The organism is Paenibacillus rhizoplanae (assembly GCF_042684125.1).
GTDB lineage: Bacteria > Bacillota > Bacilli > Paenibacillales > Paenibacillaceae > Paenibacillus_AQ > Paenibacillus_AQ rhizoplanae.
This window is the reverse complement of record NZ_JBHUKY010000104.1, coordinates 1-42,554: the sequence shown is the minus strand read 5'-3', so window position 1 is coordinate 42,554 and position 42,554 is coordinate 1. Positions and strand designations below refer to the sequence as shown.

General features: G+C 53.5%; 34 protein-coding genes and 1 riboswitch. Of the genes, 10 read left to right on the top strand and 24 right to left on the bottom strand.

Annotation, left to right across the window (positions count from 1 at the left end; all coding sequences use genetic code 11):
* The coding region (locus ACFSX3_RS32120) for an IS3 family transposase (RefSeq protein WP_379313765.1) at positions 1–684 on the top strand (684 nt) is incomplete at its 5' end.
* A 342-nt stretch (positions 685–1,026) separates the two neighbouring features.
* On the opposite strand, the gene ACFSX3_RS32115 is transcribed toward ACFSX3_RS32120, so the two are convergent.
* The 3 genes from ACFSX3_RS32115 to ACFSX3_RS32105 are packed head-to-tail and all read right to left on the bottom strand — an operon-like array spanning position 1,027 to position 3,082.
* A complete protein-coding gene (locus ACFSX3_RS32115) occupies positions 1,027–1,332 on the bottom strand; it encodes a hypothetical protein (RefSeq protein ID WP_209994567.1) in 306 nt (101 codons plus the stop codon).
* 49 nt (positions 1,333–1,381) lie between these two features.
* Positions 1,382–2,200, bottom strand: coding sequence for a TrmB family transcriptional regulator (locus ACFSX3_RS32110; RefSeq protein WP_209994570.1), 819 nt, complete (start codon positions 2,198–2,200; stop codon positions 1,382–1,384).
* A gap of 36 nt (positions 2,201–2,236) precedes the next feature.
* Positions 2,237–3,082, bottom strand: coding sequence for a zinc ribbon domain-containing protein (locus ACFSX3_RS32105; protein WP_209994571.1), 846 nt, complete (start codon positions 3,080–3,082; stop codon positions 2,237–2,239).
* Positions 3,083–3,361: 279 nt separating this feature from the next.
* Between ACFSX3_RS32105 and ACFSX3_RS32100 the strand changes: the two genes are divergently transcribed.
* Positions 3,362–3,736 (top strand): hypothetical protein, encoded by a 375-nt coding sequence (locus ACFSX3_RS32100; RefSeq protein ID WP_209994573.1) that lies wholly within the window; start codon positions 3,362–3,364, stop codon positions 3,734–3,736.
* Positions 3,737–4,022: 286 nt separating this feature from the next.
* A complete protein-coding gene (locus tag ACFSX3_RS32095; RefSeq protein ID WP_209994605.1) occupies positions 4,023–4,685 on the top strand; it encodes a GTP pyrophosphokinase in 663 nt (220 codons plus the stop codon).
* A gap of 191 nt (positions 4,686–4,876) precedes the next feature.
* Here ACFSX3_RS32095 and ACFSX3_RS32090 read toward each other — a convergent pair whose 3' ends face one another.
* The 3 genes from ACFSX3_RS32090 to ACFSX3_RS32080 form a co-directional block, all read right to left on the bottom strand.
* The gene (locus ACFSX3_RS32090; RefSeq protein ID WP_209994575.1) at positions 4,877–5,692 is read right to left on the bottom strand and encodes a hypothetical protein; all 816 of its coding nucleotides are present in this window, start codon (positions 5,690–5,692) and stop codon (positions 4,877–4,879) included.
* Between the two features lie 39 nt (positions 5,693–5,731).
* Positions 5,732–8,827 carry a DEAD/DEAH box helicase gene (locus ACFSX3_RS32085; RefSeq protein WP_209994577.1) on the bottom strand — a complete coding sequence of 1,032 codons (3,096 nt, stop codon included), beginning with the start codon at positions 8,825–8,827 and terminating at the stop codon, positions 5,732–5,734.
* A gap of 485 nt (positions 8,828–9,312) precedes the next feature.
* Entirely contained in the window at positions 9,313–11,769 is a 2,457-nt protein-coding gene (locus ACFSX3_RS32080; protein ID WP_209994579.1) for a glycoside hydrolase family 31 protein, read from the bottom strand.
* Between the two features lie 197 nt (positions 11,770–11,966).
* On the opposite strand from ACFSX3_RS32080, the gene ACFSX3_RS32075 reads away from it, so the two are divergent.
* Complete coding sequence (locus tag ACFSX3_RS32075) at positions 11,967–12,731, top strand: tryptophan-rich sensory protein (RefSeq protein ID WP_209994581.1); 765 nt, start codon at positions 11,967–11,969, stop codon at positions 12,729–12,731.
* 310 nt (positions 12,732–13,041) lie between these two features.
* On the opposite strand, the gene ACFSX3_RS32070 is transcribed toward ACFSX3_RS32075, so the two are convergent.
* From ACFSX3_RS32070 to ACFSX3_RS32050, 5 genes are all read right to left on the bottom strand, one after another.
* Positions 13,042–13,422, bottom strand: a complete 381-nt coding sequence (locus ACFSX3_RS32070; protein WP_036722134.1) for a RidA family protein — start codon at positions 13,420–13,422, stop codon at positions 13,042–13,044.
* Positions 13,423–13,531: 109 nt separating this feature from the next.
* Entirely contained in the window at positions 13,532–14,194 is a 663-nt protein-coding gene (locus tag ACFSX3_RS32065) for an oxidoreductase (RefSeq protein WP_209994582.1), read from the bottom strand.
* Positions 14,195–14,220: 26 nt separating this feature from the next.
* Positions 14,221–15,495 carry an MFS transporter gene (locus ACFSX3_RS32060; protein ID WP_209994584.1) on the bottom strand — a complete coding sequence of 425 codons (1,275 nt, stop codon included), beginning with the start codon at positions 15,493–15,495 and terminating at the stop codon, positions 14,221–14,223.
* A 101-nt stretch (positions 15,496–15,596) separates the two neighbouring features.
* Positions 15,597–17,012 carry an ATP-binding protein gene (locus tag ACFSX3_RS32055; RefSeq protein ID WP_209994586.1) on the bottom strand — a complete coding sequence of 472 codons (1,416 nt, stop codon included), beginning with the start codon at positions 17,010–17,012 and terminating at the stop codon, positions 15,597–15,599.
* Positions 17,013–17,213: 201 nt separating this feature from the next.
* Positions 17,214–17,417, bottom strand: coding sequence for a CsbD family protein (locus ACFSX3_RS32050; protein ID WP_036695255.1), 204 nt, complete (start codon positions 17,415–17,417; stop codon positions 17,214–17,216).
* 482 nt (positions 17,418–17,899) lie between these two features.
* Here ACFSX3_RS32050 and ACFSX3_RS32045 point away from each other — a divergent pair, with 482 nt between their 5' ends.
* The 4 genes from ACFSX3_RS32045 (at position 17,900) to ACFSX3_RS32030 (ending at position 22,420) form a co-directional block, all read left to right on the top strand.
* Complete coding sequence (locus ACFSX3_RS32045; protein ID WP_209994588.1) at positions 17,900–18,805, top strand: FMN-binding protein; 906 nt, start codon at positions 17,900–17,902, stop codon at positions 18,803–18,805.
* Positions 18,806–18,854: 49 nt separating this feature from the next.
* Entirely contained in the window at positions 18,855–20,732 is a 1,878-nt protein-coding gene (locus ACFSX3_RS32040) for an FAD-dependent oxidoreductase (protein WP_209994590.1), read from the top strand.
* Between the two features lie 239 nt (positions 20,733–20,971).
* Positions 20,972–21,421: a hypothetical protein gene (locus tag ACFSX3_RS32035; protein ID WP_209994592.1), complete on the top strand. Its 450-nt coding sequence runs from the start codon at positions 20,972–20,974 to the stop codon at positions 21,419–21,421.
* An 18-nt stretch (positions 21,422–21,439) separates the two neighbouring features.
* Positions 21,440–22,420 carry a polyprenyl synthetase family protein gene (locus ACFSX3_RS32030; protein WP_209994593.1) on the top strand — a complete coding sequence of 327 codons (981 nt, stop codon included), beginning with the start codon at positions 21,440–21,442 and terminating at the stop codon, positions 22,418–22,420.
* A 721-nt stretch (positions 22,421–23,141) separates the two neighbouring features.
* Here the strand turns inward: ACFSX3_RS32030 and ACFSX3_RS32025 are convergent.
* From ACFSX3_RS32025 to ACFSX3_RS31975, 11 genes are all read right to left on the bottom strand, one after another.
* The gene (locus ACFSX3_RS32025; RefSeq protein ID WP_209994594.1) at positions 23,142–24,026 is read right to left on the bottom strand and encodes a UbiA-like polyprenyltransferase; all 885 of its coding nucleotides are present in this window, start codon (positions 24,024–24,026) and stop codon (positions 23,142–23,144) included.
* A gap of 17 nt (positions 24,027–24,043) precedes the next feature.
* Positions 24,044–25,327 (bottom strand): aspartate aminotransferase family protein, encoded by a 1,284-nt coding sequence (locus tag ACFSX3_RS32020; RefSeq protein ID WP_209994595.1) that lies wholly within the window; start codon positions 25,325–25,327, stop codon positions 24,044–24,046.
* A 168-nt stretch (positions 25,328–25,495) separates the two neighbouring features.
* Complete coding sequence (locus tag ACFSX3_RS32015; RefSeq protein ID WP_209994596.1) at positions 25,496–27,421, bottom strand: peptidase U32 family protein; 1,926 nt, start codon at positions 27,419–27,421, stop codon at positions 25,496–25,498.
* A gap of 21 nt (positions 27,422–27,442) precedes the next feature.
* Entirely contained in the window at positions 27,443–28,240 is a 798-nt protein-coding gene (locus tag ACFSX3_RS32010) for an energy-coupling factor transporter transmembrane component T family protein (protein ID WP_339221917.1), read from the bottom strand.
* Positions 28,227–29,135: an energy-coupling factor transporter ATPase gene (locus tag ACFSX3_RS32005; protein ID WP_209994597.1), complete on the bottom strand. Its 909-nt coding sequence runs from the start codon at positions 29,133–29,135 to the stop codon at positions 28,227–28,229. Before ACFSX3_RS32005 ends, ACFSX3_RS32010 begins: the two co-directional genes overlap by 14 nt.
* On the bottom strand, positions 29,111–29,977 hold the full coding sequence (locus ACFSX3_RS32000; RefSeq protein WP_209994598.1) for an ATP-binding cassette domain-containing protein: 867 nt from the start codon (positions 29,975–29,977) through the stop codon (positions 29,111–29,113). The genes ACFSX3_RS32005 and ACFSX3_RS32000 overlap by 25 nt, the downstream gene beginning before the upstream one ends.
* 19 nt (positions 29,978–29,996) lie before the next feature.
* The gene (locus ACFSX3_RS31995) at positions 29,997–30,560 is read right to left on the bottom strand and encodes a Gx transporter family protein (RefSeq protein ID WP_209994599.1); all 564 of its coding nucleotides are present in this window, start codon (positions 30,558–30,560) and stop codon (positions 29,997–29,999) included.
* Positions 30,544–30,933 (bottom strand): NusG domain II-containing protein, encoded by a 390-nt coding sequence (locus ACFSX3_RS31990; protein ID WP_036700638.1) that lies wholly within the window; start codon positions 30,931–30,933, stop codon positions 30,544–30,546. The genes ACFSX3_RS31995 and ACFSX3_RS31990 overlap by 17 nt, the downstream gene beginning before the upstream one ends.
* A gap of 204 nt (positions 30,934–31,137) precedes the next feature.
* The gene (locus tag ACFSX3_RS31985; RefSeq protein WP_209994600.1) at positions 31,138–32,673 is read right to left on the bottom strand and encodes an HD-GYP domain-containing protein; all 1,536 of its coding nucleotides are present in this window, start codon (positions 32,671–32,673) and stop codon (positions 31,138–31,140) included.
* Between the two features lie 493 nt (positions 32,674–33,166).
* Positions 33,167–34,132: an alpha/beta hydrolase gene (locus tag ACFSX3_RS31980; protein WP_209994607.1), complete on the bottom strand. Its 966-nt coding sequence runs from the start codon at positions 34,130–34,132 to the stop codon at positions 33,167–33,169.
* A 695-nt stretch (positions 34,133–34,827) separates the two neighbouring features.
* Positions 34,828–37,731 carry a choice-of-anchor A family protein gene (locus ACFSX3_RS31975; RefSeq protein ID WP_379258182.1) on the bottom strand — a complete coding sequence of 968 codons (2,904 nt, stop codon included), beginning with the start codon at positions 37,729–37,731 and terminating at the stop codon, positions 34,828–34,830.
* 82 nt (positions 37,732–37,813) lie between these two features.
* A riboswitch (cyclic di-GMP riboswitch) is annotated at positions 37,814–37,906 on the bottom strand.
* 756 nt (positions 37,907–38,662) lie between these two features.
* Between ACFSX3_RS31975 and ACFSX3_RS31970 the strand changes: the two genes are divergently transcribed.
* Positions 38,663–39,028: a hypothetical protein gene (locus ACFSX3_RS31970; protein WP_209994601.1), complete on the top strand. Its 366-nt coding sequence runs from the start codon at positions 38,663–38,665 to the stop codon at positions 39,026–39,028.
* A 363-nt stretch (positions 39,029–39,391) separates the two neighbouring features.
* On the opposite strand, the gene ACFSX3_RS31965 is transcribed toward ACFSX3_RS31970, so the two are convergent.
* Positions 39,392–39,814: an ASCH domain-containing protein gene (locus ACFSX3_RS31965; protein ID WP_209994602.1), complete on the bottom strand. Its 423-nt coding sequence runs from the start codon at positions 39,812–39,814 to the stop codon at positions 39,392–39,394.
* Between the two features lie 97 nt (positions 39,815–39,911).
* Between ACFSX3_RS31965 and ACFSX3_RS31960 the strand changes: the two genes are divergently transcribed.
* Positions 39,912–40,664, top strand: coding sequence for a DUF2278 family protein (locus ACFSX3_RS31960; RefSeq protein WP_209994603.1), 753 nt, complete (start codon positions 39,912–39,914; stop codon positions 40,662–40,664).
* Here ACFSX3_RS31960 and ACFSX3_RS31955 read toward each other — a convergent pair.
* On the bottom strand, positions 40,643–41,791 hold the full coding sequence (locus tag ACFSX3_RS31955; RefSeq protein WP_209994604.1) for a hypothetical protein: 1,149 nt from the start codon (positions 41,789–41,791) through the stop codon (positions 40,643–40,645). The genes ACFSX3_RS31960 and ACFSX3_RS31955 overlap by 22 nt on opposite strands.
* Positions 41,792–42,554 lie beyond the last annotated feature (763 nt).

Below are 42,554 nucleotides of genomic sequence, written 5' to 3'. Positions count from 1 at the left end.
AAAATCACTCGACTGCTGCACCAGGAAGGCTATACCCTCACCGAACGTACGGTGAGTGTGTACATGCGGCAAATGAAGCTCCGCTCGGTGGTCTCTAAGCCGTACCGTGTACAGACCACGGATTCCAAGCACAACAACCCTATTGCCCCGAACACACTGAATCAAGAGTTTACCGTCGACAAGCCCAATACCGCCTGGGTGACAGATATTACGTACATCCCCTGCCGTGGAGGCCGGTTGTACCTGGCCAGCGTCATGGATCTGTGCACGCGCGAAATTGTAGGGTGGCGGTTATCGGACCACATGGAAACCAGCTTGGTCTTAGACGCCTTGCAGGCTGCCTATCAAGCCAAGCGACCCGGCCCGGGGCTGCTCCACCACTCGGATCGGGGATCGCAGTATACCTCCAAGGAATATACCGAGCAGTTGAAGACGTACCAGATGGAATCAAGTATGAGCCGCAAAGGAAACTGTTACGATAACGCTTGTATTGAATCCTGGCACAGTATCTTGAAGAAGGAGCTCATTTACTGTAACCCGCGTTTCAAAACTCCAGGGCAGGCGTACCAGGACATTTACCAATACATTGAGTTTTACTACAACCGGAAGCGAATGCATGGCACGCTGGGGTATCTTTCCCCCGCCCGATTCGCTAAGCAATTTACGACGGCATCCGTTGCGTGAGTATCTACTTTCTTGACAGAGGTCCACTTAAGGTCTCCTCTCGGTCCGTTAAGACACCAAAAGTGTTGTTTTCCAGGGGATAAGGTCTCTCAGGTCCGTTAGGAGCAGATTGGTCTGGCTGCAGATTGTTCTAGCTAATGAAGAAGTTGGAATGATATTTCTCCCAACACAAAGAGCAGGCCCAGGGGAATACCTTGGGCCTGCTCTTTGTTATATATTTCACGTTTCCGCCCGGTCCGTTTCCTGCTTCGTGCAGGAATAGACCTTCTTCACAAAGATATCCTCCGCTAGCAGCAGTAATTTTACTAGCGGACAAAAACCGCTGGAACGCCGCTGCTCCGGTTATATCCCTGTTGGTTTCTGGGGCAGTAAGTTGCCGACTATAGACTTCAGCTCACCCTCCGGCTTGCTGCTTTTCTTCCCGTTGTCAAAGCTGGTAATGCGGATCTCGGAATAACTTTCTCCCGGAGCCACGGGCTTGAAAATCCATTTTTCCCGGTCATCCAGCCGCACGTTGAACTTCATGTCCTTGAACATCTCCACCAGCTCTTGTTCTCCCGGGGTCTTACCCTCTTCCAGGAACAGCAGTCCGCGCAGCGGCTTGACGCCCTCTGCATGCTGCACTTCAAAATGTACAATACACTCCATGCTTGTCACCTCCCTTGCTTAGTGAACTTGGGCACTTGCTATTGTAGCCCTATTCCTCCGGCTCTTCCCCGGATTCCTCCTGATCATGCAGCACATATTTGCTGTAGATCCGGCTGTAGCGCTCCCCGTAGCGTCTCTGCAGATCGGGGCCCATATCCTCCTCCAGCTCGAACAATACCATTTCCTGTGTAAAAGATTTGAGCAGCAGCTCCACAAGCACCGGATGCTCGGTAACCACGGCCTGGGCACTCCCGTCCTCATAGCGCATGCCGAGCATGCACCAGCTCCGGTCCACGACGAAGGAGAACTTCCGGCCTCCGCTGCGTTCCGGCTTGCCCGGCAGGGGCGGCCACACCGGAAAAGGTGCCGGTACAGCGTCACCGCCGTCAAAGGCCCAGAGCAGCTTCACTCCGCGCTTCTCCGCCTGCTCAAGCTCACTGCGCAGCAGCGAGGCTTCCTCCCGCCACACATCCACTACAATCTCCTGAGCGGCAAGATTCAGTTGGCGGACGAGCTCTCCGATTACATTCCGGTCACCCTCTACGTTGTAGAAGGAGGGGCTGACCGGACCTCCGCGCGGCATTTCACTCTCCATATACGCAAGCGAGGCCTGCACCCGGCCGGAAATCATCGTCGCCAGCTCTTCCGGGTCCAGCACACTGTAGCGTGCCGGCTCCCCTTCTCCGCAGCGCACGTAGCCTTGCTGGGTCAGGCGCTGAAGCGCCGCGTATACGTTCGATCTTGATACTCCTAGCTGCTTTGCCACTTCGTAGCCCGAAGCCTGGCCCTTGGTGGCCAGCTCAACCATAATTTTGGATTCCATCTCTGTGAAACCCAAATTGCGCAGATGCAGTAGCAACTGTTCCATCTATGTTGTCCCCCTAAGCTGTCAGTACTACACTGTCTATATTTGCTCCGAGCCGCAGCGCGGGCACCACATAGAGCCCTTCGGCAGATCTGCGCGGCAGATCTGGCAATTCACGATCTCCCGTGTATCCGCGTCTCCGGCTACCCGCTCTTCGTCTGGCTCACTTGCCTTCCAGTCCCTGATCCGGCGGTCCAGCTCGAGTTGCCGCTCCCGTTCCCGTTCCAGCTCATCTGCCTCCCGGCGGCTCCGGTCAGAACCGGCAACCATCCGGTCAACCTCCTCCAGCTCTGCCTCTTCTTCCCGTTCAGGCAGCACCTCAGCGTACTGCACACGCGCTTCGGGTCTTCTGGCCAGCTCCCGTTCCGCTTCGGTCAGCTCTTCCTCGCCGTAGTATTGGTCTTCCTCATCTTCATGCTCCAGCACCGTATGTACGGTAACCGCAGGCGGAGCTGCGGCAGCGGCTGCCGCCGAAGACGGTTCCTTACGCAGTGAGATTTCCTGCTCCTCCGGCCCCCGGCCCTCCGGTTTGCGTGCTTCCAGCTTACGTCCGCAATGTGGACAGAAATTGGCATCCATCGCCACGATCTGACCGCAGGCGCATAGGCGTTCATTCCTCAGCTCGGCAATTCTTGAGCGTACACCCTCGATCTGCTCCTGCAGCTTGTTACAGCCCCGCGCAAGTTCGATCATCTGGCCTTCAGCCACCGACATATCCCTTGAACGATATCCCTCGTAGAAAAGCTTCCCCATTTTCAAAAATTCAACCTGCATCTCATGCTCAATATCCGAAATCTGCCCATTCAGCTTGCTCACTTCCACCGAGCTTTGCGCTTTTTCACTCACCCGGCTGGCACCGTCTTTAATGCGTTGCAGAAAATTCATTGTAGTTCCTCCTTCTCCAGAGTGAGAATAGGCTGATTCGCAGCCGCGTATATCCTTCTATTCCAATTGCCGCTCCATGCAGCAGCGGAAATGTGATTCTATCATACCAAAAGTCCACGGCAGATTCATTATTTGTCGTCATGTGGTAAATACCAAGTAGAGGCGGCTAACGTTCTTATTGGAATGAGTATGCTGCGGAAGAAGCAATCATACGTATTGCCTTCTGCTGTCCTCCGTTCCTGCGTACCCGTACATTATCGAATGATGGAGGGATGAATTGTGCCTGACGATAACCTTAACCGATATTTCGTCTCTGTGAATCACGGTCTGATTCAGGAAGAGAGGGGCGATTCCAGTGACTACGAGATTCTGCTATCGAATGACGGGCTGACCGTGCTTCAGGATCTCCTCACCGATTTGTCCAGTGGAGATGACTACGCCTTCCGGCGTGCATTGGTCCCCTACAAGTCAGCCGATCACGATGATGCCGCAGAACAGTTCGATGACGCCACCATACGCCTGTTCCAGTATCTGCACGACCACGGTACCGACGAGACACGCCTTCAGATCGAAGGGTTGAAGGTCCTGCAGAAGCTGGAGAACACGGGCTATCAGGATGAAGGTTACGGCACAGGCTCTCCCACCAACAAATAAGAATGAACAGAGCTGCGCCTTACGGACGGCTTAATGCCTATACTGTGCTAATACGCGCCGGAGGGAAGAATGTTTCTCTTCGGTCAGGGTTACGGTTTTATTTTGCTTCCTGGGCTGTACATCGGTTAAAATAGAATCAGATCAGCTGCAAGCACAGGGTATGAGATCGCCGTAGTCATCCGTTCATTGTCTACAGTCACAAATAACGAAAACCGGGAGAGTTTCAGTGGAAGAATATGATAGTACACAAGCTACATTGAACAAGTTGCAGGTCCATGTGAAGGATATGCAGAAGTGGCAGATTGACGAGGATTTTGCCAAGCAGGTTGAGAATTTCAAGGCTTTGCCGGCGCTGTACCGTCATGCTCTGAATGAGCTTGAGAATAAAATCGATATCATCCGGACCGAATGGCAGGTGCGTGACGGCTTCAGCCCGATCGAGCATGTGAAGTCACGGATCAAGGAACCGAAGAGCATTGTGCAAAAGATGGAACGTAAGGGCTATGAGCTTAACCTGGATAATATGGAGCAGTACATCCATGATATTGCGGGGATGCGAATTGTCTGCGCCTTCGTGAAGGATATCTACCGGCTGGTGGATCACTTGTGTGCCCGCGAGGATATCCGTGTGCTTGAGATTAAGGATTACATCGCCCATCCGAAGCCGAACGGCTACCAGAGCCTGCATCTAATCGTGGCTATTCCGCTGGTGCTGCTGGATGGCACCCGCTGGGTGAAGGCAGAAATGCAGCTGCGTACGCTAGCCATGGATTTCTGGGCCAGCATGGAGCATATTCTCTACTATAAATTCGACAAACAGCTTCCCTCCCATGTGGCCGAGGAGCTTAAGGAAGCCGCCCGTGCCGCTGATGAGCTGGACCAGAAGATGCTCCGCCTGCGCCGGGAGATCCTGGAGCTGTCGGAAGGTAGCGGTGGTAACAAGTCTTAATTGCGCATCACCGCAGCATAAGTGAATAACATAACTGGGCAGACATTAAGGTAACATGACCACAGCTAGGTAGTTATCCGACTACAAGAGGGGCACTATTGTGCTCCTCTTTTGTTTTGCTGGCAGGGATTTATCCACCTTATTCCCGTGCAGAATACTGCTTCTCAAGCCCAGCTCACGTACCCGCGCCCCTACAGCTTATTCAAGCCTGACGCACGCTTCGCCGCGGCTTCCGAGACCCGGCGCATTAGCAGCGCAAGCCCTTCACGCGCCTTGGGTGTCTGAGGCAGGAGTGCGCTCCAGTCCTCCTCCGGCTCCATCACCTCAGGCATAGCCGGAAAAGGACGGGAGGAGATTTCATGAAACAGCGGCCCCGGCTGATGCAGCGAGCCTTCGGCCGCCGCCTCGGCCAGCCATTCTCCCGATGAGACGGCCGGACCCTTGCGCTCCAGCCGGGCCAGCTCGGAGGCCAGCGACACAGGCGCAGGCGTGCCCTCTTCTTCAATCCGCTCATTCTCCTGCTCCGCCCAGAGAGCAAACACGCCGGAGAGCAGCTCTTCCTTGGACAGTCCGCGCAGGGCAAACGCAAGCAGCGGCTCCTTGGTCAGTTGCTGCCGAACCCGCTGCACCAGTTCCTCAGCGGGCAGCAGGCCCGTGCCCTGTTCATCCGCTACCAGCCTCAGCTCGTCATCTGCTGGCAATATCTCTAGCGCAGCAAGCCCGCCATTCAGGCTGCCCTGCAGCAGATCATACAATTCTCCCGGATGCGCAGCGAGCTGATGCAGCACTTCATTCTTCCGGGCGGGTGTCCACTGCGGAATGCGCAGGGTGACAGCCTCCCGCTGCACCTGCGGCACTGGTTCCGCCCGCTCCCCCTGCTTCTCTATCCCTGCTCCGGCTTTGCTGCTGCGTCTGTCATCTGTTCCTTCAGCAGCAGGCCCAAGACTCCCGGTGGCCTTGATGACTCCGGGCAGCACCTCCAACCGCAATTCCAGCAGCTCATTCATAGATGCTTCCTCCTTCTGCTTTACAGCATCTCACTTGATCTACATCCAATCCTGTCCCTGTAGTTCAATCAGCTCTTTAAGCTCATGGTTGGACATCTCGGTCAACCAGTTCTCGCCGGAGCCTACAACCTGCTCGGACAGGCTTTTTTTTCGTTCAATCAGCTCGTCGATCCTCTCCTCCAGCGTCCCCTGGCAGATCAGCTTATGCACCTGCACATTCTTGTGCTGTCCAATCCGGAAGGCGCGGTCCGTCGCCTGGTTCTCTACGGCCGGGTTCCACCAGCGGTCATAATGCAGCACATGATTGGCCCTTGTCAGATTGAGGCCTACGCCTCCTGCCTTGAGCGACAGAACGAAGAAGGCTGGACCTTCTCCCTCCTGAAAAGCATGCACCATCTCGTCGCGCTCACGCTTCGAAATGCCGCCATGCAGAAACAGCGGTGTCTGCCCGTATCTTCGGGCCAGCCGGCTGACCAGCAGCTCGCCCATCGCCACATACTGGGTGAAGATCAGCGCCGACTCGCCAAGCTCGGAAATGCTGTCGAGCACCTCGAACATGACATCCATTTTGCCCGAGGGCTCACTGCGCAGGCTCCGCCCCTCATCCTTACGGAACAGCTGGGGATGATCGCAGATCTGCTTCAGCTTGGTCAGGGAAGACAGCACCAGCCCGCGCCGGGCCATGCCCGAGCGTTCGCCGATGACGCCGAGCATCTCATCCACAACCCCTTGATACAATGCAGCCTGTGTCTCCGTAAGCGGACAATAAGACTTCAGCTCAAGCTTCTCCGGCAGATCCTTCGAGATATCCGGGTCACTCTTGAGACGCCGCAGCAGGAAGGGCGATACCAAGCGGTGCAGCTCACGCAGACGTTCGCCGCCTTCTCCTGACACATAACGCTGACGGAAGGAATGATACGTCCCCAGATAGCCTGGGTTGAGAAAATGAAAAATCGACCACAGCTCGCCCAGCCGGTTCTCCACCGGAGTCCCGGTCATTGCGATCCGGTGCGGCGCGTTCAGCTTCATGACACTCTGCGCCTGCTTGGTGCGGTGATTCTTGATGTACTGCGCTTCATCCAGCACAACGGTGGACCAGCGTACCCCGGCCAGGTCTTCGCTGTCCCGGCCCGCCAGATGGTAGGTGGTCAGCACAATCTCATGGCTGGCCGCCAGCTCCCTGAACCCTTCGCCGCGCACCCGCCGTCCCCCATGGTGAATATGCAAGCTAAGCGAAGGGGCGAAGCGCTGCAATTCCCGTTGCCAGTTCCCCAGCAGCGAGGTCGGGCAGAGAATCAGCACCGGCTCCTGCTTCTCACCGGGCGGTGCATTCAGCGCCTGTTCCAGCAGGCAGGTGATGACCTGTATGGTTTTGCCTAGACCCATGTCATCCGCAAGACAGACTCCGAAGCCCAGGCTACTAAGTGCCGTAAGCCATTGGTAACCCCGCTCCTGGTAAGGACGCAGCGTTCCGTTCAGATCCTCCGGCACCGGACGCAGCGGTATCCCGCGCAGAACATCGCCGTGCATAAGCGAAGCCAGCAGGCCGGAGGTTTCCATGCCGGTAACCGACATGCCTTTCCACAGCCTGTCTTCGCCATCCTCGGCCTCCAGACGCATCCAGTCGGCTGCCGTCATCTCTCCGCTCTCGTTGCGCTTCATATATCTTAAGACCTGACGAACTTCCTTCGGGTCCACTTCAATCCATTCTCCCCGGAAGCGCACAAAGGGTACGCCCGCTTCCACCAGGGCATTCAACTCATCCTCCGTGATGTCGGAATCCCCCAGAGAGGCTTCAATGCGGAAGGAGATCAGTTCTTCCATACCCAGCGCCGCCTGTACCGGACCATCTGTTCCGCCCGCCGGAGGCTGCGCCTGCATCTTCATTCTCATACCAATCCGCCGCCGTCCCTCACGGCTCCAGCGTGAAGGCATCTGCACGGTAATTCCCCGTTCACGCAGTTGCTGCACACTCTCCTTCAGGAAGAAATACAGCCGCTCCGGGGGCAGCTCAACACCGCGCGGGGCCGGTTCAGCCAGCGAACGCTGAATATCCGGCGAACTCTTCGCCGCCCGTCCCAGCGCAGCAAGCAGCTGCTGCTGAATATTGCGGTAGCGCTTGCCCCATAGAGTGAATTCCCGCTCGCTGCTGCTCCAGACTGCCTCCGCCGGAATCCAGAATTCACCCTCCTCCCGGCTCTCCGCCCAGAAGGTCAGCTGCCACAGCTCACTCTCCTCCGCCGGCGGCTCCAGCCGCAGACCCAGGCTAAGCTGCCCGCTGCGGGCCTCCTCGGTCTCGAAATGCGGCACCTCATGGCCCGCCGTCTCGTTCACCACCGCCAGCAGCTCAGTCACCTCAGCCGGGGTTCCCTGCACGGGGATATCCCGGCTGCCGGTAAGCAGACTGTTCCACCACAGCTCGGTCAGCGGAGAATAGCCGCGTCGATAATTGGCCTTATATGCCGACAGCGCACTCTCATGCGCGGCAACCACATTCTTGATCTCGGCGGTCATAACTGCCTGCAGGAAGGAATACAGCACATATCCGCCCGCTTCCTCGCGCGAGGACAGGTCGCCTTCCTCGGCTACGTGCGTGCCGAGCGCAAGCACCGGCATGGAGGCTGCCATCTGCAGGAAGAATTCCTTATCCGCCTCTTCCCGGAACGCCGGTGACCAGCATACGGCAGCGGCCTGTTCGCCGCCGCGCCGCCGCGTGCCCACCTTGCGCGGCGGCTGGGCGCCGGGCACAATCCCGCCCTTGCCCATCAGCTCCAGCGCAAACCGGGCCGCTGCCGACCAATAGCGCAGCTCTCCCCCAGGCTCAATGCCCTGGGCACGGCTCGCCTGCTCATCCCAGGCCAGCAGCAGCTCGAAGGCATCCTTGGGCGACAGCGCCAGCCCTTCAAGCGTGCGCCCTGGCAGTCCGCGCCGCACCGGTTTGCCCTCCACGGCGGCGGCCGCAGGATACTTCACTTCCGCCAGACGCAGCGCAGCCCCCGCAAAAGGACGCCAGCCACTGCGCAGCTCCAGCCGTTTGATCACGCGTGTCCATGCATCCACCTTCGGCTCGGAGGTTTCGCCCGAGAAGCAGAATAATACGTCCCCTAACCATATTGCATACAGATGCTTAATCATTGTTGATCTCCATTCTTTTGAGCACACAGCAAGAGCCAGCCCTTCCTGTCCAGAAGACTGCATCCTGCTGCGCGAGAAATATATTATGAAGCCGTACCAGCGGCAATAGCTGTAGCTGTACAGCCTTCCTATGACGGTGATAACTGCAACTTTTTCTTCATCCCTTCATCTTATACGAAAATGCCTATATTTAAAAATCTTTCTGCACATTTTCTGTGATTTTCCGCAAATTTCTCTGCAATTAAGCGGTAACTGCAGCAAATCGCAGCCCCGCTTGCCTTCGAGGCAGCCAAACTGAATTATTTATCCAGTCCCTTCACCCTCACTTAGCCTCTCCAGTCCGCATAAAGAGCCGCACTCCCCTCCCTGCGGAACGAAGCCGGCTCTTTGTCATCTACTTCCCACCCGGCTATCGCCCGGATATTACTGCACGCCCACGTACTCTACTAGTTTAACTCTGAACCTCCACTGTTTCCCGCATTTCCCTATCCCTGCTCCGCTTCCGCAAGAATCCGCAGCTCCCCGCCCTCAGCAGCATCCGCTACCTGAACGATGATCGCTCCGTTCTTGCCGTTCCGGGCCCAGCCTAGCGCCCCTTCATTCAGCTCCTCCAGACTAATCTCTGCCAGCCCCTCCACCGCAGCGACAGTGAAGAACGGATAGCAGAGCGCGAACCGCAGCGTCTCCCGGCGCGGCTTATAGTCATGCGCCGCATACGCCCACTTCAGCGCAAGCACACCTTCCCCGCCTTCGGCCTGCACAGTAAGCTCCGTATACTGCCCCTTGCGGTAGCTGAAGCTGTGGCCGTCATCCTCGTACAGCTTGAAGGACGAAGAGAAGCCCGCAGCCGCTTCCGCCCCATAGAGATGGAAGATGATTGTCTCCTCCGTGTCCTCCAGCGCATACTGTCTCAGCGGGCCCTCGGCCACGAAGCAGCCGGCCTTCACATACATCGGCATGATGTGCAGCGGCGCAGCTGCAAGAATATGGCGTCCGCCTTCGTGAATCTCTCCGTCCCAATAATCCAGCCAGCTGCCTTCCGGCAGATAGACGGAGCGGTGATCCGTATCCGGGCGGTAGACCGGGGCAATCAGCACATTTTCACCCAGCAAGAACTGGTCGCACAGGTTGGTCACATGCGGATCACGCGGATATTCGAGCACCAGCGGACGGATGACAGGCAGACCGCTCATTTCCGCTTCATGAAAAAGATTATACAAATGCGGCATCCAGCGGTATCTCAGCCCGATGAATTCACGCAGAATCCCTTCCACCTCTTCCCCGAAGGACCACGGCTCCTGGCGCAGCGTTCCGATGGAGGAGTGATTCCGGCAGTAGGGGAAAAACACGCCCATCTGTGTCCACCGCACCAGCAGCTGCGCCGATGTATGATGGGCGAACCCGCCGATATCCGGCCCCGAGAAGGCCAGCCCGGACAGCCCCATGTTGAGCACCATCGGCATCGCCATCGCCATATGCTCCCAGAAGCTGCGGTTATCGCCGGTCCATACAGCCGCATAGCGCTGGATGCCCGCATACCCGGCACGGGTCAACACGAAGGGACGCTCGCCCCCCATATGCTCGGCCAGCCCCTCATAGGTAGCTTTGGACATCATCATCCCGTACAGGTTATGGTATTCCTCATGCGTCACCGGCCGCCCGTTGTTGAAATGCATCACATCGAGATCCATCGTCTTGGTCTCATTGAACACCGCAGGCTCGTTCATATCGTTCCAGATACCCTGAATGCCAAGCTCCGTGTAGTATTTGTGCAGATCTCCCCACCACTCGGCGGTCCGGCTGTCGCTGAAATCAGGAAAGGCGCTGATCCCCGGCCACACCTCACCGAAGAAAATATCGCCCTCCAGGCGGCGGCAGAAATGCTTCTCCAGCACCCCTTGCTTATACACCTCGTATTTGGGGTCTTTTTTGACGCCGGGATCGACAATCGGGACAATGCGCACACCCAGCTCCGCAAGCTCCGAGATCATTTTCTGCGGATCAGGGAAGTTGACAGGGTCGAAGGTGAATACGCGGTACTCGTCCATATAGTGGATATCCAGATAGATTACATCGCATGGGATGTTCTTCTCGCGGAAGGTCTTGGCCAGCTGCAGCACCTCCTGCTGATTCATGTAACTGTAGCGGGACTGGTGATAGCCAAGCGCCCACTTGGGCGGCAGCGCGATCCGGCCGGTGAGCGTGGTGTATCTTCGGACGACATCCTTCATCTCGGGACCATTAATGAAGTAGATATCGTATGCTCCCGTAGAACAGCCAATGGTAAAAGCAATGCCGTGCGAGCGCATGTCGAAATCACTCCGGCCCGTATTATCCAGAAACAGCCCGTAGGAGAGGTCACCGTGCATGTGGATAATGAGCGGTATGGACTCATAGAGCGCTTCAATCTCCGGCAGATGAGGGGCGAACACATCGGTGTTCCAGTTCGTATAACGCTCCCCGCGTTTGTCCAGGAAGCTCGATTTCTCACCCAGTCCGTAGAAATGCGAGTCCGGCTGCATATCATATTCCGCATGGCTTGCGCCGCGCGGGTTCCAGCTGGCCAGATTCTGCTGCATGATCACCTTGCCTGCCGTATTCTCCACGCGGAGCAGGAACGAAGCCTTCTCAATAATCAACCGGATGGCACCGGTAGAGAAAATAAGCTGCTCCTCCGTCTCCTCTACCGGAAACAGATGCGGAATACAGCACTCCTTCAGCACCGCCTCCGAGGTGGTCAGGTCCGGCACCTTATCATGGAAGACCTTCATCCGGAACATATCATCGCTCAGGAAGATAAAAGCCATCCCGGCGCATTCCCCCCGGACGATATAGATATTCTCGGAGCGTTCCCAGGACACCACGCTGCCCGGCGTGTTCCAGGTCTCCTTCATCACCAGCGGCCCCATCTTCTCGGGGCGTATCGCCTCACTGCTCTCCATGTTTCTTATCCCCCTTCGCTGCTTGCTGATCCACTGCTTGACTACATATTACCCCGGGCCCGAGGAATGCTATCCGCGATTTTTATGACCATTTGGTCATTTTTTCGCCGGATTAGTCTTAATTGCCGCCAAAGCGGGTATATTCTATATAGGCCAAGGCCAAAACGTAGTTATCAACCAAGTTAGGGAGTGGTCATATGACTAGAACTAATCCTTATAAGTGGGGGAATTTGCTGCTCTTCCTCGGCGTCATTGCCGTCAATACCCTTTCGGTCGTCCTGCCGCTTGGCGGGAACAGCACCGCCGAAATCTCGGACAGGTATCATACGTATCTCACACCGGCCGGATATGCTTTTTCCATCTGGTCCCTGATTTATCTGCTGCTGGCCGGATTCATTATTTATCAGTTCCGCAGCGATACCGGGGGCAGGGATTCCGTCCAGCGGATCGGGATTTGGTTCATGCTCAGCTGTCTCTTCAATATGGGCTGGCTGCTCCTCTGGCATTACCTGTACATTGAGCTGTCGCTGGTGGCGATGGTGCTTCTGCTGCTCTCCCTGATCGTCATTTACCGCAAAACCCGCTTCATCGCAGACCCCACGACTGGCGAGAAGTGGCTCGTGAAGCTGCCGTTCAGCCTCTACCTCGGCTGGATCTCGGTAGCCACCATTGTCAATGTCAGCGTTGTGCTGGTGAAGAATGACTGGGACGGCTTCGGACTCAGCGCCCCGTTCTGGGCAGTCATCATGCTCTGCGTCGGTGCTCTGCTGGCTGTGCTGGTAAGCTACCCGTACCGGGACAGCATTTATCCGCTCGTCTTCGTCTGGGCCTACATCGCCATTGCTCTTGAACATAAGGACACGAGTGAGGTGTATTTCACCGGACTGATTGCAGCAGGCCTTCTTCTGCTCTACAGTATCTGGCTGCTGCTGACTCCGCGCCGTTCCCGCAGCAGATACTAAATAAATTGAACTAATGGTTTTCTATTTTGGGATTAGCCGTGACTCCAGAGAAGTTTTGGACTTCCAGCCGCTGTTGTCTGCAGATTTCATTTGATTTATCCCGTTTTTTAACGGTTGAAATCCGCAGACAAAGGCGGTCGCTACCGCTCCTCCAGTTCCAAAATTCCCTTCCGCCACTTTTCCCTTTCCTTAAGTTTTCAAGTTCAATCTATGTAGATATGCTTATACGCACGTAAAATCCCCCACACGCCTGCTTCACGTGTGGGGGATTTCGTTGTACTATGCCCTTACCGGATGTATCCGGCCTGGCTTATTTCTTGCGTGCTACCGCTTCGATCTCAACCAGCGCGTCCTTCGGCAGACGGGCTACCTCAACGGCACTGCGGGCCGGGTAAGGCTCGGTGAAGAAGGTGCTGTACACCTCGTTAACTGCCGCGAAATCATTCATGTCCTTCAGATACACGGTTGTCTTCACCACCTGATCCATTGAGGCTCCGGCCTCTTCCAGGATGGCCTTCACATTGTTAAGCGACTGGCGTGCCTGCTCCTGCACACTGCCCGGCAGTTCCGCCGTCTCCGGGTCCATTCCCAGCTGGCCTGAAGTGTAGACCCAGTTGCCGGCAACAATGGCCTGGCTGTAAGGGCCGATCGCTCCTGGAGCTTTCTTTGTAGCTACTTGTTTTTTGGTCATATCGAACGCCTCCTGCATGCTGTACGCGGCCTATAGACCGCTATGTACATTCTAATTGTATGTTTATTGTAAGTCCTGGGGTCTGCGGTTTGCAAACCCTGATGCCCCCCTAATGCTTGCCGATCACATGAATGACGTCATTGGTGTAGATATGAACGCCGCCTGTATCGGCCAGGGCAATATTCATCATTGCCCGCGCTACCGTGGCGGCCGGAATAGCCCGAAACTTCGCAGCCTTGCCGATCATGGCGAAATCCAGCGCCTTCATCAGCACAGCCGCGGCGCGTTCACCCAGCCTGAATTCTGCCCGGTCACCCAGCAGCAACGAAGGCCGGAACAGATGCAGGCCATGGAATCCGGCAGCAATCAGGCCCTCCTCCGTCCGCCCCTTGATGCGGCTATAGAAGGTGTGCGATTTGGCACTGGCTCCCATTGAAGACACGGCCAGGAACTGCTTCACGTTATGCTCTTTGGCCAGGGCCGCAGCGGCAAGCGGATACTCCAGATCTACCCGTTCGAACTGCTCCTGCGAGCCCGCCTGCTTAATCGTCGTTCCCAGGCAGCAGAATACTGCATATACACCGGCGAATTGCTCGCTGTATTGCTCAAGCCGGTCCCAATCCACTTGAATCTGTCTCAGCTTGGGATGCTCTAGCGCAAGCGGACGGCGGACCAGTACACGGACCTCGTCCCAATTCCCGCCCAGCAGGTCCCGGGTCAGCGCACTGCCGACCAGCCCTGTAGCTCCCAGTACCAGTGCAATTCTTGTCACCGAAATAGCCTCCTTAGTATTCCTCCTTATTCATCCCGCAGAATACGGCGGCCCAGCAGCAGTGCCAGCAGAATCATCAGCACGCCTACCACTAACTGCATGCCATAGATCTGCATCCACTGGGGCCATTCCTTAATCCATTCATAGATACGGCCTCCCAGCAGCGGGCCGAAGAAGGCCGCCAGACCGGTGAGCGCCGCATACATCGCCATATACATCGGCCGTTCGCGCTTCGGCGTATCTCCAATAATGAAGTTGAAGGCAAGCTGGTTGAAACCGCCCACACCCACACCGAATACAATATGGGCTGCGAATAATACCGGAAGCATCGGCAGCACGGACAAGAGTCCCCAGATCAGGGAAGAGACCGCGATAATCGGCAGCGTCCAGAGCAGCAGCTTCTTGTTGCTGTGCCTGGCATTCAGGTTGCCCCAGACATAGAAACTGGCCATCATGAAGACCGTCTGCGCGACATTCAGCAGAGACAGCTTCTCATAATTGATATTCAGCAGCTGCAGCATGACATAGGAATACAGCGGAACGGTCAGGTTCTGCAGCAGCAGCCAAGCAGACAGGAACAGCGTGGATTTCATAAACAGCTTGTCCTGAAGCGGCTTCTTGAGCATCGGCAGGAAGGCCTTCTCTTCAGATTTTTCAAACGGCACATCCGGGTAGAAGAAGAACACCACGATGTTCGAGATGGAGAAAACCCACACTACAATATACAGGATAAGGAACCCGTGTCCGCCCGGATAACGGTCAAGGATAATACCGCCTCCGTACATCACCAGGCTTCCCAGCGCGTTAAGGAACGTATTACGAATGCCGAAATAACGGCCCCGGACCCTTGCAGGCACCAGGTCACTGATGACCGAGTTCCACAGCACACCGCCTGCAGTGTTGGCAATGAAGGCAATCGTGTAAAGAACGATGAAGGCGGTAACCCAATGCTCTTGCGGAAAAACAAACGGAACCAGGCCCGTAGATCCCCACAACAGCCGGTGTAAGCCAATAAAAGTCACGAGCGCCCACTTGCGGCTCGGCAGCCTCTGGATCAGGAAGGCCACACCAATCTGTGCGACGTTCACCAATGTAGTAAGCGCCAGGACAAATCCGATCTGACTGGAGCTGGCACCCAGGTATAACAAAAAGCCTGTAAGAAATTGGCCTTGCAGCAGCACCTGGAATATGGTGGACGGTATCCCCTCAAAGGTAGCGATCTGCAGATTCTTGCGGTGTACGGAGGCCTTGCGCAAATCCTTGGAACGGTTCCGCAGCGGCCGGTTTCTCATGATGTTCATGGGGTGTTGACTCTCCTTTGATGCGGCTTTTGCTTCATTCTACTCAGCACCAGGTTCCTGTCAATACACCGAAATCACAAATAAAGTTGGAGCTGCGGGGATTATACGGACGCGCCTGAATGCAGTGGTAAATGTAAGGAGAATATACTGCCCTGGCCTTCGCGGCTATGCAGGGTAATGAAGCCGCCCAGGAGCCTGGCCAGATCATTACTGATAGATAGGCCCAGCCCCGTACCGCCATACTTGCGGCTGACATTGAGATCCGCCTGTTCAAAGGCCTCGAAGATCAGATCATGCTTCTCCGGGGGAATGCCGATTCCGGTATCCTGCACCTCAAAGGCAATCCACTTCTGTGCAGCAGCCCCCTCCTGACGTTCCACTACACGGATATTCATAGTGACCCCGCCAGTCATTGTGAACTTGAACGCATTCGAGAGCAGATTGCGCAGAATCTGCTGCACCCGCTGGGGGTCCGTGTAGATTACCGCAGGCACCTCCTCGTCCAGAGCCACACTGAAGGTTAGCTGCTTCTGTCTGGCTAAGACGCCGAACTGCTGGACGAGCAGATCAGGGACCTCGCTGGTATTTAAATCCTCTATAATAATATCCAGCTTCCCTGCCTCTACCTTGGACAGATCGAGAATATCATTGATGAGCGACAGGAGATCCTCCCCGGAGCGGTGAATGATCCCCCCATATTCAGCAAGCTCCTCCGCACTCAGGGATTCATCGCCTTCTTCAATCATCTGAGACAGGTTGATAATGCTGTTCAGCGGGGTTCTTAATTCATGGGACATATTCGCCAGGAATTCTGATTTGAACTGTGAGGCGAGCATGAGCTGCTTGGCTCTTTCCTCGAGCACAATTTTATTCTTATGCAGCTCCTCCGTCTGCTCGGACAACAGCTTATTCGCTCTAATGATCTGTCCGGTACGCATCAGGTCCAGATGGAAATCGCGGATAATCAGCGCGAACAGAGCACTGAGGACAAGGCCTGCGGGAAAGGTAACCGGCAGAATCTTCGTTATGTAATCATGTGTGGGAATGACCCCAAATACGGCAATATTCAGCACATTCACTACATTGACTACCAGAATAGTAGCAATCCCCTTATAAATCACCGACGAAGACGAACGCTTCATCCATACGCTTAGAGCGGCACAGACAAAGCCCAGGATAGTCAGATTCAGCACGCCTACCAGCGCTGCCTCATTCACTCCAAAGGTCAGGCGCGTAAGCCCGGTTGCGATTCCGATGATAATCAGGACCAAGGGCTGGGGGTAAGCCAGTGTAGAAATGATCAGCGGTACATACCGCAGGTCAAAAATGACATGCTCATGCAGTCTGTAGCCGAAAAAGGTGCTGATCCACCCTGCGAAGACCGCGAGCAGCACCCAGCTTACTCTTTTTACAGGCTCGGATGCGTGGGTTACAGTGTACTTGTATATTAGATTCGCTAGATACGACAGAGTGATTAGTAAAGCTGTATTCACAAAAAAGATTTTGACATATTCCATGGCTTCACTCCTGCAGCGAAAATAAGTTCACAATAATATTTATAGTATCATACTGGAGGAATGAAAAACATGAAGCGTGAGGGCTATTGCATATGTATATGTATGAGAGTGAAGGCTTCGACATGTCCGGGAGACGGCAAAAAAGCGCAAATCAGATACGATTTGCGCTCTTCTAGTGCCCTTCTTATCGTTAACTGCTGATTAGCTGCGGTGGGAGGACTCCCATTTATGGTACTCCGCTTCGGCTTCATCCTTGGAATGGCCGTAACGCTCCTGCAGCTTGCCTACCAGCTTGTCTTTTTCACCGTCGATGATATCCAGATCGTCATCTGTCAGCTTGCCCCATTGTTTCTTTGCTTCACCTTTAATCTGTAGCCATTTGCCTTTGATCACATTGTTATCCACTACAAGCTCATCTCCTTAGTTGTCTATTTAATGTCTGGCGAAAGCTTATAATTGCTTGTGAACTATTACCCCTATGACTTTTCACTGAATCTCCGAGCTGTGCCGGGGCTTCTCTTCCTCCGGGATGAAACCTTGCAGAAATACTCAACTTTTGTCACATAAAAGTCTTTTAAAAAAGCTATTCAAATATCTTAAAATTTGATATACTTCAGAAGTAAATTTATTTATGATTTAAGTGATTATTTTCACATGATAGTTCTACAGCTTGTGCTAAAATGCCATCGAACAAGAAACGATATGATTAAATTTTTTCTTATTGCATGCCGATATATGTCGTATGCCTGCTACAAAAAGGGACTTAAGACCGAGTTGAACGTGACATTTATCATTTATAAAGTGATTTTTATCACTTCCACTGCTATTAAAATGTTTTACATTTTAATATATATATTTTAAACTATTTTCTTGGAGGTCATATCAAAATGAAAAAAGCTTCTGTAATCTTGTCGAGCGCTCTGGTATTGGGTACTTTACTCGCAGGTTGTGGCAACAGCAACAAAGCAGAGAACGCTGCTGCAACAACAGCACCTGTAGCAACTGCTACTGCCGCAACTGAAGCAACTACTGCACCTGCAGCCGAAACAGGCAAGTACCAGGACGGAACCTACTACGGTACAGTGGATGCCGATCCAGAGACTGGCTGGCAGACCTTCACACAACTGACTGTAGAAGGCGGCAAAATCACCAAAGCTGACTGGAATGCTTTCAATGTTAAAAAAGCGGGCGACTTGAAGAAAAAAGTATCCGAAGATGGCAACTATGGTCTGGTTAAAATCGGCGGTGCGAAGTCCGAATGGCATGAACAGGCTGCTCTTACTGAAGCCTACCTGATTGAAAAACAAGATCCTGCTGCTCTCACTGTAAATGCTGAAGGCAAAACAGATGCAATCTCCGGTGTATCCGTACACGTTAGTGATTTCGTTGGCGCGGCTCAGGCTGCACTTGCTGCCGGCCCTGCACAAGCAGGCCCATACAAAGATGGCGGATATACTGCTGAAGGCGAAATGGATGCTAAATCCGGCTGGAAGTCCACTGTTGCTCTGTCTGTTGCTAACGGCAACGTTGTAGCTGTTAATTTCAGCGGTGTGAATGCTGCAGGCGACGATAAGAAACAATATTCTGTAGACGGCAAATACGGCATGAAAGCCGGCGGCGCTGCTGCTGAATGGCATGAAGAAATCGCCCTTGCCGAGAAATACTACCTTGAGAACAAAGGCACAGCTCCTGCCCTGGATGCTGAAGGTAAAACAGACGCAATTTCCGGCGTATCCATCCACGTTGGTGAATATTTCACACTTGCACAAAAAGCACTTGAAGGCGCGAAATAACTATTCGCTACCCTTTTGCAGCTAATCAGATGAATGAGGTGAGTTTCTCTTGAAGAAAATAGTCATTTTGGGCGGCGGCTACGGCGGCGTACTCACGGCTAAGAAACTGGCAAAGAAATTTAAGAACGACAAAGATGTAGAAATCAAACTGATCGACCGAAATCCATACCACACTCTTTTGACTGAGCTGCATGAGGTTTCTGCGAATCGCGCACCTGAGGATTCGATCAAAATTGACTTGAAGAAAATCTTTGCCGGCCTGAAGGTAGATGTTGTTCTGGATGAAATCAGCAACATTGATTTCAAGAACAAGAAGCTGAAGTCCGACAAAGCCACCTATGCTTATGATTATCTGGTTATCGGCACAGGAAGCAAGCCAACCTTCTTCGGAATCCCTGGAGCAGAAGAGAACACCTTCTCCTTCTGGTCCTACGATGATGCAGTTGTCTTGAAGCGTCAGATCCGCGACATGTACACCAAAGCTGCGAAGGAAAAGAACCCGGCTACCCGCCGCGCAATGCTGACCTTCGTAATCATCGGTGCCGGCTTTACCGGCGTTGAGCTTGTAGGTGAAATGGCCGAGCAGCGCGAGGAGCTCTGTAAGGAATTCTTCATTGATCCATCCGAAGTTAGATTGGTCGTGGCTGATATGGCTCCGAAGATTCTGCCTATCCTGCCGGAGAAGCTGATTCAGAAAGCCGAAGCCCGTCTGCGCAAGCTGAAGGTAGAAATTGTTACCGGCGCCAAAATCACCGAAGTTGGCACAGGCTCTGTTGCCCTCGGCGAGAAGAACATCGTGGATGCACAGACAATCGTCTGGACAGCCGGTGTTGAAGGCTCCGAAATCGTCGGCAACCTTGATGTTCAACAGCAAGGCCGCAAACGTATTGTTACGAATGAACACCTCGAGAGTGTTGACCATAAGAACGTATACGTTGTAGGGGATAACATCTTCTTCATCCCTGAAGGCGAAGAACGTCCAGTTCCACAAATGGTTGAGAATGCTGAACAAGCAGCTCCGGTTATCGCAGGCAACATCACTGCCGATATCAAGGGTACGCCTAAAAAAGCATACAAACCAGGCTTCCATGGCACCATGGTTTCGATCGGCAGCCGCTACGGTGTAGCGAACGTGGGTCTTCCGGGCAAGTTCTTCATGCTGACCGGCTTCATGGCTATGTTGTCCAAACATTTCATCAATATGTTCTATCTGTCCCAGGTTGTGGGTTTCAACAAGGTCTGGACTTACATGATGCACGAGTTCTTCCATGTTGAGAACCGCAAGAGCTTCGTCGGCGGCTACTTCTCCAAGCGTTCGCCGAACTTCTGGCTCGTTCCGCTCCGTATGCTCCTCGGGGGAATGTGGTTATATGAAGGTATAGAGAAGATCCGCAAAATCTGGGTTGATCCGAATAAGATTTTCCTGATTCCTGCTGCTCCTTATGCCGACGCCACTTCAGCTGCCAGTGTAGCTGTTGATGCAGTCAAAACTACCGTAGATGCCCAATCTGCCGCTTCCGCAGTATCCACTGCCAAAGAAGCTGTATCGGCTCTTCCGGTTCCAGGCTTCATCTATGATATCTCTAACTGGTTCATGGATCTTATGTTCTATAACCCGGACGGTTCTTACACCTTCTTGGCCAAATGGTTCCAAATCGGTATGGTATGTGCCGAAATCGTGTTCGGTGTAATGCTGATCGTTGGTCTGTTCACAGCTATCTCTGCTCTGGCCACGATAGGTATGGCGGTTATGATCTGGACCACCAAGATGGCAGCAACAGAAATGCTCTGGTATGTTGGCGCAGCGATTGCCTGCATCGGCGGTTCCGGCAGCGTGTTCGGCCTGGATTACTATGTTCTTCCTTGGCTCAAGAAGCAGTGGAAGAGGATTCCTCTCGTCCGGCGCTGGTATCTGTATACCGACTGATGAACCGGGTAACCGGTAGTTAAGAACTACATTCATTTATAACAGCGGCGTATGCACAGGCTGCGCTGCTGCAAGCTGAATAGGATATTCTTAAGAGTAATGTGTCCCTAGGACACATTACTCTCCTTGTTTAACAAGGTGAAAGTACAATTATGTGTGCATCTTCAACAAAATGGTTTTGTAGGGATAATCAGGGATTTGGTTCCATCCAGCAAAACCGACAAGAAGGAGAGAAGCTTGTGAACCAAAAAATCACCCAAGATACATTCCGGCTGCTTCAGGCTGAAATGTCGAAGATCGCCGGAATTCAGTTGTCTCTCTCTCCGGCAGAATGCGAGCATATGCTCTCGGTACTGGAACGCCATGATCTGGAACATGACCGCAAAATCCATTTGCTAGGCATTTATACCATTCTTACCGTGGCTGCACAGCGCCATAAGGAATGTGTCCCACATCATCCTGACCTGACCCGCAACATTTTGGATGGAGATTACTTGTACAGCTTCTACCTGCAGTTTGCAGTGAAATGCCGGGAGCTGGATCTGGTGGCCTATATGGCCCCTTCCATCAAAAAAATGCAGATCGAACGTTCAAATGGAGAGTTCACGGAACACAATCCGGCCCGGGAGCTGGGTGATTTCCTCATTCAGGAGCGCAGACAACGAAGCCGTACCAGCAAAGCCATTTGACAGGTGGGAACACGAACGATGAAGCTGCATGAAGCCTTGAATATTGATCTGAATGAAATTAACCGTGAAATTAAGAATCTGGTGACCCATGATAAGGATGTTCCCAAAAAGTCTCAGCTGGCGCAGAGCATTCTCGAACTGACCGGCTCCGGCGGGAAACGCCTCCGTCCGCTGATGGTCATTGTCGGCAGCCGGTTTGGTCTGAGACCTGAAGGACGGCGAACCCTGCAATTATCCGCTGCGGCTGAATTTATCCATGTGGCCTCATTGATTCATGACGATATTATTGATAACGCCGAGCTGCGGCGGGGCGAGCCTGCGCTGCATATCAAGACCGGTATTCTATCCGCTGTTCATATCGGTAATTATATGTCTGCCCGCATTATTGAATTGCTCAGCAAGTACACCGGGGATAAGGACCGTTATGTTCACGATCTATCCTCTGTCGCCACGGCCCAGTTATGTCTTGGGGAATACCAGCAGTTAGAGCATGCCTTCGATTATAATCTTACGCTGGAGCAATATCTGGAGAAGTCCCGTAACAAAACCGCGCTGCTGATGGCAACCTGTCTGCGGGTAGGCGCACTATCAGCGGAGAGCAGTGCTGAGACAGCTCAGCTTCTCTATGATTTCGGCGAAGCGCTGGGGATGTCATTCCAGATTCAGGATGATATCCTGGACTTCACGCAATCCGCAGATGTACTCGGCAAGCCGGCTGGCAGCGATCTTCGCCACGGCCAGGTTACCCTTCCGGTGCTCTTCGCCTTACAGGATGCTGAGCTTGCCCCTGCCATCCGCAGAATAGGCCCTGGCTCTTCTCCTGCGGACATCGAGCAGGTCTTGGAACTGGTAAAGGGCAGTGATGCCCTGGCCCGCTCAGAGGCCGTCAGCCAGGACTACCTGGCCCGGGCTGCTGCTATTGTGGAGCAGCTCTCCAGCTTCCCGGCGCATGACGACCTGAAGACCCTGCTGCAGTACTTCGCCGGGCGTGACCGCTGAGCCCGCCTTACCCGCCAGCGCTTTATGTGTAATTATTTGCCAATCAAGAGCCTTTAATCAGGCTCTTTTTTGTTGCCTTGGCGGGTTCAAGGGATGGACCCATTGGAATCTAATGCTGATGATTGTACTTTGTACAATAGATTCCACCAATTCTTAAGCTCAAACGCGTTCTGTTGTATTTCGTACAATTGATTTCAGAAAAAGTGCCCATTTCACATCCATTGAGCAAATTCTACTGTACAAAGTGCAACAGATGCGATTTCAAGACTAATTTCACCGGATTCTATTGTACGGAGTGCAATTGCAATGTCAATGATTACTGCCGCTTCGCTAAACAAGTGAACGCAGCGAAGCGAACGTGAACGTGTTTAGCTTCAGGGATGTTACAGGGTTCGGGCTTTGGGGTTTGTCTCGGTCTCGGTCTCGTCTGCCCAAAAAAGAAAAGCGCGAAGCTCTAAGCTTTTCGCGCTTTTTTGCTGCCCCCTGCTGGGTAGGCCTGTTGTCTTTTTGAAGTTAATCTTGCCTGGGGAGGTTAGGACGGAACGGAGAGGAATTTTGGAACTGGAGGAGCGGAGCGTTCGCCTTTAACTTCAGATTCCTACCGCAGCCAGCGGTTATAATCAGGGAATCCGAAGTTAACAGCGACCGGAAGTCCAAATATTCCGCGCAGTGCAGCGCCCCAACCTCCAGCGCACCCGACGCGCCGCCCCCACCCCCACCTCTAATTAACGTAAAAATAATCAATCAGCGTACACAGTAATATCACCATACTGATCACCTGATTCAAATTATAAGAAGCCACCTTCATCAGCTTACGGTTAGCAGGCTTGATGATCTTGTGCTCCGTCATGAGCAGCAGCGTAGCGACGCCGATGCCGACCAGATACATCCAGCCGAGATCACGCCAGAGGTACAGGAATAGCAGCAGCATAACCATAATGAAATGCAGCCCCTTGGAGATCCACAGCGCATTCTCCAGGCCGAAGAAGCTCGGTATGGACCATAAGCCGTTCTTCCGGTCGAACTCAATGTCCTGGGTCCCGTAGATGATATCAAACCCGGCAATCCAGAGCATTACCACAGTTCCGATCACGAATGGCGTGAAAGCGATATTCCCGGTAACCGCAAACCAGGCACCAATCGGCGCCGAAGCAATCACGAAGCCCAGATATAGATGACTGAGGAAGGTGAAGCGCTTCGTATAGGAATAGGATGAGATCAGTACAATGGCTACCGGGGACAGCACCAGACAGAGCAGGTTCAGCATCCCGGAGGCCACAATGAACAAGACATAGTTGATGATAATGAACAGAATGACTTCTTTCTCGGCGAGCAGGCGCTGCGGCAGATGCCGGTGGGCGGTACGCGGATTGTTGCCATCGAAGGTGCGGTCCACCAGACGATTAAATGCATTCGCCCCGTTGCGTGCCCCAATCAGCGCGATCAGTCCCCATAACATCATATGGCCGGAAGGCCAGCCGCCCGCCGCCCACACCATCGAGATGATGGCAAAAGGCAGGGAGAACAGCGTATGGGAGAACATCACCAGCTCGCTGAACATTTTCATTTTTAGTGCCGTATGTTTAAAAGCATTAATGATAACCATAATGTTAGGCCTCTTTCTCAGTGGATCGCTTGCAGCACTTCATGGAGTGCATCCAGCAGGGCATCGATATTCCCGGAAGTGACAACAAGCGGCGGCTGGAAGGCGAGGACGTTGCGGCCTATGCCGTTTTTGCCGATCAGGTATCCGCGGTCCTTCAACTCTTCCAGCACATAGTCTGTCACAGCAGCGGCATCCTCAGTCTCCGTACCGGCCAGCTCGGCCCCCAGCATAAGTCCGCTGCCCCGTACATCGGTAATCAACGCAGGGTAACGCTCCTGAAGATCAAGCAAGCCTTGCTTCAGCTGCCCGCCGAGCTCAGCCGCACGTTCCGCCAGCCGCTCATCACGGATGTAGTCCAGCACCGCTAGTGCCGTAGCCGCAGAGACCGGGTTCCCTCCGAATGTCGAGGCGGAAGGCTTGTTCAGCGATGCCGCAATCTCATCCGTCGTGGAAAAGGCAGCGATGGGCACACCGTTCCCCAGCGCCTTAGCCATGCTGATAATGTCCGGCACAACGCCGAAATGCTCCATCGCAAACATAGCTCCCGTCCGGCCGTAGCCGGTCTGGATTTCGTCGTCAATCAGCAGTACACCGTACTGCTCAAGCAGCGCCTTCACCTCACGGAAGTAAGACAGCGCAGGCATGACAATCCCGCCATTTCCCTGAATCGGCTCCACGATCATAGCAGCGATGGTGTCTCCCTGGGCAGCGAGTACCTCCTTCAGATTCTGGATGGACTGCACCGCCGCTTCCTCCAGCGTCAATTCCGGATGATACGGGCGCTTAATGAACGTCACATCCTCATCGAGGTAGGCATCGGTCCGCCACATTTGCAGTCCGGTCACACTCATAGTGAGGTTGGTCCGGCCATGCAGGCCGGCATCCAGAGCGATGAAGCCTTTGCGGCCGGTATGCATCCGCGCCAGCAGCAGCGCCCCTTCATTCGCCTCTGAGCCGCTATTGACGAAGAATGTCCGGCGCAGCGCGCCCGGCAGCACTTCTTCAAGGCGTTCCGCCAAGTCTACATTCGGCTGGGTCAGATAGATCGGCGAGGTGTGCTGCAATTGCTGCAGTTGTGCTATCGTACGGGAAGTAATAGCCGGATTACAGTGGCCGCAGGCAACCACAGAGACTCCCGCGAAGAAGTCGGTGTATTCCTTGCCGTTCTCATCGTAGACATACTGCATGCTTCCACGTACCAATTGCGGGGCATCCCGGTAAAAATGTGCGGTGCACGGGTAGAAATACTGCTTTCTTTTGGCAGCTACCGCTTCTCTTCCAATGATAACGCTCTGTTCCATGAGATTCCCCTCGCTTTCGATAGCTGATGATTTAACAATGATGGCTAAGCAGGCTAGTGCCACATCAGGCACACCTGTCTATTAGTTTGTGAAAAAAGGTACTTATAATCGCGCCATATTCCCTTATTATACTCGCAATAGCGTTATTTTAAAATTGAATTATTAGCATTAGTTAAACTGCAGTGAACCGAGGGTGTACCCCGCATATACCGGCTTCAATCCGCCCAGCAGATCATCCTCCGGCTTCGTTCCATCCATCGCAGCCTGATAAGCAGCAATAATAGTGCGCAGCTCCTCTATACTGTATGTCTGGCCTTCAATGCGGAAGCTGGCAATCCCCAGGCCGTTCATTTCACCCAGCATTGGGAGATAACATAACTCCTTGGCGAACAACAGATGGCAGCGGCCATATTGGTCACGGTAGACCGGGTTCTCGCCCTTGTCGGTCTTGAGCACCAGCACTTCATTGCGGACATACTGGTTGTCTTCTTCCCCAATCGGCTCCATCACCTCTGTATTCTCGAACAGATCATGCTCCATATACATCAGCGCAGGCGTTCCGTGAACCACAACCTCCAGCGACAGGTCGCTGTGCGAGGTGAAGGTGGCGAAGTGCTCCAGCGTCATCTCCGGCGAAACAGTCAGCTTCGTAAGGCCCAGTCCGGCATACAGTCCGGCAGACAGATGGTTGTAGACATTCAGATTGGCATCGCCCATCATCGGATAACCGGTCCCACGGTAACGGCGGATCGCTCCCAGGTTCGTAATGATCAGTCCGTCAATCGGCAGCCGTTCCCCGTTTAGCAGATGATCATACTGGTCGAAATGCAGCTCATTCATCATCCGCGGCAGGCCGAGATATAGCTTGGTATGACCTTTTACTGCTCCAAGGTCCTTAATATCCTGCTTCGTAAAAGGACGGTCCGGCTCAAACACATCGCCCGGCAGATACAAGCTGTCCACTCCCATCTCCAGTACGAGACGCGCCTGCTCCATATTATTCACACGCACTGCCAGCTCAGGATTGTTAAGGGTACTGCGTCTGTCTTCAGCCATTCGCCCGCGCAGCTCCATCACTCGCTCGGCAGACAGTTCACGCTCGGCAGTCGGCGTACTGAACACTTTGCCGGTGCTGTAGAACTTGCCAGTTCCCTCATAACGGCGGTTGATATTCGACAGTCCCGGTTTGCCAAAAGCATACGCCGTGGAGAAATCGCGCTTGCGGTTGTTATGCAGGTCCTTGGAATCCTGGGTCCGGTCGAAGCCCAGCGGATCATCGATATAACGGTCAATCGCATCGCCATAGCTGTTGGACAGCATCACCATGAAGTCTTTGTCGCGCATACGGCCTTCGATTTTGAAGGAAGTAATGCCGGATTCAATCAGCTCCGGAAGATGCTCATACATGAACATATCCTTCACCGCCAGCGGATATTCCGCAGGGAAGACATAGCCGTCACGTTTGATCCGGTAATCCCAGCGGCAAGGCTTCATACATTTGCCCCGGTTGCTGCTCATCCCAAACACCTGGGAGCTGAAATAACAGTTCGCCCCGTGGACAGAGCACATATCCCCATGGATGAAATACTCCAGCTCCATGCCGCTCTGGCGTCCCAGCAGCTTGGCGGTCTGCAGATCCATCTCCCGCGAGGTAACGACCCGGCTGACGCCCAGCTCCTTCAGCGCATGGATCATCTCCAGATTATGCACATTCATCATGACGGACGCGTGAACCGGCAGATTCAGCCCCATCTCGCGGATCAATTCCAGCACAGCCATATCCTGCACGATCAGCGCGTCCGGGCGGGCCGTGTCCAGGAAGCGCAGGTACGCTCTGGCCTCTTCCACATCCTCTTCGCTGAACAGATTGTTTACCGTGATATATACTTTTTTGTCCATCGTATGAGCGATATTCAGGGCTTCGATAATCTCTTCATGACTCAAGTTGTAGCCCTTGCGCATCATTCTCATGTTCAGCACCGGACCGCCGAAATACACCGCATCGCACTTCGATTCAATGACAGCCTTGAAGATCTCGAAGGTTCCCGCAGGTGCCAATAACTCTACTTCTTTACCATTAAAATAACGTGCCATTTCCGTATCCCCCTAAATGTCTTACAATAATGCAACTGCAACTCCCAGTACAACGAACATAGCAACAAAAAGCGTATCCGCCGCGCCCCACCTGAGCCGGTGATACCGGCTGCGCGGCGCATCCATGCGGAAGCCCCGGGCTTCCATGGAATAGATCAGGTCCTGGGCCCGCCGGAACGCACTGGCGATGACCGGAACCAGCAGCGAGACGAGCATCCGCGCCTTCTCCTTCAGCGGCAGCTCCTTCAGATCGGCACCCCGCGAGGCCTGCGCCTTCAGAATAATCTGCGCCTCATCCAGAATCGTCGGAATGAAGCGGAGCGCGATGCTGATCATCAGCGTAATCCGGTCGGGTGACAGCCTGAGCTTCTTAAGCGGGGCCAGCACTCCCTCCAGCCCCTGGTTCAGCTTGCCCGGCGTTGTCGTGAAGGTCAGCAGCGCGGTGAAGGTCAGCAGGAATAACATGCGGATGACAGAAAATGCCCCCATCCGCAGGCCGCCCGCATGCAGCGAGAACGAGCCAAGCGACCACAGCACCTCCCCTTCCTTCACGGACAGCGCCTGTACGATGAAAATGAACAACATCAGATAACGCAAAGGCTTCGCAGCCTTAATGAAATATTTCAGTGGAATGCGGGTCGTCGCCATCACCGCAATGGAGAAGACCGCGACCAGCCCGATCGATATCCACGAAGTGGACAGCAGGATGATCGCTACATAGAGCAGCATCCCGGTGATTTTGGACCGGGCATCCAGCTTATGCACCCAAGAGCCCGTATCAATGCTGCGTCCCAGCAGCAGACGCTCATTCATGGCCATTCCCCATTTCTTCCCTGCCGGAGGCATTCAGCGTGTGGCGCTCTTCAAGCAAGGCGGCAAGCCGCCCCGCGAGGCCCTCCGCTGTAAGAAGCGGCTGCTCGCCGCTAAGGCCGAAGCGCTCGGCGGCAGCCTGCCAGTAACGCAGAGACTGCGGAACCCGCAGTCCGCAGCGCTCCAGAATCGCCGGATCGGCGGCCAGCTCGCGGCCGCTGCCCTGGAAGGCGAGTTCCCCCTCCTTGAGCAGGACCCAGTTGTCGGCCACCGGCAGCAGTTCATCCATCCGGTGCGTCACGATGATGATCGTCCTGCCCTGCTCGCGGCACAGCCGCTCCAGCAGCGCGATTAGCTCCGCGCGGCTTACCGGGTCCAGGGTGGCGGTCGGCTCATCCAGCACCACAATGTCCGGGTCCATCGCCAGTACCGAGGCGATGGCTGCCTTCCGCATCTGTCCTCCGCTGAGCCGGAAGGGATTGCGCTCCAGCAGCGCCAGATCCAGTCCCATATCCGTCATCGACTTGCGCGCCCGCTCCTTGGCCTCCTCCAGGCTGACCCCGAAGTTCAGCGGCCCGAAGCAGAGATCCTTCTCCACCGTATCTTCGAACATCTGCTGCTCCGGGAATTGAAAGACGAGGCCTACCCTCCGCCGCAGCGGAAGCAGCCTCGGTGATTTCTCCCCTGCAGTTATCGTTACATCCAGCACCTGCACCGTGCCTTCTGTCGGCTTAAGAATGCCATTGAACAGCTGGAGCAGTGTCGATTTGCCCGATCCGGTGGCTCCGGCAATTCCGGTCAGCGAACCCTGGGCAATCTCCAGATTAATCCCGTGCAGCGCCGTCTGCTTCCACATACTGCGGTCGGCATACGTGTAGCTTACTTGCTGTAGTTGTATTGCCATAGTGTGTCTATAAGCTCCTTTTCGCTGGCGGGTACATCCACCGTAATTCCCCGGCTCTCCAGTTCACGGGCAAGCTGCCAAGTATATGGCTCCCGCAAATGACACTTCTCCAGAAGCTCAGCATCACGGAACAGTTCCGCAGGTGATACATCTGCCACGATGCTTCCCCCGTGCAGCGCCAGCACCCGGTCCGACGCCAGAATCTCATCGGCATCATGAGTAATCAGCAGAATCGTGTAGCTGCCTTCTGCCTGCATGTCGCGCAGAATCCCCATCAGCTCATCCCGGCTGCCTTCGTCCAACATAGAAGAGGCCTCGTCGAAGATGACGATGCCTGGCTTCATGGCGAGAATCGAGGCGATGGCTACACGCTGCTTCTGCCCGCCCGACAGCTCTCCGGGATGCTTGGACAGGAGATGGCTGATCCCGAGCTTACCGGTATAGAATTCAAGCCGCTCCTTCATCTCTTCGTAGGACAGGCATAGGCCCTCCAGGCCAAAGAGAATATCTTCTTCCACCGTCTGTCCGATAAACTGGTTATCGGGGTTCTGAAAAACCATTCCGATGCATTGCCGGATGGACTGAACCGTCTCTTCCTGCAGCATATGCCCGCAGACAGAGATATGGCCTGCGCTCTTCGGAAGCAGCGCATTCAGCAGCTTGACCAGGGTCGATTTGCCGCAGCCGTTAGGCCCTACAATGCTCACCCATTGGCCCTGCGGGATAGATACGTTGATATCATGGAGAATCGGATGCTCCGGATCATAGCCGAAGGATACGCCCTCAAGGGCAATCACCGCCGGCTTCTCACCGGCTTTTGTATCGTTGTACGCTTGGTTCATGTTACTCATCCTTCCGCAGCTAGTGACCCGGTCCGTTCAGGAACTCTTCAAACAAGGATATTTTGGATAGCGAGTCAACCACATACCGGACGGCGAAGCCGACAGCAATGCCTGTAATAATACCGGTAATCAGCAGAACCGGCAGATAATAGAAAATACTGGTTGAATTAAATACGAACGAGGCTGCCAGCAGCTGTCCCGTATTATGAGCCAAGCCGCCCGCAATGCTGATGCCGATAACACTGAACTTTTTGCGGCCGAGCTTCACCAGCGCGAACATCACAATGAAGCTGAACAGGGAGCCGAACAAGCTGAACAGCAGGCTGGACAGCGTGCCGAGCAGGAAGGCGGTCAGCAGTGTCTTAAGGATCACCAGTACCAGGACATCGCGTCCGCGCAGAAAGTAAATACAGGTCAAAATCATAATATTGGCGAAGCCGAGCTTCGCCCCGGGCATCAGCCCCACTCCGGCCAGCGGGATCTGCGCCTCCACAATACTCAGCACCACAGCAACGGCAGCAAATATAGCGATAATTACGGTCCGCTTCAGCGCTGTAGCCGATTCACTACTGGACATAGCCATCTACTTCATCCTCCCCGGCCGCACTTGCAATCTCAACCAATACCCGGTGTGGAAGACATACGATGGTCTGCTTGGGCAACGTGATGAATCCGAAGCCGAGACAGACCTTATCGGGACAATCCGCATCGAACATCTCAACCCCGTAATCATGCACCTTCAGAATGTTATAGCCCCGCTCGGTGCGGACCTCAATAGTCTGCTCTTCTTTGGTCAGGGTTATCGTTTTGAATAACTTACCATCTACCGTTATATTGGCCTTGAGTTCTTTGCCTGGCCCACCTTTATCAGCATCGTTTGACAGCCATCTTGGCACGAGAAAAGCGAGCGCAGCAATCAGAACGATAGAAATTAGCAGCACATCTGCGCGTTTCATAGAAATCTCCCTTATTTTTTAATTAAAATCCAGACTTAATAATTATAACGGTCTGCCTTCAATCCTTCAATGAATGTAGTCGTTAATTGTCGCATTTCCATGTCAGTTCACAAAATAGGCACGCAAAGCCGAAGCGGAACCTCCATAAACTGGATAGTATCCGCTTCGGCAAGGAATAAAAGGATAATGCACTCAAACTGTGTATTACCCGGCTTGGACCGGCTGCGCATCCTTGCGGGCTTCCGGCTTCCGTCCGAAATAACCCAGGAACAATCCGGCGAATTCTGGGTCCCACTGGCTGCCGCTGCCCTGCTCCAGAATGCCCAGCGCCCGTTCGTGGTCCATCCCTTTCCGGTAAGGCCGGTCCGATGTCATCGCATCATAGGCATCTGCCACCGCGATAATCCGGCCATGCAGGGGGATATTCATACCGGCAAGACCATCCGGGTAGCCGTGGCCGTCATAACGCTCATGATGCGAGCGGACACCGCCCAGAAAGGGTGCCATTTTGTCCGCCGGTTCAATCTGCCGCAGAATATTCTCCCCCAGCACCGTATGGCTCTGAATCTGGAGGAATTCCTCATCCGTTAGGGCTTCTTCCTTGAACAGGATGCTGTCCCTCACCCCGATCTTGCCAATATCATGCAGCAGGGCCGACTTGCGCAGATCATCCAGCTCCTGCCCCCTCAGTCCGGCCAGCTGTCCAATAATAACCGAATACTCCGCTACACGCAGCGAATGTCCTGCCGTATAAGAATCGCGGGCATCCAGCGCCACGGCCAGGGTGGAGAAGTAGCTGTCCAGCAGCTGGCGGCTCTGTTGCTCCCTGGCCTGGAGCCCGCGGACCATCATGTTAAAGCCCGCAACCAGCTTGGAGAACTCATCGGAATACTCATCCTGCACCTGGACCAGATTACCGTCCTTCACCTGGTTCATCGCCTGATACAGTTCATGGATCGGATGCTGTACACTGTTCGTCAGCAGCCAGGCCGCAATGGAGGAGAACAGCGTGCCGATCAGCAGCACCATCCCCGCCCAGGCCCAATAGCTCTGAAGTCCGACGACAACTATAGAATCCCCCTCACCGTTCATACGGATATGTGTCGCCATAATAAACAGGAACAGCGGGAAGGTCCCGATCAGCATACAGCTCACCAGGAATTTGGGGCGTATCGGCACGAACACATGGCCCTCCAGGGCAAAATCCACGCCATACTGCTCCAGCGCACGGTTCCTGAATTCCTTGATCAGCGGAATAATGGCGGTGCAGGTCAGGAAGAATTCAATCAGGGAGTGCATACAGGCCACAAGCACAGCGCAGCACATAGCCAGGATCAGATAGATATAAGGGAACGTCACCCAGCCCGCATGAATCATCCAGAATGTCAGCAACAGAGCCGGCACGGATAATCCGAGCAGATGCGGCCCCATAATCCGCTGAATGGCCCGTTTGGGCAGCTGGTGGGCGTGCAGATAAGCTTCCTCGAGCATAGGTAATGTAGCATTCTCCTGAACCAGCGCAGCCCGTATGGGTCTGATCTGTCTGAGAAAGACCGTAATCTCTATGGACGCCATAATCACAAAAGAAAAAATAAGCACCAGCAGGAGGCGGTAATATTCAACCCGGCTGATCTCCAGGGAAGATAGCATAAGCAGACTCCCGACTGCCAGTACCGCTACAGTAGAGCCGAAGACATAGTTCCGGATCTGACTTCTCAAAAAACCTCTGTATAGTCTCATCTGTCCCCTCATTCCCGTCCCGGCCTCAGCCCAATATACAGTTGCGTTTTTATGATGCCCGTGCTATAATAAAATAATATTTGTTTTCGAGTATGTTTATCCCCATCAAGAAGATGTCAGGCCGATGAATCACTCTATATATTATCGGCGGTTTGGACACAATATCTTACGTTTTCTTGCAGTACTTATCCCTTTTATGAGATTAAATTCGAACATAGCATTCCGATTCACACTGGCGCGGCCACGGAGCCGCAAGGACAAAAGAGAGGTAGGGCTTTTGTCGTATTGGAAGGATTTCTCTCGCCACACGGCTGCTGGAAATAACAAGGAATAACGACACCCGTCTTGCTCACAGACGGCGGGGGATTAATATACCGATAAAGACTTGGTGTGCTGCTTCCCTGTTCTGGGGAAAGGCCCCATGTGTGGAACATAATTAGCGCCCGATAACCGCTGTCAGCGGATATCGGGCGCGTCTACGTTCTAGGGACTTTTACCTTACTGATTCAGCGGCAGCCGGGCTGTGTACATAGCGTTCCACGAATTCGCCTACTGTGCGGATGTATGTGCTTTTATCCGTATCATAGGCAAGACCATGCCCCGCTCCACGCACCACTAATTGCTCCTTCGGACTCCGGCAGGCCTCATACAACTCATTCATCATATCAAAAGGCACGAAGGTATCCGCATCCCCATGGATGAACAGAATCGGCACCTTGGCCTTGCGTACCTGCTTCAGCGCAGACGCCTCCCCAAAGGAATAACCGGCCTTCATCCGGGTCACCAGACTGGCCACCGGCACAAACGGGAAGCTGGGCAGATGGTACATCCGCTTCAGCTGATAGGACAGCTGCGCCTTGACCGAGGTGTAGCCGCAATCGGCGACAATCGCCTTGACCTGCGGAGGAAGCTCCTCGCCGGACGTCATCAGCACCGTGGCTCCGCCCATAGATACGCCATGCAGCACGATCTGCGCGTCCGGTCCGTTCTCCTGCAGGACAAATCCGATCCATTTCAGATAATCCCGGCGCTCCGGCCAGCCAAAGCCGATATAATCTCCTTCGCTTTTCCCGTGTCCTCTAGCATCAGGCAACAGCACATTGTACCCCAGGTTCTCATAATAGTTCTTAGCGGTCGCTCCCATATCCTTGGCCTTCCCGGAATACCCGTGGGCAACAATGACCGTCCGTCCGGCAGCACGCTCTGACGCCAGATAATAGCCTTGCATCTTGAGCCCCTCCTCAGACACCAGCTCTACCTCACGGAAGGTCTGCCGGGACACCCACTCCGCCCCTTCTCCCCACGAAGCTCCGGCCACCGGCGGCGGATCGATCTTAAGGTCTGGAGTCTTGGCCAGGAATTCCTTAGGGGCCCGCCTAATGGCTACTCCATAAAAATAGATTCCGGCATATCCCACCCCTGCGGCCACGACGATCAGCGCCACAAGCAGGTATAGCATCCACATCAACGTTCCTCCTTTAGTAAGCAACCCTTCCCAGTCAGGGAAAAGCATCTCTTGCTTAGTGTAATTTGAGCCTAGTATAGCACGGGAGTACGGCCAACTAAAAATACAGCCGAGACGCCCTGTTTTTTAGTGTATTTTGTAATGGAGTATGAATTACGGCGACGCTTAGAAGCACGCTCCGCAAACGGAACGTTGTTCCAATCGCTCTTGTATCCAGATTTTTTTATTCCCCTAATCGGTGAAAATCCGGATACAAAGGCGACCGCTCCGCTTCTCCACAATCATTCCGCCCGCTCCGCTGTTTAAGAGTGGGAGTATCAAAAGGAACAAAATGCTTGCGGCATCGCCATTGTAGTCGGTTTTTCCACCATATCCGACCCACACGCCTCTGCCGCACCGAATGTAGTCGGTTTATCGACCATAATCAGCCCAGATGACCACGCGCTGTCCATGTGTTCAGTGAAATCAGCGAAGTCATTCCTATTCCTGATCCAGAATATAGTCATCCTGCGGATGCTCCAAGACACTTATCCCCAACTATATGCACAACTTATCCACATCGGACGTAAATCATAATTTTCTAATCAAAAGAAAGAGCTGCTTCCAGGAGAACGTCTTCTCCGAAAGCAGCCCTTGTCAAATTACAGGATCACCGTTTGTTTGTATAAAACTCAGCTAGGATGATTCACTTACTTACGTTTGCTGTTTCTGGTTGTTCTTCTAAGAATCAAGCCCAGACCCGCTAGTGCCAAACCGGCAAAATAATAAGGTGCAGGACTAGATTCGCCCGTCTTCGGCAGAGTCCCTTCCACAGGCACACCGCCTAGAGGAACTTCATCATCAATAATGACTACATCGGGTGCCGGTTCCGCTGACGGCGTTGACTCCGGTGTTGCTGCTATTGGCGCAACCGCAACAGCCGGTGTCGGCGTTGGTGCCGGTACTGTTGTAGCTATTGGAGTTGCTACAGGTCCAAGCGGCAGCGGATCATCATTCACAGCCACATCATTGCTCACGATAAATCCGATAATCGGAGTCGGCGTAGGCACTGGAGGGAAACTGAACGGCGGCGATATTGGCGCTGGCGTTGTTACTGGTGTTGGATCTGGTGTTGGCGTTGGTGTCGGCGGCGGCGTCGGCGTTGGTGTCGGCGTCGGCGTTGGTGTCGGCGTCGGCGTTGGTGTCGGCGTTGGTGTCGGCGTCGGCGTTGGTGTCGGCGTAGGCGTTGGTGTCGGCGTCGGCGTTGGTGTCGGCGTTGGTGTCGGCGTTGGTGTCGGCGTTGGTGTCGGCGTCGGCGTTGGTGTCGGCGTTGGTGTCGGCGTCGGCGTTGGTGTCGGCGTCGGCGTTGGTGTCGGTGTCGGCGTTGGTGTTGGTTCTACCGTAGGTGTTGGTGTCGGTGTCGGTTCTACCGTCGGTGTTGGTGTCGGTTCTACCGTCGGTGTTGGTGTCGGTGTTGGTTCTACCGTCGGTGTTGGTGTCGGTGCCGGCGTTGGTGTCGGCTCTACCGTTGGCGTCGGTGTTGACTCTGGTGTCGGTGTCGGCGTTGGTTCTACCGTCGGCGTTGGTGTCGGTACTGCCGTTGGCGTTGGTGTCGGCTCTGCCGTTGGTGTTGGTGTCGGCTCTGCCGTTGGTGTTGGTGTCGGTACTGCTGTTGGTGTCGGCGTTGGTTCTACCGTCGGCGTTGGCGTCGGCTCTGCCGTTGGTGTTGGTGTCGGCTCTGCCGTTGGTGTTGGTGTCGGTACTGCTGTTGGCGTTGGTGTTGGCACTGCTGTTGGTGTCGGCGTTGGTTCTACCGTCGGCGTTGGCGTCGGCTCTGCCGTTGGTGTTGGTGTCGGTACCGCCGTCGGCGTTGGCGTCGGCTCTGCCGTTGGTGTTGGTGTCGGCGTTGGTGTCGGTACCGCCGTTGGCGTTGGTGTCGGTTCTGCTGTCGGCGTTGGTGTCGGTACCGCTGTTGGCGTTGGTGTCGGTACCGCTGTTGGCGTTGGTGTTGGCACTGCTGTCGGCGTCGGTGTCGGTACTGCCGTTGGTGTTGGCGTCGGCTTCACGGTTGGTGTTGGCGTCGGCTTCACGGTCGGTGTCGGCGTCGGCTTCACGGTCGGCGTTGGTGTTGGCTTCACGGTCGGCGTCGGCGTCGGCTTCACGGTTGGCGTTGGTGTCGGCTTCACAGTTGGCGTTGGCGTCGGCTTCACAGTTGGCGTTGGTGTCGGCTTCACGGTCGGTGTTGGCGTCGGCTTCACAGTTGGCGTTGGTGTCGGCTTCACGGTTGGTGTTGGCGTCGGCTTCACGGTCGGCGTCGGCGTCGGCTTCACGGTCGGCGTTGGTGTTGGCTTCACGGTCGGCGTCGGCTTCACGGTTGGTGTTGGCGTCGGCTTCACGGTCGGCGTCGGCGTCGGCTTCACGGTTGGTGTTGGCGTCGGCTTCACAGTCGGTGTCGGTGTCGGCTTCACGGTCGGTGTTGGCGTCGGCTTGACTGTTGGTGTTGGCTTTGGAGTTGGAGTGCACACAGGTGTCGGGCTAGGTTTTACTGTTGGTGTAGGTTTCACTGTAGGTGTAGGCTTTACCGTCGGTGTTGGCTTCACGGTTGGTGTTGGTGTCACCGTCGGCGTTGGCTTCACTGTAGGTGTTGGTGTTACCGTTGGCGTTGGCTTCACGGTTGGCGTTGGTGTAGCCGTTGGTGTCGGTGATGGACTAGGTGTCGGCGTTGCGGTCGGCGTCGGACTCGGCGGCGGCCCCTCTCCTTCGTACAATCCCAGGTGCATCTCTACCCCGCCGCTAAAAGATTTTGCAATCAGGGTTCCGTACAGCTCTGCTCCGGCATAATGAACATCCGCTCTAGGTGCGAGGATCGTCCCGAAGAATGAGGTATATTCGATATTCACCTCAGAGGCTTCGTAAAAGTTGAACAATACTTGACTGGCTCTGCCGTTACTCATTGAAAAGCTCGGCACATTGACTGTAGACCCGCTTATATTAATAATCAGCGTAGCGTTCTGGGCAATGTTGAATTCGATATAGTTGGTCTTCGCCAGTGTCGAAGCATCCAAATGAACTACATTGAAACGATCCGGTGCACTTATCTTGAGCTGTCCATAATGATTATCGCCAATCTCATTCGTGTCGGCCAAAGCCCCATACTCTGTGGATCGGGAGATCAGCATCCGCTGCTCGGCTGCAAAATCAATCGGGCTGGCATTTTTCTTCCCGCCCTTGATGTTGACACCAGGCTCATTGGCTGTAAAGCTATCCCCAAATACCACATTCCCATAGATCTCTCCACTACCTGAATGTACAAAATTCTTACCGGCCACAAGTACATCCGTCGGAGCAACATCCCTGTATGCTCTGGCTACTCCGTAACCTCCGGAGAGGGTAATGTCCCCTGCCGCTGCCAGGCGGCCCTCAATCTGATCATTGGCTTGTTTAAAATCCCCGAGGATAAAAGCATTAAAATTCCCTGCGACACCCAAAACCGGTGTTGGCGTATACGGTACCCCTGAAGCTGCTCTAACATCCGTCCCCCACGTAAAGGCACTGGATAAGGTCAATAGGCCCGCCATAATGATGGCGGCTGTTTTACGCACTCTTTTCTTCAATAGTCCACACCTCCTAGTTACTATTCTATGAATCTGTCACGAGACTATAACAACAAAAAAGACCGCCAAGAAGGGTTAGCTTCACGGCGGCCGGACGACCCTAGCCTCAACTTTTGAGACAGTAGATTCCTGACTTTGCGTCCCGTTCTTTCGATACGGTTTGCGTTTGTACATGATTTCGATATGAAATTATAATTTGCTTATGTAAATTCATTGTTGAGTCTATGACATTTGTTACTTTTGTACTAATTTCAGTTTATCCGCTCTCACACCCTATTGTCAATCCACTCCCAGTATATTTTTTGAAATTATTTTTTACGATGGTTCCTCATTGATCCCTTGTACCGTAAGGGTTAAGGGACAGTCCCTTTTTTATCTAGTGACGAAAAAAGTCGAGAAATCAGAGGATTGGCTGTAGCCGTTTGTCTCTCTTTTCTATAATACTATCAATTTATATCATTAAAATTTGATACATTCGTCCTATTTTATCGCCCTCAGCCCACCTCTACTCATCATCTGCTCCTGTTCAATGCAATTTTACCTATTTATGAGCATCTCAGCTCATAAAAAAAGTGCCGCCCATAGGGACGACACCTGCAAATAGAATTCATATATTTTGAATAAAAATGTCGCCTAGGCAGACCCGAACAGCTGAACCCAGCCAATCATCGATACCCAGAGCGGAACACTTAGAATGATCCCGAATACTAAACCACGGCGGAGACTTCCTTCATGACTCATTGCCATTCTCCTTTGAGCTGAAATTTTTTAATCCTCTATCTTTAATATTTCAATTTTAATATAAAATAATTCATTCTATTTTATTGTGAAAAATGTCACATTATTAGGATTAGTTTATAAAACCCATTGATTATTTTTTGAAGGATGAGTTACAATGCGAATATACGTTCTCTTCGAGGGGTTGAGAAGGATGCAAAGAGCAGAGAGCCAGGACAACCTGCTGGTCAAATCCTATATTTTGCTGCCGCTTATTCTATCCGCCTTCGAGCGCGATGCTTCTGCTATATCCTCAGAGCTGCGCACGCCTGCGCCTTATCTGGAGGTGATCCAGACGGCCGTCCATGCCGCTTCTGCCGATCTGCGGGAGGTCCGTGCCGGGATGCGCGCCCGTGGTCTGAAGGTCTATGAACAGCAGCGGCTGGAGGCAGGCGTTGAAGCCAAATTCATCTGTAGGGGTTATCACGAGCGGATGCTGCTGCTGGATGATGTGATTGCCGCCCAGGCCACTCTGCATATGCGCAGATATCTGGGTATGGAGAAGATGAAGCAGCGCTAACAAAAGAAGCCTGCCGCAAGCGGCAGACTTCTACATCAAATGATCGCCCGGATGCGGCTACATTAATAACGTCCAATACCCCAACGTGCCGCATATAACCACTACAGCTACCGGGTACAGGATTCTCCGGCTTACCTGATCCCTGAACGCAAGAAACAAACAAAGCATACAAAGCCATGCAATTAGAAGGCTTCCCATCTATTATGCATACGCTCCTTCCCGGCATTCCTGCCCCTCTCCAGCGGTAGACCGCCTCAGAGCACAACTATCCTTATATATAGGAAGATTTCCCGCCGAATATCCCAATTATACCAGCTGGCAGCCAATCTGGAGCAATTTTTCTTCACATTGCCGTCAGGAAATTCACAATTCCTCTTCCAGCACAGGATATTCCCAGAACCCCAGGCGTCCCTTAGCAGATATAGGATGTACCAGCGGAACAACCTCTTCCAGCTTCCAGGCATACCTTCCCTCGGCATAATTGCCGAATACATATTCATTGCCACCCGGCCAGCCCTGCTGCACCAGCTCCGGCGTCACCTCACAGCAATCCGCAATGCGGCTGACTGCAATGATCTTGCCCGTTGGCAGATTGTCTGCAGTGTAGCCATGACGGGCAAGCAACGACTGATACGGCTCCGTCCGGCAGATCGCCCTATTCACCTGCATCCCGGCATGGATGGCTAACTCCCCCCGGTGGGCGGTCCGCCAGGTCCTGGTTTCGATTTGTTTTTCTCCCAGCGCAATTAACGTGGCCCACGGCTGGCGAATGGTCAGGCATTTCATAATGTAGCTTGCCTCCTCTGATGAACACCTTTTTACTCAGAATTACTATGGCCTTCTATGGGAAACAATAATAGCTAAGAAGGGGGACTGACGAACTATGGGTAACGGATTAGATCAAGGGTACGGGGTATTAAAATGCAAATTATCCAATGAGGATACCATATATAAGCTAGGTGTCAAAAATAATCATGTCCAGGTACTGGTTGAGGTTGAAGGTAATATTAATAAAAAGTACAGGGCGGCTATCAATATCAGATCAAGCGCTAAAGCGGAACATTTACCGGAGGACACTGCAAATCAGGTGCTTTATTATGTGGGCGAAGATTTCAAAGCGGAAGAAACGGACCGTTGGCTCACGCTTGAATCCGGCTTCACGAAGATCACCGGGCATAACCGGAGCCTTGCCCTTGATTATATCAGAGGAAACCTGGTGATTCCCAGTAAGATGGTAGCTCTGCCTAATACGAACCGGAATGAAGCTGAAGACAGCGATCCCCACAACAATCTGTATGATAAAATCACCTCTTATCTCAAGGAGGCACAGGAACAGGATGCAACCCTGTACGTATTCGGCGAGCCTTGGGGACCGGAAGAGGACAAGCCCGATAAGTATTTCGGCTTCACCCCCGGACGCGGCGTTCATAATATTCATATGAACCAAGGCAATGCGGGCGGGTACGCCAGTGAAAATGGCACATGGCAAGACGGCGGAGTCCTTATACATTTCGAGAATGAACACAGGTGGGTGGCTATCTTCCTGGCCTTCCAGTCCCAATCCTGGTGTACCAACGACCAGGGCGATGCCACCAAGCCGGTTAGTGAATGTAATCATACCAATGCTTTGTCATGAGCCAGCACCATCGCATTAACCGCTGATACGATATCCTTGGCATCCAGCTGTTCATCCATCTTCAAATGAAGTTGTAAGGTAGAGACTGGTGAAGGGTTAGCAGAAACGATGAGCTCGACCTCATGAGATGAAAGCACCTTTGCTTGCAGGATTTGCAGCCAGGGGATAAGATCCGGTAACGCTTTATCCTCCGAAGGACCAATTTCCATGCCATCCACCCCAATAGGTGAACGCCCGTCGAAATACTCAATCCTTAGCACAGGATAAGAGGGGAGACTGTTCCTCTTCGAGGTCCTAGCCGCTTCCAGCTGATGGCGGGAGGTTTGTTTACGACCGATAATTATATTCCACAAAACGATACAAAGAGAGGGAATGAAGAAGCAGAGCACCGCCAACCAACCACTGGAGGTCGTGACATAGACGGCAAAAAAGAGGGCTGCGGATAGAATCACAAGCAACCAGATGTTGAGCTCCTCCCGCCATTTGGACTGGCGCTTCCCGGATGCTGGAGGAATGGACTGTGCTGGCTGAATATCCGAAGCTTGCTCCGGTTGAGCTGCCGTAGGTTCTCTCCATGGCAAATGCTCCCCATTCAGCATATAAAAGTTATCGGCTGCTCCCTGCCAGACCTTCTCCTGCGAGGGATGCGGCGACTGCCAGAGGGTAACGTACTCCTGAATGTCTCTCAGATATAGGGCGGGATCGCCAGTGAACGAGAAATATTGCGAAAGCTCCAGATGAATAACGGCAGCAGAATAACGCTGTACATGGGTCGATAAGGTCTCCAGCCACTCATGTACAGGAGTGGAAATCGCTGGGAAACGGGCCAGCGTGCCGGGTAAACTCAGGCGCAATTGCTCTGCAGTATCCGCCCATGGAATCTGCCATTGGAAGGCCCCGGAGAAATGCTCCCACTCAGGCAAATCCTCCACATCCGGTTGGTCCATATGAGGTTGAATCTTGCTCCAAGCTTGCATAAGCTGCCTGCTATAGCGCTGGAACTGGTCTTGGCTAACCAGACAAAACCATACTGGAGCGAGAAAATTATTCGTCTCGAAAGCTGTATTCTCATAATCAATTAAATCTGTATCGGCACTGGTAACACTCAGGAATGTCCGGTTTCCCATATAATGTCCTTGCCTCCTAGCATCCAACCATATGCTTAACACTATACTATATTTGGATGGTAGAAGTTGATACTTGCATAGAAAAAAGGCGCAGTTCCAAAAAAACCGGAACCTGCGCCACTATCGACTTTGTAAGGATGCTGGTGAAGGGAATTGAACCCCCGGCCTACGCATTACGAGTGCGTTAATTCCACGTTATAACTTCGGATGCCTTACGCAGCCTATAACGGACATTCATACGATGACCTACGTTCTCTACGAAGCCCTACGTAGCCTCTATTATAGCGCAGACTAAGCGTGATTAAAAGTAGCTACTTCGTAATATTTACATATATTGGCTCCCCGAGTTAAAAATGCTGCGCGGATTTTATATACAGCAGAATAGAGGCCTGGAGCTAGGGGCCTTGGGGTATTTTAATCGTAATATTTACGTTATACAACCGTATTCACTTATCGGAGCAACGCACTGTTACTGCGTAGGCCCTACGTACATGCCACAAACCCGCGCCCCGCCTACGTTTGTCCATCCGTTGCATAAACGCATCCTATACATTGCATATACATTTCCAGCGGTCGGCCCTGCGATCCCTACAACCGCGCGGCCTTACGCATATCAGCGCTGGTAAATTATACATACGTAATGATTACGTTTATGCATCCGTTTATGCAGCGCCAGGACACGCCGAAACGCTGACCCCCTGAAATTTTCGAGGGGCCGTCCGGTCCGAGGCCGCAGCAGGAAAAATCGCTAATATGCGTAGAT

What these genes read in the sequence shown, in the direction of transcription:
- ACFSX3_RS32115 (WP_209994567.1), bottom strand. Translation starts at nt 1,332, where the DNA reads ATGGAGTGTATTGTACATTTTGAAGTGCAGCATGCAGAGGGCGTCAAG.
- ACFSX3_RS32110 (WP_209994570.1), bottom strand. Translation starts at nt 2,200, where the DNA reads ATGGAACAGTTGCTACTGCATCTGCGCAATTTGGGTTTCACAGAGATG.
- ACFSX3_RS32105 (WP_209994571.1), bottom strand. Translation starts at nt 3,082, where the DNA reads ATGAATTTTCTGCAACGCATTAAAGACGGTGCCAGCCGGGTGAGTGAA.
- ACFSX3_RS32095 (WP_209994605.1), top strand. Translation starts at nt 4,023, where the DNA reads ATGCAGAAGTGGCAGATTGACGAGGATTTTGCCAAGCAGGTTGAGAAT.
- ACFSX3_RS32090 (WP_209994575.1), bottom strand. Translation starts at nt 5,692, where the DNA reads ATGAATGAGCTGCTGGAATTGCGGTTGGAGGTGCTGCCCGGAGTCATC.
- ACFSX3_RS32085 (WP_209994577.1), bottom strand. Translation starts at nt 8,827, where the DNA reads ATGATTAAGCATCTGTATGCAATATGGTTAGGGGACGTATTATTCTGC.
- ACFSX3_RS32080 (WP_209994579.1), bottom strand. Translation starts at nt 11,769, where the DNA reads ATGGAGAGCAGTGAGGCGATACGCCCCGAGAAGATGGGGCCGCTGGTG.
- ACFSX3_RS32075 (WP_209994581.1), top strand. Translation starts at nt 11,967, where the DNA reads ATGACTAGAACTAATCCTTATAAGTGGGGGAATTTGCTGCTCTTCCTC.
- ACFSX3_RS32070 (WP_036722134.1), bottom strand. Translation starts at nt 13,422, where the DNA reads ATGACCAAAAAACAAGTAGCTACAAAGAAAGCTCCAGGAGCGATCGGC.
- ACFSX3_RS32060 (WP_209994584.1), bottom strand. Translation starts at nt 15,495, where the DNA reads ATGAACATCATGAGAAACCGGCCGCTGCGGAACCGTTCCAAGGATTTG.
- ACFSX3_RS32055 (WP_209994586.1), bottom strand. Translation starts at nt 17,012, where the DNA reads ATGGAATATGTCAAAATCTTTTTTGTGAATACAGCTTTACTAATCACT.
- ACFSX3_RS32045 (WP_209994588.1), top strand. Translation starts at nt 17,900, where the DNA reads ATGAAAAAAGCTTCTGTAATCTTGTCGAGCGCTCTGGTATTGGGTACT.
- ACFSX3_RS32030 (WP_209994593.1), top strand. Translation starts at nt 21,440, where the DNA reads ATGAAGCTGCATGAAGCCTTGAATATTGATCTGAATGAAATTAACCGT.
- ACFSX3_RS32025 (WP_209994594.1), bottom strand. Translation starts at nt 24,026, where the DNA reads ATGGTTATCATTAATGCTTTTAAACATACGGCACTAAAAATGAAAATG.
- ACFSX3_RS32020 (WP_209994595.1), bottom strand. Translation starts at nt 25,327, where the DNA reads ATGGAACAGAGCGTTATCATTGGAAGAGAAGCGGTAGCTGCCAAAAGA.
- ACFSX3_RS32015 (WP_209994596.1), bottom strand. Translation starts at nt 27,421, where the DNA reads ATGGCACGTTATTTTAATGGTAAAGAAGTAGAGTTATTGGCACCTGCG.
- ACFSX3_RS32010 (WP_339221917.1), bottom strand. Translation starts at nt 28,240, where the DNA reads ATGGCCATGAATGAGCGTCTGCTGCTGGGACGCAGCATTGATACGGGC.
- ACFSX3_RS32005 (WP_209994597.1), bottom strand. Translation starts at nt 29,135, where the DNA reads ATGGCAATACAACTACAGCAAGTAAGCTACACGTATGCCGACCGCAGT.
- ACFSX3_RS32000 (WP_209994598.1), bottom strand. Translation starts at nt 29,977, where the DNA reads ATGAACCAAGCGTACAACGATACAAAAGCCGGTGAGAAGCCGGCGGTG.
- ACFSX3_RS31995 (WP_209994599.1), bottom strand. Translation starts at nt 30,560, where the DNA reads ATGGCTATGTCCAGTAGTGAATCGGCTACAGCGCTGAAGCGGACCGTA.
- ACFSX3_RS31990 (WP_036700638.1), bottom strand. Translation starts at nt 30,933, where the DNA reads ATGAAACGCGCAGATGTGCTGCTAATTTCTATCGTTCTGATTGCTGCG.
- ACFSX3_RS31985 (WP_209994600.1), bottom strand. Translation starts at nt 32,673, where the DNA reads ATGAGACTATACAGAGGTTTTTTGAGAAGTCAGATCCGGAACTATGTC.
- ACFSX3_RS31980 (WP_209994607.1), bottom strand. Translation starts at nt 34,132, where the DNA reads ATGCTATACCTGCTTGTGGCGCTGATCGTCGTGGCCGCAGGGGTGGGA.
- ACFSX3_RS31970 (WP_209994601.1), top strand. Translation starts at nt 38,663, where the DNA reads ATGCAAAGAGCAGAGAGCCAGGACAACCTGCTGGTCAAATCCTATATT.
- ACFSX3_RS31965 (WP_209994602.1), bottom strand. Translation starts at nt 39,814, where the DNA reads ATGAAATGCCTGACCATTCGCCAGCCGTGGGCCACGTTAATTGCGCTG.
- ACFSX3_RS31960 (WP_209994603.1), top strand. Translation starts at nt 39,912, where the DNA reads ATGGGTAACGGATTAGATCAAGGGTACGGGGTATTAAAATGCAAATTA.
- ACFSX3_RS31955 (WP_209994604.1), bottom strand. Translation starts at nt 41,791, where the DNA reads ATGGGAAACCGGACATTCCTGAGTGTTACCAGTGCCGATACAGATTTA.